The organism is Vibrio sp. AIC-3, from assembly GCF_013114515.1.
GTDB classification, from domain to species: Bacteria; Pseudomonadota; Gammaproteobacteria; order Enterobacterales; family Vibrionaceae; genus Vibrio; species Vibrio crassostreae_C.
On sequence record NZ_VTXG01000029.1, the window covers coordinates 1 to 57,671 of the forward strand.

A 57,671-nucleotide genomic window follows, 5' to 3' on the forward strand; every position below is an offset into this window, starting at 1 on the left:
ATATATCAAGGAACGCTCAAAAGTCCGCGCAGAGGAAGTCTAAAGAAAACATTACGTTAGACGGAATTTACGCTGAGCTTAGTGCTTAAGGTTCTGTCTATGATCCGTTGCTTCTAAATGTCTAATTTGTATTTCCAAAGCGCTTCCTTATCCTATTATTTCTATCCATAAGCTAATTTTCATATTACGGATAGCAACGGGAACCTACAACCTTTAAAGGTGTAAGTGCCCGAAATAATTAAACAAATAGTAAGACTGAACTTAAACTTCTGCTTTGATGAGTATTTTTAAAATAGTGTGAATATCAGAATTTATAATCCACACCCACACTCGCTAATACTTGCTCGGAGTTATAGAAATCGATATTAGAATCTATGCTTCTTAAACCCAGTAAAGTAATGAACGCCCAATCTTTATAGCCCATCAAACCACCAAACTCATAAGCTAAGAATGCACCGAATTCATTCTCTTCACGTACTTGCCCGTAAATTGGATTCGACTCATCATATTCACGATCACTTGCATCTAGGGTGACAACAAAACCATGACGACCGATTCTCTTCGCGTAGTTTAATTCAATACCATAACTATCGAAGCTGAGTGCTCCTCCTTCTGCGTCTGAGTGGAAATACACCATTGAAGGAACAAATAGACCTGCGTGGTTTGGTAAGATAAAGCGGTATCCTGCTTTGGCGTACACATAGGTTCTTTCCCTATCCAGCAGCACAGTATCTTCCGGAGATAAGCCTTGGCTATCAGATAGCTCTTCATCAACATCTGATTGCCCAAATGCGAGATCCGTTCGAAAACCAGTTCCACCGATATTAGTGAGCTGCAGTCGTCCTACATTACCTTTCACATCCGTTTCATTTCGATTAACGCCAACAGCATACGGATCCGTCCAAGCCTTACCCGAGATAAGCGTAGGAATAACAGAAAAATCCAATATGGTGCCACCAGAAAGTTGATATCGATAACCGATCTCAAACGCAATGGTACCTGTTGCAATATCCTCTCGTGTTGTACCCGCATACACTTGGTGAGTCAGCGATTCGCCAAAAGTATATTGAACAGTACCCAAAAAGCCGAGTAGCCCTTGGTTTTCACTCTCCCCTTCCTGGGTGTTGGTGGCTTGATTCGAATCTTGTTCAGTACTCAAATTACTACTGTCAGAGTAGAAACCGGCCAATACACTGAAGTTACCGCTGAAGCCTTCACTTGGAGCAAGGCCACTGTATGCAGGCATTGAAGCCAATGCAGAAAAGACTACTGGTAAAACAAACCTCATATTTACATCCATTACTTGAATAATCACCAAATAACTATAAGCATCAAAATGGAATCATAACAAACATTTAACAATATAAGTTTATTCGCTTGACGCTGTCGATATCGCTAACCATTCACTCAAAGACACAACAAATTGATCTATCACGATTGGGCTTTCGTAATACCTCTCGAAAATAACGGACAAAACTCAAAGGAAGACAATATGTTTAATAAATTAATCAAAACCATGTCAGTGCTAGTTGCGACGCTTCTTTTTACGGCTTTTGCTCACGCTGATCACCACGGAATGAAGAAAGACATCGTTGACGTGGCGGCTGAAAACGGCTCTTTCAACACCTTGGTAGCAGCGGTAAAAGCGGCAGGCTTAGTTGAAACATTGAAAGGTGACGGTCCCTTCACTGTGTTTGCGCCAACGGATGAAGCGTTCGCTGCGCTACCAGAAGGAACGGTTGATATGCTGTTGAAGCCAGAAAACAAAGACAAGCTGATCGCAGTACTGACCTATCATGTGGTGCCAGGGAAAATAATGGCGTCTGAAGTGATGAAACTTGATAGTGCCGTAACAGTGCAAGGCGAAGCGGTAATGGTAGGAATTGATCACGGCAACGTGATGGTCAACAAAGCGCAGGTCGTGATGGCAGATGTTGAAGCAAGCAATGGTGTTATCCATGTGATTGATGCTGTATTACTGCCTAAATAATAAAGATGAACACAAATCAAAGGTTCTTAGAGGGTGTGACAGGCTCACACCCTTTTGACGTTTAAATACCAAGTTAAGATCGGTATCAAACTAGCCGAACCTGCCTTTATATAAGCAAGAACCCGGATTACATAAACAAGCGCCCGAATATCAGAAAGGCCGCCATCGATACCACCTTCGTGAAGACCACTACCCAGATGCAGTCACCAATACTAGAGTGCGTCGCTTTCCCGAGTAGGAACACAAACAGAATCAACCCTAACACCCAACCTACTGTTGGAATCAATGACACCAGAGCAACGATAACAGCAATAGTAAGAAGGGATTTAAAATCTGCGACCACGAAAGACATTTTAGAGGCGATGTACATACAACATGCGGTGATTAATGCGTCCATCACAAACGCTAAAGCTTCAATACCCACTTTACTTCCTTCACTGATATTAGTTGAAGTGAATATTATCTCTAAAGAGATGATTTTTCTTGAATAAGAGAACAAAAAGCAGGTGAAAACTGTGTCAAAAATGAGATTACCGTTCGTCTGAAGGCATAGGTTTATTTGTTCGAGTCTTCTAAGCCTTTGACCAGTGCTCGCGACCGAGTCTGATTTGCTTTTTGATAGGCATCAAAGCCATCTTCGCGTTTACCTCCGAACAAACAAAGAAACGAGTTGATGACAAATGAAAAGAATGAGATGACGACAACAAAGAGAGGAAATAACCCCGATACCCCAGCATCTAAGGCAAGAACGCCAACAGCGAAGGACAACATCGACACCAATGTATATAGTTTAGATCTACTCACATGACTCATGAACAACACTCCTTGTATTCATTCAATGTTTAGATTAGACAAATTATCTTGCACACAATTTGAACTCATCGACAATATCAATAGATCAGGAAAAGTTATCCTTAAAAAGGTTCATTAATATTTCAAACTCGGTTTCTGTATCCCTACGAACACTAGCCCGCCTATTCAACTGACTTTTCTATCTTCAACTACCTTTTCCATCACGTAATTGGTCAGCTTTACACCACGCATTTCGACTTCCTGTTCATTCACCACCTTAAAACCAAGATGCTCATAGAAAGGCCTTGCGGTAATACTTACTTCAGAGAAATATCTCGATATACCACGAACTCGACCCACAGTGAAAACATGTTCCATCAACGCTTTCCCTACCCCCTTCCCTTGATATTCGTGGTGACAGAAAAAGTGATCAATCAAGCCGTTGGGTTGCAGGTCAGTATAGCCAACTACGCAACCATCGAGTTCAGCCACAAAGGGTTGTAACCCATTCATACGCTTTTTCCATAATGCAAAGTCAAAGCTACTGGGTGCCCAAGCTTCGACTTGCTGTTGAGAATAATCTCGAACATTCACGTTACGTACCGTATGAAAGAAGATCTCCCACAGTGCTTTGTCATCATTCGCTTGATAGTTTCGAATTCTAATCACAACATACTCCTTTTTGTCTTAAGTCCTTTCTGAGGTGAAAATAAACAGCTGAATCAGCAAGCTTTATAACCTAACAGCCTCAGCTTTAGAGCAAGATATCAACGATAAAACACAGCGAGCCAGATCGTCACCGCATCTTTATCCGTCCTCAGCACCTTGTGTTTTTCACCTGCGGAAATATTGAGATAATCCCCTTTAGACAAGGTAACAATGCGACCATCTTCAAACTCAATCACCCCTTGCCCATCGATCACCATTACCCATTCATTCTCATCTTGATCATACCAACCCTCGTCTGGTGAACTGTGACCATATGAGAGTATTCTCTCGATTCGAATGTTGTCGTTGGCAATCAGGTCATTGAATATTTCATTGGATATTGATGAAGGAACATCATTGTAAATGTTTGGCATCAAGCTCTCCTAGCTAGCATTGAATTGATTAACAACTTGGGCCTTAGCTGTACTGTAAACCTAAGCAGCGGCACTCTTTTTGAAGTAAAAACGGTAATAGCCCACCAAGTTACTGCAGATAAACAGCGCCTCCATAACAACCGCTGTTGGCGAACCAACTAAATAATTGTGAACCAACCAAAAGCTGGTTCCGATGATCATCAATTCTCTTAATCGACGGTCATCTTTATTGAAGGCTGCAAAGGTCTGAAATACGGAGGCAAAGCAACTCAATATGCTGGTCAGCCCTGAGTAAGTCACTGCGGTTGCGACCACCGACATCGAAGAAAACAAATATTTAAACTTAGACGAGGTAGAAAATACGCTCGTCAAATAGCGAATCGTGGCAATCGTCATTAAGCTCGCCGCTGTCCATTGTTCAAGAAGGATAAAGTGACTCGAAATAAGAACGCCAGCAAAGAACAGACAAGTGACGATTTTCTTCCTTTCCTTGAATTGGAATGACAGAAGATCAAAACAAATGGCTATCGCGACTAATACTTGGGAAAGATAAAAGGCAGACACGGTGATTCCTTCAATAATAACATTCCGCCCTAGCCGCTTCTTTCACGGTGAATAATCGAATAAAACATACTAGGCGGTTGCAACAAAACAGAGCAAACAGCGCTCTAAAGCTTCTATAAAAATCTAAAGCTTCAACACACCACTAATCACAGTGGTCGCAGAGCCGATTAACTTTATTCGCCCATTAGCCAATAATTCAGTCGACATATAGCCACCACGACGAGACGCCTGATAAGCACTGAAACTGCTTTTGTTGAGCTTTTCTGCCCAGTGTTGCGTCAATGCGCAATGTGCCGAGCCAGTCACAGGATCTTCATTAACCCCAACCCAAGGTGCAAAGTAGCGAGAAACAAAATCAAGTTCCGTATTTGCTGCCAATGCTGTCACCACTACACCTCGCCCTTGAATACCTTTTAACGCATCAAAGTTTGGTGAAAGCTCCAATAACACTTGTTCGTTGGAAACTTCGATTAACTGCTTAGAGTCAAATTCTCTGAATGAAACTACTTGATGCGGATCTAAACCTAGGTGTTCAAGCAGCGTGAGGTTGGGTTCAGAACGCAATGATAGCTGTGTACTAGGAAAATCAAGCTCGATAGACGATTCACAAACGGCGGCAGATAATTCCCCAGATAAGGTGTTAAACACGACCTTATCACCTGTCTCAAGCAGTCCTTGTTCTTTCATCACATGAACCGTTGCCAGTGTGCCATGTCCACACAGCTTCACTTCGACTTCGGGAGTGAACCATTTAAGCGTCATAGTGTTAAGCGCGAGAAAAGCCGTTTCAGATACCGCCATCTCTTCAGCGATTGAAAACATTAACGACTCATCCAACGGCTCTTTGGAGATACAGACCCCGGCAGGGTTCCCTTTAAACGCTTGAGTTGTAAACGAATCTACTTGATATATCTCTAAATCCACAATGGCTCCTAAATGCACAACATTTCCCAAACCGGCAATCATGGCTCGTTGGGACATAACCTAGATATTGCTGCCCACAATAAGCACAATCACCTTGTGCTACAAGTCTTTAGCAACAACTTTATCGATACTTATTGAGAAACGAAACAAATGATAAACAAAACGTTATAGAAGTGTTTTTAGGGATAAAAGAACATTGAACATAAGAGTAAATCGCGATGGCAAAACAAAGGAATAACGACGATTAATACGAGCGAAAACCCGAAAAAGGTAATCACCGCATCATTATTTAATGCTTAATAACTTGTAAGAATGGATATTATGATGAATATTAATTTAAATAATCCATTCACGGACAATAAACTGGAATACGTACTTGTGTTGAATACGATACGACGGAGTCATCCTTGCCTCACACGATAAAGGTTCGGTATCAAGTAGGAGTAGCAAGTTGCTATTTGCATGAAATGCATGAAGTTGAAGTTAAATTAAGTGCCTAAATTTGAATCATGTCGCAAATTTTGGGCTACGATTTAGTTATCACGTACGAAAGGGAATCCGTCAGTGAAAGCGTTTTGCGTATCAATACTTGCGTCAACATCCTTTTTGGCTAGCCCTGTATTTGGCCAGCAGCATGATATTTATCTCTACAATTGGGATGAATTTTTATCTGACAGCGTCGTTACCCAGTTGAGTGATACCTACGGCATCTCACTAAAGCAGCAATATTTTTCTGACGAGTCCATTCGTGATGAAGTGCTATTGAGTGAACGACGAGGTGCGTTTGAATTGGTTGTCATTGAAAGTATGAAACTGAAAGCGCTGGCTAAACAGAACTTATTCCACAACCTGAGCGACTTGCAGCAATCCCTTTCAAGCAACTTTGACTCAAGATGGGTGGATGGGTGTGGCGAATATGGAATCCCCTACGCTTGGGGGACATCCGGCATCTTATACCGAAGCGGAAAAGTTGAGACTCCCAAGTCTTGGGGCGCTCTTCTAGACCCTGAAACCAAAACCAGCGGCCGAATCAGCATGTATTATGAGCCTACGGATTTGGTGAGTGCTGCGCTTCTGATGAATCAATTTGAGCCGTTTACCAACAACGAACAAGAACTTCGAGTCGCTTACAAAACGCTACAAGCACAGAAGCCTCACCTTGAAAGTAATGAATACGTTGTCGATTATATTCGTCATCCCGAACACTTAGCCAACATCGACCTCGCCTACGGATACTCAGGTGACAGCTATGTGCTTAATGATGCCGAACCTGAGGCATCTTGGGCCTACACAGTGCCTCTAGAAGGAACAACCTTATGGTTAGAGTGTATGGCTGCAATTAACAACGGAGAGCGATCTCCACAGGCAACCACGATTCTCTCCTTCTTATCGCAACCCGAAATCGCCGCTCAAAACGCAATGGATTCATGGTTTGCAACGCCAAGTTCAAAAGCAAAAGCACTCACTTCTCAGGAGTATCAAAACGATCCCGAGCTTTTCCCGAATAAAGAAGTATTAGATCGCAGCTACCTTTATCAGCCGTTAGAACCGAGTAGCATTCAAATTCGCAATCGTATTGTCGACAGTTTGAGATAACTCATGCCAGTATTGAAGAAGCTCTATTTTGTACTTTTACCAACGCTGACATTTGTGCTCCTGATAGCAGGAATCGTGATGTACAACTTCGCATCAAATCATGCTAAGCACATGTATTTGGACAAGGTGCAATCTGATGTGAACACCGCTTTAGTCGCGGCGGAATACGAGCAGCTCGGCTTGTCCTTACTAGTTAAAGATATCGGTTCTTCGTTGCAGTTCCTCCGCTACATTCAAAATCCTGGCGACTACACGACTCTATCGCTATTGGAAAAACGAGTACTCCGAGTATTAAGCCAGAATCACGTCAATCAATTTGGGCAACGCAATGTTTATATCGTGGACCCTAAGTTCAAATTAACGCTTTCGACTCTCAGAGCCGATCCTTTCGAGGGGCTAAAAATCCCTGACAAGATTTATGAAAGAGTCTTCGACATATACACCTCGTTAATCAGCAAGAAGGAACTCTCCTACGAAGGCTTCTCTTATGTCTCGATTAGTGGCGAGCTCAGATATTCGTATGTTGCGGCAATTGACCCTTACCTCCTTCCTCAAGATAAACGTGCAAGTAGCAGTTTAAATCGCTACATTTTGATTGCTGACGGACCTCTGATACAACTCTCTAGCTTATTAATCAAATACAATGACGATGACAATATTCAGTTCTTAATCGAGCCATCCTCAGACGCTGCCAACATTGAAAATACCCAATTCGTTATCAAATCAATTGAGCAAACCCAAGATAATATCAATGTGCAGATGACCAGCCGACATCTCATCGCGCAAGTAAATATTCGAGAACAAAAGTTCAACCATGAGAAAGCCATCATCGCTAAACAAACCTTGTTAGGTGGCTTTGGTACTCTCTTTACGATCATGTTGATCGTACATTTAGTGGTACGTTACCAACTCGTGCGACCGCTTAAAGACTTACTTCAAGAGATATCGATCGGCGGGCTCAAACTTAGATACTTCAAACGCTCATCAGGGCAAAGTGAAATTGATGGTTTAAAGAACGCGTACATAGACTCGCTAACAGAATTGAAGTTCGAAGCCGAATTCGACCAACTCACCAAGCTAGCTAACCGACGCTCATTCATCCGACACCTTGATGTACGCCTCAAGAGTTCAATGAACCCACACTGCTATGTGGTTTGTTGGGACATCATCGACTTCCGTAAAATCAACGATCTCTACGGTGCAAAAGTTGGTGATAATGTACTAATAAGCTTAACTAGAGTGCTTAGAGAAACTCTACAAAACCAACAGTCATCTTCCGGTTTCAGTTGCAATGACTACTCCATAGCAAGGCTTGGGGGGAATCAGTTTATTGCCATTTTAGAAATGGATAAAAGCCAAGTGATAAACGAAGAAATAGAGAACATCAATAATACGCTGACTAGCACTACATTCCTTGATTACTATGGGTTTAGGTTATCACTCGCAACAGGTGTTTTACCGCTCGACACACCAAAGTTTGTAGAAATTTGGCACCGATGTATTGATGAGATGCTGCTCCGTGCAAAATCTCACAATAATGGAGAAAGCCGTATTGTTTATGGCGAGGAGTTATTACACACGTTAGAGAGACACGACATTATAGAAAAAAGGCTTTTAGAGTGCTGTGAAAGTGATAACTTTGAACTTCGCTTTATGCCTATTTTTAACGCCAAGACACTTCAGATAGATGGCGCGGAGTGCCTGATTCGTTGCCCAGCCTTATTCGATATCGATGCGGGACCAGAAGAATTTATCCCAGTTGCAGAAAAGAGTAACCTTATTGCCAGGCTCGACATGTGGGTCATTGGCACCGCGATCAAAAGCTATAAAGAGCTTTCAGAACTTCATAAATACAAGGGCACTCTGTCAATTAATATCTCGGCGATGGAGCTCTACAACCGTAATTTTGCCGACAACATCCGTAAAGTACTCGAACGTTATCAAGTGCCACCTGGCAACATTATTATAGAGATTACCGAGACCAGTTACGTGAAAAGTACCAAGCTTACGGTGCAGACTATCGAGAGCCTCAGAAGCTTAGGTTTAAAGGTCTCCCTTGACGATTTTGGTACGGGCTACACAGCGTTTAACCAACTTCTCCACTACCCTGTGGATGAGCTCAAAATTGATAAGAGCTTTATCGATAACATGGTAGACGACAAGGCCGACCGCAAGATGGTCGAATCTATGGTTAACTTAGGCCACTCTTGTGACACGCTAGTCGTCGGAGAAGGTGTTGAGTCGATAGAACAGTATCATTACCTCAGAAAAGCCAACTGTGACCTAATACAAGGCTACTTCTTCAGTCAGCCACTCACTTATCTGGAATTCATCGAGTTTGTTCGAAACCATAACCCGCAAGCAATTTTAAACCCGCAGTCTGTTAGCAGTTCGAGATCTAACGAGCGAATCGTTGCACTCACTCAAAAGCAGTAACCTTAAACCTAAACCTCAAAGCCTCTCTTCCTATTCAAGCGCGGAAAGCCACTATAGCTATAACTAGTAGTAGAACTATCTTCATCAGAGCAGGAGCTCTCTATTGGCTGCACATTGAATGAGGAGGCAAATAAAGAATGGCAAAAGCCATGATAGTGAAGCGGGAAAATGGTGAGCGTACAGTCAACAAAACCTAATGATCTAACTTATCGCTGATGCGGGGATTAACTCTGCATTGTCGTTAGTAGCTCCATCATATCTTTAGAGCTGATGTTCTTCTTATGCCTGACTACAGCGTCAATCATCAATTCTAAATTCCCCGCAGAGATATAATCCTTAAGCACGTCATTGAATTTTTCCTGTATCTCATCACTTGTGTACAATTGCTCAGGAATGAAGAATAGAAACTGACTGCCACTACTACGAAACGAGATAGTACTTTCCGGTACCTTTGCCGTCAGGGACTTAGCAGCTGAACTCACCACCAAGTCTCCATATTCAAGTCCATACTTTTGGTTTATCTCACTAAGGTTTCTGATTCTTACAAAGTAAAGGTCGAAATTACCGTTTGTTGGATAGCTGTTCTTAACAAACTGCATGAGCGAGACTCGATTGCGAAAGCCAGTAATGAAGTCGGTAGAATGAAGTTTTCGTTTGATGGCAAAGTCGACGTAAAAAATCGCTCCTGTCACAAGCAGTAGCAACACCAGAAATACGCTGCTTATCTGATGCACCATCACCAACTTGTCGACCATTGTGGTGTTTTCTTCAATAACCGGGCTTTGAAGTCGAAACTTTTCGTTAATAAATTCGACCAGCGTGTTGTAACAAATATCAATTTTCTTCTGCAGTGATTCCTTAGGCAAAGCGCCTTGATTCACCAACTTAATTGAGGATTCTAGCGACTTAAATTTCTCAAACTCTCCGGTGAAATAAGGTTTGAAGTTGGCAGATTTAATGAAGTTAGAAGATTCGGTACTGTTGATCAGAATATCAAAGCGGCTCCACGTAATATCATAGGCTAACCACAAATCGTCGTAATTGAGATTATCCGAACGGCTCACCATCAAGAAATTCGCGTATTCCTTTACCAATTGGAAAACAAACCATGTTGCCTCATTTTGGCGATTAGAAAAGCTCTTGTTGATGTCATTAATTCGAGTAACGCTGTAGATATTGACGGATAGAACAACCACGGCCAAAGACAAAACAACGACTTTGATTGCAGCCATAGACAACAGCTTCTTCATAATTAGCCTCTACAGGTGAATATCACGAATCTGCCAAATCATCTTGGCATGGAAATCAGGGGTATTAGTCTCAGGATTCGCAGAGAGTGGGTAAATCAACCAAAACGGGCCTTTTTCTCTCACAGACATAAACTCACCATTCTTTTTAATCGCAATGATGGGTTCATAGGTATCAAAATCTTCTTTGGGCACGGCAATTTTATAGTCATTCAATGCCACAAAAGTAACTTGTGATGATATCGGTAAATCCATATTTCCAAGCACCGTTTGTAACGTCACGCCACTATAAACGGTCAGACCCTCGACCCAAGGCAAGGTGGTAGTAATTTCTTTTTGAGGAAGTGACAGGAGTTGCTCTCTACTAAAACCATGCTTTTGCCCAAAGTGGTCGAAAACCGTTAACTCTGAGGCTGCAAAAATCGAAAACGAGCAAAGCCAAAGCATCAACAAGAATACAGTTCTCATTCTAAACTCCATTTAAAAAGGTCACTAAATTGAGTCTAGTATAAATTGACCATTTAACTTGTACCGATACCACTTAGATTGAACGCTATCGCTTTATCCCTAATGCTCCTACACCTCGCTGTTTTTCAATAACTTCGCCGTTTCTCTGCCTCTTCCATCACCGCTCTCGTTCAGCACTCCCTACCCGCTTGACGTATTCCTTCTCAACCGTCTAGTAACAAAAATTCGTATTTTACTCTGCGTAAGTAAACCAATAAGCCCTATGAATACGTATGAAACAACAAAATTAACAATAAATATGAGCAAGTCAGTAGCGAGAATGCTGGATGCTGCATAACCTTTAATCGAACGTAAGCAGCTTTAAGAGACTTAATAACGAGTTCCAGTCGTTTCTACTTCACCAGTTGATCTCGTGTATTGATCTTAGAAAGCTTACTCATTTCATAATCAAGGGAATCGAGAATGAGTTTGAATATAAAAAAATTTAACCCCATGGCGACACTTTCTACCCTAGTAATGACGCTGGTCATGTTTCCTGTTTCTGCTGAAGTTAATCAAGAACAATTCGAATTAGGTAAACAAAAAGCTAAAGTGTGTATGACATGTCATGGCGCTGATGGCATCTCAACACAAGATCCCTACCCGAACCTTCGCGGTCAAAAAGTGGGTTATCTCATCTCTTCATTGAAAGATTACCAGACTCGAGAAAGAACCAGTGGCTTAGCGATTCTCATGCAACAACAAGCCGACACGCTCTCAGACCAAGACATCCGTGACATTTCCTATTTCTATTCTGTGCTCGGCAACGAAGCAGGCTCGCTCAGCGATTCAAATTAAGTCAGCGATTCAAAACCTCTAGGCAAGGAGCCTTGTTATGGAACAAGTGACAACGCAATACAGCATTAAGGTCGTGAAGTACTTCATTATCGCATCCTTAGTGTGGGCGATTGTAGGGATGATCATCGGCGTGATTCTCGCCGCGCAATTATATTGGCCAGTCTTAAACTTTGATTCTCAATATTTCCAATTTGGTCGACTGCGTCCGCTACATACCTCTGGAGTAATTTACGGCTTCGTCGTGAATATCTTGATGGGGACGTCTTTATACATTGCCCAGCGAACAGGCCATTGTGACTTGTTCAATAAAAGCCTTTCATGGATGGTATTTTGGGGCTGGCAATTCATCCTGTTACTTGCGGTCATTTCCTTACCCGCAGGCCACACCAGCTCAAAAGAGTATGCGGAGCTTGAATGGCCAATCGACTTAATGATTGTGCTGGTTTGGGTGCTGTATGCGGTGTTGTTCTTTGGCACCCTTGCTAAACGAAAGGTCAGCCATATCTTTGTGGCTAACTGGTTCTTTGCTGCATTCATTATCGTCGTTGCAATGATTTTCATCGTGAACAACCTCGCGATGCCTGTGTTGGCGATGAAGTCCTACTCTGTGTTTGCAGGCGCTCAAGATGCGATTGTTCAATGGTGGTGGGGACATAATGCCGTCGGTTTCTTGCTGACCGCTGGTGTGATTGGTATGAACTACTATTTCATACCCAAAGCGGCGGATCGACCTATCTACTCGTACCGTTTGTCTGTGATCCATTTCTGGGGCTTGGTCGGCTTTTACACGTGGGCCGGAACGCACCATTTGGTTTATTCTTCTGTTCCCATCTGGATTCAGAACATCGGCATCGTTATGTCTTTGATCCTGTGGCTCCCTTCTTGGGCAGGCGCGTTCAATAGCGCAATGACCCTCCTACAAAATAAAGAAAAGCTGAAGTCCGACTACATTCTTTTATTCTTTTTCTCAGCGATTCTTTACTACTGCTTGGCAACATTCGAAGGTCCGCTACTCGCTATTCGCTGGTTCAACATGGTGGCACACAACACCGAATGGATCATCGGGCACGTACATTCCGCGGCTCTCGGATGGGTTGGGATGTCAGGGATAGCGGTTTTTTACTACTTCATTCCACGCTTATGGGGCCAAACCGATCTATGGTCACGACGACTGATTAAATGGCACTTTTGGCTTGCTCATGCTGGCGTCGCCGTCTATGCAATAGCACTTTGGATCGCAGGCATCGGCGAGGGGTATATGTGGCTCGCTCAAAATGAAAATGGCGAACTGATTTACAGTTTTGTAGAAGCTATGGACTTTAAAGCACCTTGGCTATTCATGCGTTTCTTTGGTGGCGCGCTGTTTGTACTTGGATTGTTCTTAATGGCTTTCAACTTGTACAAAACGGTTCGTATGCCCGTAACAAATGATGCTAAACACACTGTTAATGAAGGAGCTTAAATGATGAGTAAAGACTTTACACATTCAATCGTCATTTTAATTTTGACCACTGTTGTCGTGGCCTCCTTCTCTTTATTGGTCTGGGTAGTGCCAAGCATTGTCCGTGGCGATGATATTGCCAAAGGCAGCTTAGCGATGCCTCTCACACCGATTGAGTTAGCAGGCCGAGACATATACATCAGTGAAGGCTGCCATGTTTGTCACACACAAATGGTTCGCCCTCTAGAGCCAGAAGTGAAGCGTAATGGTCGCCCGAACCAAGAAGCAGACGATATCTATGAGTTTCCTAACTTGTGGGGCTCTAAACGTACTGGTCCTGACCTCACTAACTTAGGTAGAAAGTATTCTGACCAATGGCATGCTATTCACTTAATTGACCCTCGAAAAGTCGTACCGACCTCGATCATGCCCTCTTACCCGTGGCTATTTGAGCAGACTCTGACTGGCGATGATATTAGCGCCAAAATGGAAGTGTTACGTACCTTAGGTGTGCCTTATACCGATCAAGAAATTGGTGATGCCCGTTTGCAAGTAAGAGGCAAAACCAAAGGTGAAGCTCTGATTCGCTATTTACAAAGCCTGGGTAAAGATACGTCACAGGAGGTATCACAATGAACACATTCTGGAATCTATGGGCGGTACTCTTAACCTTAATATTCTTTGTTCTGATGGTGTCTGTTGTCGTTAAATACTGGCGTAGCAATCACAAGGCCGATCACGACCACACCATTGGCACCTTTGATGGTATTGAAGAGAAAGATGCGCCTCCACCTAAGCTGTTATTTATCAGTTATGCAGTGGCATTTCTTTTGTCTGCGGGTTATTTGGTGCTCTACCCCGGGCTTGGAGAATGGGAAGGCTTAGTCGATTGGGAACAAAGCGACGATAAGCTCAGTTCACCATCCACCACTCTCAATGAGCAATTTGCACAAACCAGCGAAACCACGTTAGAGGGATTAGCTGCTGTCCCAGAGATCGTGAACAGCGGTAGGATTCTATTCCAAACTCACTGTGCCGCTTGTCACCGCGATAATGCACAAGGTCAGAAACACTTCCCTAATCTTATCGACCAAGAATGGTTATACGGCGGCAGTGATGAAGCTGTGATCCATTCGATTGCCAAAGGGCGAAATGGAGCGATGCCGGGTTGGAGTGAAATCATGCGCCCAGACGAGGTGGCAAAAGTCTCCTACTATCTAGCCTCCCTCAACCAACGTCATACCGATGTGCCGGAGATTAAAGTCGAGCTCGGTAAAACCTTGTTCGTCCAATACTGTTCGTCTTGTCATGCCGATGGTGCTGTCGCTAACCCAGCGATTGGCGTACCTGATCTTTCCGATGATATCTGGCTTCACGGAGGGAGTATTGAAGAGATTCAGCACACCATCAATTACGGTTTGAACAACCTAATGCCTGCGTTTGATGAGCAGCTCAGTGAGAACGAGATACTCGCGCTTGGGGCTTATATCCGACACGCTGGTGACGTAGAGCAACAACGGCTCGCGAGTTTGAAAGCATCATCTGTTGAGCGCGGAGAATATCTCGCTTATGCCGGTGACTGTGTGGCTTGTCATAGTGCAGAAGGTGGCGAACCCTTTGCTGGCGGCCTACCCTTTGTCACCCCCTTCGGCACCGTGTATTCAACCAACATAACGCCACACACTACCGAAGGTATTGGGACTTATGACTTCGATGATTTCCGAGCGGCGTTAGTCGCAGGTAAAGGCAAGAATGGTTACCTGTACCCTGCAATGCCTTACACCTCCTATCAATACCTCACCGACCAAGACATGGTGGATTTATGGGAATACATGCAGTCAATCACCGCCGTGCCGCGACGCAATGATGACAACAGCATGATGTTTCCATCCAATATTCGCTTAGGTTTGCTTGGCTGGAACATCGTATTCATGGATACCGACCCTATTGATTATGAAGTGCCAGAGGAACTCAAAGGAGAAATTGAGAATGTCGATAAGTGGCAACAAGGCAAATATTGGGTCGCAGGACTTGGTCACTGTTCGGAGTGCCATACACCTCGAAATATTGCCCAAGCACTGATACCAGAACGTATTTTCCAAGGTAACTTGATCGACGGTTGGAACGCGCCTGATATTACAGCCAATGAGCTCTATATCGATGGTTGGGATGAAGCAACACTCACAGACTTTTTACACACAGGACATTCAGACAAAGGCACCGCTTTTGCGGGTATGGCTGATGTAGTGAAAAACAGCCTAAGCTTGATGACGCGTGAAGATATTGAGTCGATGTCCTATTACCTACTCAGTGGGGACATCAACAACACCATTGCCAGTGATGCCGTTCAGTTACAGCCTAAAGGGTTTGATGAAGCTGCGTATGCCAGTGAAATCTACACCACGTATCGTCAAACCTGTGGGGCCTGTCATGGTGACGATGGTAAAGGTCGCGATCCAATCGCCCCTACTCTGTTGAACAACGGTATTATCATGCACAGCGACCCATTCAATACCATTGCGGTAACGGTGCGCGGCTTGCAACCCACCTATCTCGACAAAGACAGAAATTTCATGCCAATGGCAAGTTTTGAGGATGTACTGTCGGATCAACGCTTAGCTGAGTTAATCACGTTTGTGCGTTTAAACCTTGGCGACAGAAATGAACCGGTCACGGCTGAGCATGTTCGAGAGGTAAGAGAAACACTTGAAGCAGCAGGCTATGCAGGTGGATTACACACCACACCTGAAATGTACGAAAATCGAGATAAGAACATTAACATACGATAGGCGCTGTAGCTGTGCGTAGCCGATTGGCTCAATAAACAGCGAACAGCACGTAACTTTTATCTTTGCTAACAAGCCAAAAGGAGACCACTGTGTCTCCTTTTCTTTTGCCCAAACCCGAGTTCCGACACTTTGCCGTACAACACAATTGTAACTAACTGATTACACAATTAAGCAGAGCTGCACATAATGCGATCAATCTCGCAGAACAAAGATGATACCAAGTGCATAATATGCAAAATTTTCTAAAGATGTACTAAGGACAGTTATGGATACAACTACACTCATCTACGATACGTTGGAAGGCCTATCGAGCGCAAAGCCACAGCAACACGCTCAAATCCGCCAAAATCTATATAACCAATTAGATTTATCATTTGAGAAGCAGTTGGCTTTGTATTCATCAGTTCTTGGTCCAGCAAGTGCTGGTAGATTGACCGATTTGGATAGTGCAGTGATGTCTGCACGCAAGATTGTTGGCTTAGAAAACAGCTAAGCAACCTTTAACCTATCTCAACTTTAACGCTGCCATTGTGCAGCGTTTTTTATGGACGCTATTTACGATAAGTAAGGTTGGTTACAATAAATGCTGTTAGTTGCGATAAGTACGGTTAAGTAAGATAAGTGCAGTTAGGTCTGTTTTTCAAGTTACACGTATTCTCATTTGGTTAATCTTATGTTCCATTTTTAACAGGTGTGTAACCACAATAATGGCGCTAATGTTAGTAGCACGTTAACCACACATCGGATGGAAGAATCATGAGAGTACTTATTGAATATACACAAACAGGCAAATACCGTGATCATGCGTGGGAAGCATTAACGATTCGTTCAAAAGGCGAAATTCAAGCTGTAACTCCCTCTTATGCGGCTCAGCTTATCGAACAGAACCGCGCCAGCTTATCGACCACTGAAAATCAAGATATCGTCATCCAACCTTAATGGCTTCAAGGGCTACCCCTCCTAGTTCCTTAAATCGAATAGTTCGATGACATAAAAAAACGCTGCATGGGTGCAGCGTTTTCTTGTTTCTGGCGTATCGTATTTCTAACGTAGATAGTTTCTAAAGTAGAAAGCTTCTAACGCATCTTGTTTCTAGTGCAAATAGCTTGATTACTTTGGCAGATTTTCTAACGCTTCAACCATCGTCATCAATTTATCGACAATCCTTTCGCCGTCTACTCGCAAGCCATTGTGTTCATATTCATTGGTGATCCACGCTTTCGAGTTAGGAATGTTCGCCAATGTTTCACGGCTGTAATCCAACTCAACGTACATGTCATCGGCGTAAACGGCACACGCCATTGGCACTGTATTCTTGCTCAACTGCTCTGCGTTGTACAAAGTGCCCCAGTCCGACTTTTCAGCCAACATGTTCGCGGCTTCACGCAGTGGCTTCAGCGTTTCAAGTTGGTCGAACATCCATGGGTACACCATTTCACCAGTAAACCAGAACTCACTGCCCGATTGGTAGTTGAAGTGTGGGTACTGCTCACGAACACGATGTGCAGACCAGTTAGACGCTGTACCTTGACAGTAAATCGATTCATGCAAGATTGCGTAAATTGGGTTAGTTAAGTAACCCTGCTCTTGCTGCATTTGATTTAGGAAGCTGTAGCTCAGCTGTCTGTTACCGTTCACTTCAACAAACGCACTCTCCAGTGTGAAATACATTGGAAGGTTTGCTTCGCCGCCACCAAGATTAATACCTATTAGCTGGAACTGTTCAACTGTGAACACCTGACCGTTTGGCAGTCTCACATCGTTGTTGAGCAGGTAATCAGAGATCTCGCGACACATAGCTTGTGCTTGTGGGAACTGAGCAAAGAAAGCTCTGTTTTTGTCTTCTACACGCTTGTAAGTCGCACGATAAACATCGTCAGCTTCTCGTTCAATAGAAGGAATGCCGCCCGTCACATAACAACGCTGCAAGCTCTGTGGGAACAGTGACAAATAGCTCAGTGTACAGAAGCCACCAAAGCTTTGACCAATCGTCGACCATTGCTTAATACCAAACTGTTCACGAATCGCTTCAGCGTCACGAACGATGTTATCCGCTCTGAAATGCGTTAAGTATTCGACTTGTTGTTCTGGAGACAAATGCGCCAAAGTTTCATGGCTGATAACCGTGCTGTTGCCAGTACCACGTTGGTCTAGAAGCAGAACACGGTAGTTTTGTAATGCACGCTTTAGCCAACCCGATTGACCACTCACCCGTGGAGAAGGAAAACCTGGGCCGCCTTGAAAGTAGATCAACCACGGCAGCTCTTGCTCATCTTTAACGAGATCAACCAGCTCACGTGCGAAGACTTGGATCTGTTGTCCATCTTTGGCTTGATAATCAAGTGGCAACTCGAAAGAGTGCTGACGGTACAGGGTGGTTCCATCAATAAAGTTAGCTTGCACGCTTCATTCCTTTTTATCTGATTCTAAAGTCATTGGTACGAATAAAAATGGCACCCTTTGGCACCGTAGTTAGCAAGATACGCATACTAGCTTGTAAATGAAACCGTTTGTTGAACCTGAATGTGAAGGTACTTCATTAAATCGCCAAATTAGCTTTATACGCGTAACAACTTGTGTCAAAACAGAGAGTTTAAGATGTGATCTATTGAGAAGAAGAACAAAAGTGGGACACAAATAAAAAGAGCTTAACGAGGTGAGGATACGTTAAGCTCTTTGGTTTTATCTGTTGTAAATGAGGTTTTTAGGTTGAACAAGCTCAGGATTTATAGGTTTAGTTTCTATAAGCCAAAGATCTATAAACTGAGCTTCTGTAACTTATAGCTCTATAAAACAAAGCTAAGAAGCCTCGAGCTCACCTGCACCTTGAATTGAACGTTGGCTGTTTTCAACAAGGATAGCCGTCGCCGTTTCTTTCAACGCGCCCCACTCTCCATCGTCAACTTCAATGCCCTCGTTCCACGCCTTCTCTTGAGTTTTAAAAAGCGCTTCCGATTCAATGTGTGTTTGGTAGCCATCTGACAAACGTTCGATATCGAAATCCTGGACGGAAAGCTCGATGGTCATATTGTGGATATGATCGTCCGATGCCAGAGGCAAATCTGATAAAAACAGTTCTGGTGCAACGCAACCACGGTTAAGCACATACAAGGTGCTCTTAGGATTTGAGCCATTATCCCAACGTGCGGTACATGCGATGCCTTTCGCTGCCAGTTTTACAAGCTCACTGTACGCTAACCAACGGTTATGGCAGTTGTTTAGCTCGATTTTCAGCGTCTTTTTACCGACCATTTTTTCAATGGCGTAATCCATCACCACAGGAAGATGACACGCTAAGCTCGCCTTGTGCAGGTCCACTTCAACTGTGTTGTCGCTTGTCACTTGGATGTCTACAGGGCAATCGTCTTCTAGCCCCATAAAGTTGCTCGCATTGTTAAAATGACGAACACCATCCAAGCCAACCATTTGTAAATCTGCCACCATGTTCGCTATCACATCGGCTTCACCACATGTACGGCGCATCCCTAAAAAGGCTTTGTTGACGGCCGCGACCAATTCATTGTGAGAAACGATCATAGCGATTTACCTCCATGTTGAGCATTGATATGTGTAGGAACGTTATGAGAGCCAGCAAGCTCCGCTTCACTTGGTAAGACTGGGAACACCCACTCGTCTTGATGAATTTCGTCAAGCAGCGGTGCGCCTTGGAAGAAGGTCACGCGAACCCAACGATCTGAGCGAGGATCAAACTTAGTAGCACCAAACATAGCTAGCTTGCAACGTAACAGATGCATCGGCAGCGACTCTTTATGAAGCACGTTCATTTGAATGTCGCCCATCGCTTTGTTGCCAAGCGTCCATACACGACGTGCTATCGCACGATGTTGCGGTTGTTTTACCAAGAACTCTGCTAGAGAAAGCTCTGGTGTGAACTGTAATAAGGAGTGGTACAGACGGTAAGCTTGACGACCAATATCTAATGGCAGCTCACGCTCTTCACCAATTTCTTCTCCTCGAACACCGAGCCTTGGCTCTTCTTTGTCCTGAGAGCGATACCAGAACCAGTAGTTGTTATCTGCTTTCGTAAAGTCGGTGGTGATTGCCCAACGGTACTTTTCTTCTAACACAACCAATAGGTCTTGGATCTTTTTGCCACTAGGAAGCGAGAGTGTTTCGCTACAATTCATATGCTCTTGATGGGCGTCCACTAATTCTGGGTACAATTCCATCAAGCATGAGATAAGGATTTCTTGGGCTTCCATACTCATGTGCTTAGATTGTTCAACTAACTGCGCCCATGTATCGCAATGGTTTACAGAAGCTTCTAGTGACTGTTCTGCGTGTTTTAACTCATCAACAGCGGTTTTGTTCAACTCTTGCTGGTTTTCATTGATGGTAACAACTTGTTCTAAATGACAAATCGCTTTTTTAACGTATCTACGTAGTGGCTCGATCAACGCCGTATCGGTCTGACTAGCCAACACGTCCGCCAATGCATGTTCACGGGTTGTCATCCATTGATCGACAATACTTGGGTGGTTAATAAGGTATGGCGCCATGCCTAAACCAGTCGCATTACCAACACCAAGGTAACGCTGTAATCCTCTATGCAAGGTAATCGCTTGTTCACCGCCCTGTTGCTCAGCTAGGTGATGAACCCAATCTAGGCTGAACTCACGCAGCATATAAACCGCACACATTTGCGCACTAAACGACTGATTAAAATCTTCATTTTTCTCTAAGATTTTAAAGTCAGCAATACCAAATTTTCCATTACCGTATACCGCTGTCGTTCGCAGGATGTAACCCACTTCAGCCAGCTCTTTTGGCGTTGGTTGAACACCTTTAGCCAAGTGACTCACGATGTGTTCAAACACACGTACACTTTTGTTTGCACGCGCCAACACAAGCACATTATTTGGATTACGGCCTGCTTCTTGAAGCGGTACATTCGCACGAAGTCTTTCAAGTAGGGCGACATCAACATCACCAAGAACAAGCGCAAACGTTACGTCCCACTTTTCAGCAATTACACGGTCATTTCGTTCGTCATCTGCAATTTCATCGCAGAAAACAACCAAATGATAAACATGGTTTGGCGTCGCAAGCTTATAGATAACATGACCAAAGCCCTGAGCGTCTAATTGCCATTCATGTTTGGTCACTTTCCATTCTTGCTGCGCCATTTTACGAATCAGAGTTCTAACGAAGCTGATACGTGTTTGGTGCATTGCACCTAGCCTTTCCGGTGCCATGACGACAGTCGCGTCACGTAGTGCTGATTCAGTGTAGGTAGAACGATGTGCATCCATTTTGCTCACCACCTTATAGTTATAGGATTTTGCTAGCCATTCAGAACCGAACGTTGCCATCATTTGAAGCATTCGTTGTTACAGTGTGTTGGGTAGCTTTCACGTTATTTGGGGTAAGCGAGCTCACCCCTTATTATTTGTCCTGACTAGATCGATTGACCTAGATACGTGCCGCCCGATGTATCTTCACCAGTACGGTTTTTATCTTCCTTCCGGAATCTTGTATCAGCCTTCTTTCAAAGGCTCACACCTTGTTTATCTTCAGTTTTTAGAGAGCTTTATCTCTACATTTTCTTCTTTATACCGGCATTGATGTTTTATAAGCCTTGATCTTTCGCCATCTTGATTGCGATTTGAGGCGCATTCCAAAGTGATGGCAGCAAGATTAAGGACACCGGTACCGCTGTGATAACTATGAATGATTGCAGCGCTGAAATACCGCCAGAGCCTAGGGAAATCAGAATTAACGCTGTTACCCCCATCATCACACCCCAGAAGGTACGAATAATTGCATTCGGTTCTGTCTCACCACTGATCACCACACTGATGGTGTAAGTCATTGAGTCACCGGTCGTTACGATGAAGATCGTGGTTAAGATCAAGAACAGAATTGAGATAAGCATTGGCATTGGTAGCTGCTGAGTTACCGCCAGTAGCGCACCTGGTAAGTTAAAACCTTCAAACGCCTTACTTACGCTGCCTGGATCTGCGATTTCGAACGCAAGGCCAGAGCCGCCAACAATTGTGAACCAGAAGCAAGTAACAAACGGTGCAATCAAGCTAATGGTTGATACCAATTGGCGAATACTACGACCGCGTGAAATACGTGCGATGAAGATTGCCATCATTGGGCCGTAACCTAAGAACCAACCCCAGAAGAATACTGTCCACCAGCTCAACCACCCCTCGTCACCACGGTATGTCGCCATTGGGATGAAGTTATCGATCATGCTGCCTACACCTTGAATGTAGCCGTTAAATATAAAGTTTGTAGGGCCAAAGATCAGGATGTAGACCATCAATGCCATTGCCAGAATCACGTTGTAACGGCTTAGCATTTGCATTCCTCGGTTAAGGCCGCTCAATGCCGATAATGTGTATAGAACGATAGCGAATAAGATGATGATCAGCTGCGTCGTGAAGCCGTCAGGGATATCAAACAGTGCATTCAGTGCATAGCTCACTTGCAAGCCCAAGAAGCCGATAGGACCGATGGTGCCCGCCGCTACAGCGACAATACAACATGCATCAATTAAAGCGCCGGTGTGACCTTTCAGTGCACGTTCGCCTAATACTGGGTAAAGCAAAATACGCGGTTTAAGTGGCAAGCCTTTGTCGTAGTGAAGATGCATAACCACGATAGACGTTAAGCTGCCCACAATTGCCCATGCTAGGAAGCCCCAGTGCATAAATGACTGCGATAGCGCGTTCACTGCACCTTGCTGTGCGTTCTCTTGAGCACCATATAACGGTGGTGGATTAACGTAGTGTGCGATAGGCTCTGCCGCCGCCCAAAATACACCGCCACCCGCAAGTAGCGTACAGAAGATGATAGCCATCCAACGGAAGCCGTCCATTTCAGGTTTAGCGATGCCGCCTAGGATAACCTTGCCTGTTCGCCCTGCCGCCAGGCCAAGACCAATAAGAAAAGTCAGAAGAAGAAGCATTTGCCAGTAAGGACCGAATACTTTTACAGACCATGCAAAGCCCGTATTTACTAGGCTTGATAACAGCTCGCCATCAAATAGAGCAAGTGACACGAACAGAGCGATAAAACCGCCGCTGTACCAAAGTGCTGGGTTGGATAGGCCTAATTTGTCTGACGTAGACTCAGACTCGTTTGTGTTGCTTTTTGCATTAATTGTTGTGTGTGCTTGACCCGCATTTAAGCTTGAAGATTTCACGCTATTGGTTAAATCAGACATACTCTGACTCCAGAGGTTTCTTTGCAGCTGTCATTTGAATGATGACTACAAGGGTGTATTTAACACCTGCCCTATTGTTTTTTGTGTTGGGCAGGCTAATCCATGTTTGGGTTACCGCGTTGCGAAATAGACCGTTGTTCCTTTTGAATAGTGAAATTGGTTTAAGCAGCACTTGCTTATTGAACGTTTGTTAGAAGGCTGCTAATTCGATGATGGCTCGCGAGAAACCGTTAACCCTTGGTTTGAGGCTCTAGGCCATCTTTCAAGAAGTTAAACCAGTTTTCTCCCAAGACTTGCCCAGCTTCAGACTCACTGAAACCATGACGCATCAATCCGTTATATATGTTTTCCATACCCGCACTACCACAGAACCAAGGCAACGCATCTGGCCAACCTGAGTTGTTCGCAGAGCCTTCGCCGTAGTCCATTGCTTTAGACCAACGACCATTTCTCATCCATTCAAGAACGGCTTGAGGTTGGTTTAAGCATAGGTCACTGCCAATACCGAGGTGCTCTACGCCAACCATGTCAGCCGTAGTCGCAACCATCTGGCAGAAATCTTCCAAGGTACATTGGCTGCCGTTTGGTAGGTGGAATGGGTACAAGCTGAATCCGATTAAGCCGCCGCGTGCGGTTAGAGCTTTAATCACATCGTTTGATTTATTTCGTAGTGCATCATGAGCAAACGTTGGGTTCGCATGGCTGATACAAATAGGACGAGAAGACAAGTCGATTGCTTCAAGTGTTGAGCGCTCGGCACTGTGAGACATATCGATGATCATGCCCACTCGGTTCATCTCTTCGATGGCTTGTTTACCAAAGCGAGTAATACCTGTGTCGTTCTTCTCGTAGCAACCCGTCGCCAATAAGCTCTGGTTGTTGTACGTCAGTTGCATGATCAAAAGGCCTTGCTTACGCATCACTTCGATAAGACCGATCTCAGCGTCGATTGGAGAACAGTTCTGAGCGCCTAAGAAAATACCGACTTTGCCAGTTGCTTTTGCAGCCTCAACATCAGCCATTGAGTGAATCGGCATGATAAGGTCTGCATTCTGCTCGAATCTTAAGTTCCACTCTGCAAAGCGAGATAAGGTTTCACGAGCTGTCTCGTGGTAAACCGCTGTAGCGTGAACTGCTGTAATGCCGCTCGCCTTTAGTGTTTGAAAATATTCTCTGTTCCAATTGCAGTATTGCAATCCATCTATAACAATCCGTTGCTGGTACATAACCACTCCTATTGAAAGCTCAGTGTTCTAGCTCGGTTTTGAAAACACGCTCAAGTAACATGTTTTCAAAAATGGGTTAAATCACTTATCTAAGTTCGTTGGTTGTTTTGGTTTGAATGTTGGCCTGACTCTGTGAATCAGGCCAATTCTTATATAGGAAGCAGATTAGTAAGGACGCTGGTAAGCCGTCTTCACTACTGTGTAGAACTCTTTTGCGTATTGACCTTGCTCACGAGGACCGAAGCTAGACTCTTTACGACCGCCAAACGGCACGTGGTAGTCGGTACCAGCGGTTGGTAGGTTAACCATCACACAACCAGTTTGAGCTTGTTGTTTGAACAGTGCGCTCGTACGTAGGCTTTGAGTGATGATGCCGCCAGTTAGGCCAAAGCGAGTATCGTTAGTTGTTGCAATCGCTTCGTCCAAGTCAGCCACTCGAATCACGCTTGCCATTGGTGCGAACACTTCTTCTTGGTTCACTTCCCAATCGTTCTTAGTGTTCAAGAACAGCGTTGGAGACATGTAGAAACCTTCGTGCTTCATACTCAAGCGTTCGCCACCAAATGCCAGCTCACCGCCGCTTTGACGTGCTTTCTCAACCCAACCTAGGTTTGCTTCAAGTTGGTTGCCATCAACGACAGGGCCCATGAACACACCCTCTTCCAGTGCGTGACCCACTTTCAGCTCGCTCATACGTTTAATCAGTGCTTCAACGTATTGGTCGTGAATGCTATCCATAACCACAAGGCGAGAAGACGCGGTACATTTTTGGCCTGCGCCAGAGAAAGAACCTGCAATCGTTGCATCAACCGCAGTTTGGATATCAGCATCGTCAGCAATAACAAGTGCGTTCTTACTGCCCATTTCTAGTTGGCATCGAACGAAGTTTGGCGCTGTAGCCGCTGCCACTTTACGACCCGTATCAACAGAACCGGTAAAGCTCACACCGTTCACTTCTTTAGAGTTGATCAGTGCATCACCTACTGTTGAACCGCTACCCAGTACAAGGTTAAACGTACCTGCAGGGATACCTTGGCGGTGGATGATCTCAGTAAGCGCAACCGCACTTGCTGGTGTTAGGTTTGCTGGTTTCCAGATAACACTGTTACCGAAAGCCAATGCTGGAGCAATTTTCCAAGCTGCTGTTGCTGTCGGGAAGTTCCAAGGAGAGATAATGCCGATAACGCCCACCGCTTCGCGAGTCACTTCTACAGAAACGCCTGGGCGTACTGATTCTGCGTTGTCGCCAATTTGACGAAGCACTTCAGCTGCAAAGTACTGGAAGAACTGACCTGCACGGTAAATTTCGCCACGACCTTCAGCAAAAGGCTTACCTTCTTCACGAGAAAGCAACGTACCTAGCTCATCACAACGTGCAATCAGCTCATCACCAATCGCTTGGAGTACAGCTTGCTTACGTTCAATCGGCGTTTTTTCCCACTCTGGTTGAGCGTGCTTTGCCGCTGAAATCGCTTGTTGAACTTGGTCAGCACTTGCTTGTGCGAAGTTACCGATGTTTTCAGAAATATCTGATGGGTTAATGTTCGCTACGGTGCTTACACCCGCTTGCCATTCGCCGCCAATGTAAAGTGCGTTTTCTGCTTGAACATTCTGTAAGTGAGTCATCATTCTGTCCTTGTAACGTTAGGTTGCGGTTGAGTCTGACAACCATCGGATTAATTAATAAATTGCTAATTTATATAGAGAATAAGTATTAATTTTGTATCTAAACGTAAAACTATTCGCTTGTATCAGTAAAGATCTGCGTAGACAAACAGCTTTGATTGGCAAATTGCCTCAGTTCACAGTCCATTTATTCAGGTTGAGACGCCGATGCATAAACCACGAACTCAACCAACATCTCTTCTCTAGCTAGCCCTGCAACAACGACTGCTGCACGATTTGGATAAGGTGCGTTGAAGTATTCTCCGTATACGCTGTTTACCGTTTTCAGGTATTCACGGTCAGTCACGTAAATCAGAACCTGCAGCACAGAATCCATCGATTCGCCTGCACACTCCAAGGTATGAACAAGGTTGTTAAAAGTCTGACGCGTTTGCGCTTCAATACCGCCTTCTACTACTGCGCCCGTTTCATCGATTGGAATCTGCGCAGTGTATAGAGTGCCGTTATTAACGATTGCCCACTCTAGTGGTGCTTTTGAAGCAAAAAGAGAGGTTTTTACTGGGTGTTTTTTAGTTTGTGCGTTCACGATTTCATCCAACTTTGTAACAACTATGTTTCAAGATGGTTAAATACTGCACCTTGACGCCTGATAAATCTAACGGTAAATTTTGTGCATTTGATAAATAAAATCTATCACCTTGCAAAAAGTAAGGTATAGCAAGGGCTAGAGAAGGATTCGCGCCATGAGTATCAAGCTACAACAGTTAAAACATTTCGTTTTGGTGGTCGAAGAAGGTGGATTTAGAGCGGCATCTCACCGTGCAAATCGATCGCAAGCGGCACTTTCGACTTCGATAAAAGAGTTGGAAAAAATACTCGGCCAACCTCTGTTTGAAACAGGCAACAAATCGACACTGACGCCTTTTGGAGAAATATGTTTGCCCAAGATCATTCAATTTCTGAACGTTTACAAAGCATTAGACAATGACTTACGCGCAGCGGCAGCAGGACAACAAGGAAGAGTTCGAATAGCGAGCGTGCCTTCGGTGGCCGCAAAACTCATCCCTAGTGTTTTAGGGGCATTTTGTGAGCAGTACCCGAATGTGGAAGTGAGTTTGATTGATGATAATGCGGCAGGGGTAGAAGCAAGATTACTCTCTGGAGAAGTAGATGTCGCCCTAGGCAACACCTCCCATTTAGAAGAAGAGAGTATCGACTTCACCCCACTTCTTTCCGATCCTATCGGTGTGGTCTGCTTAAAGGACAACCCTATCGCCGCTCAACCTGAAGGGATCGAATGGCAAACTCTGTTAAAACAGCCCTTCATTCGTAACGGGACTTGCACCCTACTCGATCCAACACCTGCACGTATGCTCAGCGAACAAGCCCTGTATTCCGTAGAGAACATTACTTCTCTGTTTTCTGTGTTGGAATTAGGCATTGGGGTAACCACGCTGCCTAAACTGGCCTTCCCTACCAATGAAACGCGTTTAGTGTGGATTCCTTTGATCGACCCGCCATTACAGAGACAAATTGGCATATTCCGACTGTCTGACCGTACTATCTCACCCCAAGCGCAAGCTTTTCATGACTTGTGTATTCAATATCTGAGCTATGAAGCTTCATAAACAAGGTTTAGCAAATGGCAGTGCTACACTGCCATTTGTTGCTTCAAAATACGCTTTATCTGGCCGCATCAACCACTATCAACAAGCTCTTAAGTGTAGTTTGAACTTCATAAAAACGGTTTTAACACTCTCAATTCTTCCCCTTACCATCCAATCTAACCGCCCATAAATACCTCGATGAGTAACAAAAATGCGGATAACCATTGATGTGACACAGTTTTTCCACGCTTCATGAGTAATAGATAAAAAATATATATTCCCGCGTTAATAAGCGCACGCTGCTCGCTATAAATAACCAAATAGTGATGAATTAACACATCTAGAGTCCGACTCTACCTCTGATGAAAAGTTAATTTAAGTGTCTGAAAAATATAAATTGATTACCTTAAACACACTTGGCTTGACCCTGATTTATTCGAGCAGTTATCAATACTTAAAGTTATCAGTAAATCATCTGAAATATTCATGATTATAGTGGCAGAATTATTACTTTCATAAATGGAAAACACCCATTTCAAAAATGGAATTATTGATGTCGATATTTGTCGTTTTGATCACATAATTTTAGGCGTAGTTTATATTTTGTCGAAACGAGAGCGAATTAGTTTATATCGTTCTATTTCGTCAGGAGATATAAAACCAGCAAGATTATCTCTTTGTTAACAAGCAAAGTTTTATTAACAAGTAAATGCGAGTAGCAAGACATATTCAAACTGTGTTTTATATGAGCTTACACTGTTAAATATAAGGTTTTATTATGAGGCTTAACGGAATAAGTGGTGACATTCTTGTCGCTGCTAAAAGAGTTGTTCTCTGCCAAGTAGTATTAGCCGTCGGTGTAGTTTTATATGAAGTGTTTTTTGGTAATAAAGTAGATATGGAATCGTCGGCTTTGGGTATCGTTATTGCGATGCTACCTCCGCTGTTTGGTTTTATATATGCAAGCCTAAAGGTGCGCAAGAACCCTAATTATAGTTTACGTGACTTAATGCAAATGAGTCGTGTCGTGAAAATAACTTATACGTTCTTAATGTTTATCTTGGCGTTCCAGTTTTTCAAATTGGATAACCCAGTAATATTGTACGCATATATTCTCACTATGGTTGGGTACTTCTTAACACCATTTATTACTGCCTCTACAAGATCGGAGTACGTGTAGTATGGATCAAGTAACTACCGCTCACGAATACATAGAGCATCACTTAACCTTCTTAACTACAGGTGATGGTTTCTGGGCGTTCAACATCGACTCGATGTTGGTATCTTGGATTACGGGTTTACTGTTTATTGGAGCTTTTCGATACGTAGTGACTAAGGGCACCAGCGGTGTTCCAGGTCGATTTCAATGTTTTATCGAACTGATATTTGATTTTGTAAACAACCTAGTAAAAGAGATTTTTCAAGCGGAGGATAAATTAATAGGGCCACTGGCATTAACCACTTTTGTTTGGGTGTTGTTAATGAACGCGGTCGATTTATTACCAATAGATTTCATACCAGCATTAAGTCGCGCAATGGGTCTAGAACACTTTAGAGATCTACCAACGGCGGACGTAAATATTCCAATGTCGATGGCACTCGGTGTATTTATCTTACTGTTGACTTATACATTTAAAAATAAAGGATTGAAAGGCTTTATCAAAGAGCTTACTACGCAGCCATTTGATAACCCTCTTTTATACCCTGTTAACTTAGTTCTTGAATTAATAACATTAATTTCAAAACCTATATCACTAGGCTTACGATTATTTGGAAACATGTATGCAGGTGAGATGATATTTATTCTGATCGCATTAATGCCATGGTGGATGCAATGGGCACTGAGTGTTCCTTGGGCACTATTCCACATATTAATCGTATTCTTGCAAGCATTTATATTTATGGTACTGACCGTTGTTTATTTAGGTATGGCAACAGAAGAACACCACTAATTAATAACTAAAAAATTTAACTAACAAATTATTTATCGGAGATACAAATGGATATCGTAAGCGCAGTTTTATATGTAGCAGGTGCATTACTGATCGGTTTAGGTGCAGCAGGTGCAGCATCTGGTATTGGTAACTTAGCAGGTAAATACCTTGAAGGTGTTGCGCGTCAACCAGACCTTACTCCAATGCTTCGTACTCAATTCTTCATCATGATGGGTCTTGTGGATGCAGTACCGATGATCGGTGTTGGTATCGGTCTATACATCATCTTCGCCGTGGCTTAATCAAACCGCTTTGAAAGATCGATTTGTAAATAATCAAGATTTAGTGAGGAAGGTATGAACTTAAATGCAAGCATGTTTGGACAAGCAATCTCATTCGTGATTTTTGTTTGGCTCTGCATGAAATATGTATGGCCCCCTCTCACCGCGATGTTAGACGAGCGCCAAAAAGAAATCGCTGATGGTTTACGCCACTCAGAGAACGCTGCGAAAGAGCTAGAACTAGCAAAATCAAATGGCGCGCAACTCATCGAAGATGCAAGAAAAGATGTGACTGAACTGGTTGAACAGGGCCGAAAACGCCGCAATGAAATCATCAGCTTAGCGCAACAAGAAGCCGAGCAAGAAAAGGCACGCATCTTAGAACAAGGTAGAGCTGAGCTAGAAGGCGAACGCCAAAAGATACGCCGTGAACTTCAGGCAGATATGGCAGACGCAGTAATTCAAAGTGCACAGAAACTGATTAGCAAAAACCTAGATTCCGCAACGAACCGAGCGCTAGTTGACCAAATGATTAGCGAACTCTAAGGAGAGGCAATATGTCAGATTACACCAATATTGCTCATCCCTACGCCAAAGCATCGTTTGAATTTGCTTTAGGTGAAAACCAGTTACAAGAGTGGCACTCAATGCTGTCCATTCTTGTGGCTGTCGCGGAAGAAGAAACGATCGCTAGTCAGATTTCTTCAGCAGAAGGTGCTTCTACACACCAAACAGAAGAGCTGGCAAACCTCATCATTCATATTTGCCAAGGACTCGTTGATGACCACGTCATTAATCTCATTCGAGTCTTGGCCGAGAACGGCCGCCTTTCTGTTGTAAGAGACCTGTTTGAATTGTACTGCGAGCTAAAGGACGAACATGAACGTGTAGTGCCTGTCACTGTCACCAGTTCAGAAATGCTGACACAAGATCAAGTTACGTCACTAACAGCTGCACTTGAGAAGAAATTAGAGCGTCAGGTTGAAATGAAGCAGGTTATTGATGACACGTTAGTGGGTGGAATGGTCATCAAAGCGGGTGAAACCGTTATCGATGGTTCTTTAAACACATCAATTGACCGATTGGCTCATCAACTTCACGCGAGATAGGTAACAATTATGCAATTAAATTCAAATGAAATCAGCGATCTAATCAAAGAACGCATCTCGAAATTTAATGTGAGCACCGAGGCTCGCAATGAAGGCACTATCGTATCGGTTCGTGATGGCATCATCACAATCAATGGCCTTGCTGATGTTATGCAAGGCGAGATGATTGAGCTACCAGGTGGCAAATACGCACTCGCACTTAACCTCGATACCCACTCAGTAGGTGCGGTGGTTATGGGCCCCTACACTGACCTCTCTGAAGGTATGAAAGTGAAAGGTACAGGTCGTATCTTAGAAGTACCTGTAGGTAACGGACTTCTTGGTCGTGTAGTCAACACATTAGGCGAGCCAATCGATGGCAAAGGCCCAGTGAGTTGTGACCGACTCGACCCTGTAGAAGTGATTGCACCGGGTGTAATCGAACGTAAGTCTGTTGATCAACCTATTCAAACTGGTTATAAAGCGGTTGATACCATGGTGCCAATCGGTCGTGGTCAACGTGAGCTTATCATTGGTGACCGTCAGACGGGTAAAACAGCGTTAGCTATCGATGCGATCATCAATCAGAAAGATTCTGGCATCAAATGTGTGTATGTAGCGATTGGCCAAAAAGCCTCCACTATCGCTAATGTGGTTCGTAAACTCGAAGACCACGATGCGCTAAAAAACACCATCGTAGTCGTGGCATCAGCATCAGAGTCTGCAGCGCTTCAATACCTAGCCCCTTATGCGGGTTGCACCATGGGTGAATACTTCCGTGACCGCGGTGAAGATGCGCTGATCATCTATGATGACCTATCAAAACAAGCCGTTGCTTACCGTCAAATCTCATTGCTATTGAAACGCCCACCGGGTCGTGAAGCCTTCCCTGGCGACGTATTCTACCTTCACTCACGCCTACTAGAACGTGCAGCACGAGTGAATGCAGAGTATGTAGAGAAGTTCACTAACGGTGAAGTGAAAGGCCAAACAGGCTCATTAACGGCGCTTCCTATTATTGAAACTCAGGCGGGTGATGTATCAGCGTTTGTACCAACCAACGTAATCTCAATCACTGATGGTCAGGTTTTCCTTCAAACCCAACTGTTTAACTCAGGCTTACGTCCTGCAGTAGACCCAGGTATCTCGGTATCTCGTGTGGGTGGTGCGGCGCAATGCAAGATCATCAAGAAACTGTCTGGTGGTATCCGTACTTCATTAGCTCAATATCGCGAGCTGGCGGCCTTTGCTCAGTTCTCTTCTGACTTAGATGAGATGACGCGCAAACAGCTAGACCATGGTGAGCGTGTTACCGAATTAATGAAGCAAAAGCAATACTCTCCGATGTCTGTCGCTGAGCAAGCAACGGTTATCTACGCAGCAGAAAAAGGCTATTTGGCTGACGTAGAGTTGAACAAGATTGCGCGTTTTGAAGAAGAATTGATTGCTTACGCGAAAGGTCAAAACCCAGAGTTGTTCGACACCATCAACGCTAATGGTGACTACAACGATGAAATTGATGGCGCTCTTGCAAAGCTTCTCGGTGACTTTGTAGCGTTGAAAGCTTGGTAAACGCTCCGGTTTGTTGGCTGGAAATCAAAACAAATTAGGAGCAGATAATGGCAAATACTAAAGAAATTCGCACCAAGATAGGCAGTGTTAGTAACACTCAGAAAATCACCAGTGCAATGGAGATGGTTGCGGCAAGTAAGATGCGTAAAGTTCAAGACAATATGACGCTAACACGTCCATATGCCGAGAACATGCGTAAAGTTATCTCTCATGTCGCATCAGGGTCGCTGGAATACCAGCACCCCTACCTTCAACAGCGTGAACCTAAACGCGTTGCTTACATCATTATTTCGTCCGATCGAGGTTTATGTGGTGGCTTGAACTCGAATTTGTTCAAGAAAGTGTTAGAAGAAATGGAGATGTGGCGTACCAAAGGCGTTGAAGTAGAAACGACCTTAATTGGTTCAAAAGCTATCTCATTTTTCCAACGCAGCGGCAATGTTATCGCGCAAACGTCAGGCCTTGGTGACGCGCCTAAATTGGAAGACATTTTAGGTACGGTTAACGCGATGCTAGGGCATTACGACGACGAAAAAATCGACAGTTTGTATCTCGTGTATAACCAGTTCATCAACACCATGGTTCAAGAACCAACGACCTTGCAGTTGCTGCCCCACCCTTCAGATTCTGAGGCCGATGGAGGCGCGAAAAAAGCACGTCGTTGGGACTACATCTACGAACAAGCACCAAGAGACATCCTCTCTGAGCTGTTACATCGATACATTGAATCGCAAGTGTATCAAGGCATCGTAGAGAGCATTGCCTGTGAACAAGCAGCCCGAATGGTGGCCATGAAAGCGGCGACCGATAACGCAGGCCAACTCATCGATGATTTGCAGTTGGTATACAACAAAGCGCGACAGGCTGCCATTACCCAAGAACTGAGTGAAATAGTCTCAGGTGCTCAAGCTGTCTAAGGGCAGAAAAGAGTGGGTTAAGAATAGAATTTGAGGATTTAGAGATGAGTGTTGGAAAAATAGTTAAAGTTATCGGCGCGGTGGTAGACGTCGAGTTCAGCGGCGGCAACAGCCCACGCGTTTATGATGCATTGAAAGTGACTAGCGACGAAGCAAGCTCGTTAGTATTGGAAGTACAACAACAACTGGGTAGCAATATCGTTCGTTGTATTGCAATGGGTACGTCAGATGGCTTACGTCGTGGCCTAACGGTTGAAAACACAGGCTCTCCAATCACGGTTCCTGTCGGCGAAGAAACGCTAGGCCGTATCATGAACGTGCTTGGTCAACCTATCGATGAGTGTGGTGAAATCGGTCAGAAAGAAAACTACGAGATTCACCGTGAAGCCCCTTCTTATGAAGAACAAGCAAACAGCACTGAGCTTCTAGAAACAGGCGTTAAGGTTATCGATCTTATTTGTCCGTTCGCAAAGGGCGGTAAAATCGGTCTGTTCGGTGGTGCTGGCGTAGGTAAAACCGTCAACATGATGGAGCTTATCAACAACATCGCAAAAGCCCACTCAGGTCTCTCTGTATTTACCGGTGTTGGTGAGCGTACTCGTGAAGGTAACGACTTCTACTACGAGATGAAAGAAGCGGGTGTACTAGACAAAGTAGCCATGGTTTACGGCCAAATGAACGAGCCACCGGGAAACCGTCTACGTGTTGCACTTACAGGCCTGACTATGGCTGAGCGCTTCCGTGATGAAGGTCGTGACGTACTTCTGTTCATTGATAACATCTACCGTTACACACTTGCGGGAACAGAAGTATCAGCACTGCTGGGCCGTATGCCTTCAGCAGTAGGTTACCAACCAACACTCGCTGAAGAGATGGGTGTGCTTCAAGAGCGTATTACTTCGACTAGACAAGGCTCTATCACGTCTATTCAAGCGGTATACGTACCTGCGGATGACTTGACTGACCCATCGCCAGCAACAACCTTTGCTCACTTAGATGCGACCGTTGTACTGTCTCGTAACATCGCGGCACTGGGTCTATACCCTGCGATTGACCCGTTAGATTCAACGTCACGTCAGTTAGATCCGCTGATCGTAGGCCAAGAGCACTACGACATTGCACAAAAAGTACAAACAACGCTGCAACGCTACAAAGAGCTAAAAGACATCATCGCGATTCTTGGTATGGATGAGCTGTCTACTGAAGACAAACAGACCGTATCTCGCGCTCGTAAGATTGAACGTTTCTTAACGCAGCCTTACCACGTAGCCGAAGTGTTTACCGGTCAGAAAGGTGTCTTTGTACCGCTAAGCGAAACACTAAGAGGCTTTAAAGGTCTATTGAGCGGAGAATATGACGATATCCCAGAGCAAGCGTTCTTGTACTGTGGCTCTATCGACGAAGTGCTTAACAAAGCAAAATCACTCTAAGAGGCAGGTGCACCATGGCTATCGGAATTACAGATAATACATTTCAACTTAATATTGTAAGTGCGGAAGGTACGCTGTTTTCAGGTCCAGCGTATGCCCTAGCCGTTTCTGGCGCTGACGGTGAACTGGGGATCCGCCCCGGTCACTCCCCGCTTCTCAGTAAGATCAAACCGGGCGTAACCGTGTTTGTTACAGACCCTAAATCAGAAGGCCAAGTGCTGTATGTCTCTGGTGGGATGCTGGAAGTTCAGCCGGATGTGGTTACGTTATTAGCCGACACGGCCTTGCATGGTAAAGACATTGACCGCGCTCGCGCAGAAGAAGCGAAATATGCCGCTCTAGAGAACATCAACAAGGGCAACATAGACATTAACTTTGCACAAGCTCAGCTAGAACTAGCGAAAGCCGTTGCTCAGTTACGTGCATCAGAGCTAACTTCTTCTCACACAAGACACTGAGAATAAGCGTTATTGGCCGTTAGCTGTGCTAGCAAACAAATACAAAAAAGGCTCACTAAATAGTGAGCCTTTTGATATTTTCTTAACGTAAACCTAAGTCTAAGGTTGCTTGCGTTTTGAAAGAATAGCTTTAGATCAGTAGGTTAGAGCTATAACTTAGAAGAACTCAATCGAATTACGGCCGCTTTTGTCATCACGTGTTGGCTTTGGCGTATCCGCTTTCTTTTTCGGTTTCTTCTCTTTTTTCTCTTTCTTTGGTTCAGCCTTTGCGCTTAGCATTTCTGCTTTGCTTTTCTTAGATTCCTTCTTCTTAGAATCCTTTTTAGACTGACCTTTCTTCGCCTTGTTCTCTTTTTTAGGCGTTTCTTTCTTTTTCGGCTTTTCTGATTCTTCTTGTACTGGCTGATCACACACCACTACATAGTATTCTTGGTTGAATTCAAAGAAGTCGCCATCGTACATTTTACGACGCTTACGGGTTTCTAGCTCACCATTTACCGCTACGTAGCCTTCAGAGATGATGTGCTTAGCTTCACCGCCACCACTCACTAGGTTAGCAATTTTAAACACTTTGTAGAGCTCGATTGGCTGTGATGAAACATCAATACCAATTGCTTCAATTTCAATCTCTTCGCCTTCTTCGCCCAGCTCTTGGCCTTCGTAATCAGCGTCTTCGTAATGTTCTTGGTCCATGGTGACCTCTACCTAAATATGTACTTCTGAAATATTGGGCGCAGTGTAATCTTAAAACAACGAAATGACCATGTTGAATTCAACCAGAGCCCATTTGTTTTAAACAAACCCTCTGCGTTATAAAACACCACCAACATTCGAAAGACTCACCAACTGCTTAGTATATTCATGCTGCGGATTACCAAACAAAGTCTCAGTGTCGCCCTTCTCTATTACCTCGCCAGCTTTCATGACGATGGTGTAATGACACAAGGATTTCACGACATTCAGATCATGACTGATAAACAAATAGGTCAGGCCATACTTTTCTTGAAGTGACTTCAGCAAATCCAATACTTGAGCTTGAACGGTTCTGTCCAATGACGATGTTGGTTCATCGAGCAGGATAAACTCTGGCTTTAAAATCAAAGCACGTGCAATCGCGATACGTTGCCTCTGCCCGCCAGAAAACTCATTTGGGTAACGATGACGAGTTTCAGGGTCGAGGTCGACCTCTTTCATTACGTCACAGATGCGTAGATCAAGTTCAGTATCGTCCAATTGCTGATGTACCAATAAACCCTCACCAATCACTTGAGCGACCGACATTCGAGGGTTCAATGCCGAGAATGGGTCTTGAAATACCACTTGCATACGGCTTCGAAACGGTAGCATCTGCTGGCGGTTTAAGCCTTGAATTTGTTCGTCAGCGTAGGTAATCGAGCCTTCACTTTCAACCAATTTGAGGATTGCCATACCGATTGTCGATTTACCAGAACCACTCTCACCCACTAAACCGATGGAGTGCCCTTTTTTCAAGGTGAACTCCATATCAGTCACTGCCTTTATATGCGAAATTGTGCGCTTAAATAAGCCACCCGTAATGGGGAACCAAACACGAAGTTGGTCCACATCAAGCAAAGGCTTACTGTCAGGAGAAACAGGTACTGGTAACCCTTTTGGGTCAGAGTTGATAAGCTTTTGCGTATAAGGGTGAGCTGGCGCATTAAAGAGTGTTTGGCAGTCGTTACTTTCGACTAAACGACCGTCTTTCATTACCGCTACTCTGTCGGCAATCTTACGAACGATACTCAAATCATGGGTTATGAAAAGCATCGCCATGCCCAGCTCTTGCTGTAGGTCTTTCAACAAATCCAAAATCTGCGCTTGTACCGATACATCCAAAGCCGTAGTGGGCTCATCGGCAATCAGTAATTCTGGCTCATTGATCAGTGCCATCGCAATCATTACGCGCTGACGCTCTCCACCTGATAGCTCGTGTGGGTACGCTGATATCTTCTGCTCTGGGTAACGAATACCCACCTTGGATAGCCACTCTATCGCCAAGGCTTGAGCTTTATTGGTTCGCATTCCTCGGTGAATAGAAAGAGTTTCAACCAGCTGCTTACCGACTCGGTGAAGTGGGTTAAGCGAAACCATGGGCTCTTGGAAGATCATGCCGATGCGGCCACCACGAATCCCGCGCAACTGTCTTTCTGAACAGCTCAGGATATCGGTACCAGAGAAATTGATCTTACCGTTTAAGTAATGAGACGAGCCTTTTGGTAACAGCTTTAAAATCGAGTTAGCCGTGACCGATTTTCCGGAACCACTCTCACCCACCAGCGCTAATGTCTCACCTTTGTATATTTCTAAAGAGACATCTTGTGTCACTTGCTCTATCGAGTTTTTTCGCCCGAAACCGACAGACAGTTTATCTATGGTCAAAACCGGAGAAGCAGGCGTTGTATTTGAAGTCATAACCTATCCTTACTTCTGTTGATGCGGGTCGAAAGCATCACGCACCGCTTCACCAACGAAGACCAGTAACGTAAGCATCAGTGAAAGCACGACGAAGGCAGAAATGCCAAGCCAAGGCGCTTGTAAGTTAGCTTTACCTTGCGCCAACAACTCGCCTAACGAAGGCGAACCCGCAGGAAGACCAAAGCCCAAGAAGTCTAACGAAGTCAGTGTGGTCACCGAGCCTGAAAGAATAAACGGCATCATGGTTAACGATGCAACCATCGCGTTAGGTAACATGTGACGAAGCATAATACGTTTGTCATCAACACCCATGGCTTGCGCGGCTCGCACATAATCGAAGTTTCGGCAGCGTAAAAATTCCGCTCGCACGATGCCGACTAAACTCATCCAACTAAACAGCACCATAATCCCGAGCAACCACCAGAAATTCGGCTCAATAAAACTCGACAAAATAATCAGCAAGAACAGGGTCGGCATACCAGACCAGACTTCAATGAAACGTTGCCCAAACAGGTCAACCCAACCGCCGTAATAACCTTGTGTCGCCCCAACGACCACACCAATGACACTTGAAACAATCGTCAGAACAAAACCAAAGAGTACCGAGATACGAAAGCCGTAAATAATTCTAGCCAACACATCTCGCCCTTTGTCATCTGTCCCTAACCAGTTAACCGAGTCAGGCTCCGATGGTACCGCGCCTGCAATATCAAAGTTGATAGTGTCGTAGCTGAAAGGAATGATAGGCCAAACGATATAGCCATTCTCTTCGATGAGGTCGATTACATACGGGTCTTTATAGTCGGCTTCGGTTTCAAACTCCCCACCGAATTCTATCTCTGCGTATTCATTAATGACAGGCACAAACCATTGATTGTCATAAGAAACCAATAATGGCTTATCGTTCGCGATGATCTCAGCGAACAGGCTCAAGCCAAACAAGATGGTAAATATCCAAAGGGAGATAAAACCACGCTTATTTGCTTTAAAACGTAACCAACGAGCTTCAGCTAAAGGGTTGTTAAACATTTATTATCAATACCTTGTTATTCGTTCGCCATTAACGCGCTTCAAAATCAATTCGAGGATCAACCCAGGTATAAGTCAGGTCGGAGATAATGCTCAGCACCAAGCCAAGCAAGGTCATGATATAGAGAGAGCTGAACACCACGGGATAGTCACGTTGAATGGTTGATTCAAAGCCAAGCAAGCCAATGCCTTCGAGTGAAAACATCACTTCAATCAACATAGAACCCGTGAAGAAAATACTAATAAATGCGCTTGGGAAACCCGCAATAATGATCAGCATGGCGTTACGGAAAACGTGCTTATAAAGAATACTGCTCTCGTCCAAGCCTTTCGCTCTCGCAGTCACTACATATTGCTTATTGATTTCATCAAGGAAGGAGTTTTTGGTCAGCATGCTGAGCGTGGCGAATCCACCGATAACCATGGCGAAAATGGGCAACGCCAAGTGCCAGAAGTAGTCGCCAATTTGCTGATACCAGTTGAGCTGGTCGAAGTTACTCGACACAAGCCCTCGCAATGGGAACCAACTGAAGTAGTTACCGCTTGCAAACAAGATAATCAGAATAATCGCAAACAAGAAGCCCGGCACCGCGTAGCCGACAATCACCACCGCGCTCGACCAAATATCAAAGCGAGAGCCGTGATGTATCGCCTTCATAATGCCTAAGGGTATCGAAATCACATAGATGATTAACGTACTCCACAACCCTAAGGAAATGGAGACAGGTAAACGCTCGATGATTAAATCAATCACGTTACCACCCTTAAACAGGCTTTCACCAAAGTTAAAGGTCGCGTAGTTTTTCAACATATCGAAGTAGCGAACGTGAATCGGTTTATCAAAACCAAACTGCTTTTTGATCTCTTCAACCACTTCAGGATCAAGCCCGCGTGAGCCTTTATAGCCACTCGCAGATGCTTGGTCACTTTCGCTCAAATCAACTTCTTGTCCACCACCAGAAAAGCGCTCCATAATGCCAGAGTTATGCCCTTCTAATTGAGCAACAGCTTGCTCTACCGGGCCTCCAGGCGCTATCTGGATGATGAAAAAGTTGATGGTGATGATCGCCCACAGCGTGGGGATCACCAACAATAAACGTCGAAATATATACGCGGCCATGCTAACTAACTCCTAGCGACGTTTTTCAGGAAGCAAAGCCGCCTTCTCTTCTGAAATCCACCATGTATCGATACCTAAATCGTATTTAGGCAATACATCTGGACGCTCAAACTTGTCCCACATTGCTACGCGATACTCGCCAACGTGCCATTGCGGGATGTTGTAGAAATTCCACTGCAATACTCGGTCTAGTGAACGACCTAGTGTAAGAAGCTTTTCAGGGTGCTGTTGGTTACGCGCAATTTCTTCTGTTAACGCGTCAACCACTGGATCGATAACACCTGCAGTATTGTAAGTAGAATCAATGTAGTTAGAGTTCCAAACGATCATTAAGTTCGGGCTAGGATAAGGGTTTGCGGAAAATGACGACGAAACCATGTCGAAATCACGATCACGCAAGCGCTTGATGTATTGAGTGGTATCGATGGTACGGATCTTCATCTCAATACCCATGCGCTTAAGGTTCTTTTGAACCGGCGTTGCGATACGTTCCGTGGTTGGGCTGTAAATCAACAACTCAAATGACATCGGCTTGCCAGTCTTTTCGTTGGTCATGACTTTGTCTTTCAGCACCCAACCCGCTTCTTTCAACAATTTGAAAGCGGTACGCATTTGGCTACGAATACGACCGCTACCATCGGTGACGGGTGGTTGGAATTCTTCGGTGAAAACTCGCGGTGGAATCTGATCTTTGTATTGAGACAACAACTCGACTTCCGCTTCGCTTGGTAAGCCTTTCGCTTCGTAGTCGGTATTTTGGAAGTAGCTACGAGTACGCTTGTACTGACCATAGAACATGTTCTTGTTCATCCACTCAAAGTCCATCGCGTAGGTTAACGCTTCACGCACTTTAGGATCAGAGAACACAGGAGATTGGATATTAAAGACGAAACCTTGAGTCGTTTCAGGCTTCTCGTGGTTAATCTCTTCTTTAATGATGTAGCCTTTATCGAAGTTCGCGCCCGTATAAGAGTTGGCCCAGAACTTAGCCGAGTTCTCGGTTCGAAGATCGAACTCCCCAGCTTTAAAGGCTTCCAACATTACCGTGTCGTCACGGTAGTAATCGTATTGCACTTGCTTGAAGTTATTACGACCAACGTTAACCGGTAGGTCAGCTGCCCAGTAGTTTTCATCTAGACCATAGGTAACACTTTGGCCTGATTTATAACTGATGATCTTATAAGGACCACTACCGACTGGTGGCTCGCTTAGAGGTTCAGACAGCTTTCTGTCTTTCCAGAAATGTTTCGGTAATACACGAGTGCTTTGCGCAAAGCTGAACAGTTTTTCGCGGTTTGGAATGTTCATTTCAATACGAACAACCAAATCAGAGACCGCTTTTACTGACTTAATATCTTTGTAATACACACGATACTGAGGCACGCCCTCGGTTGAGAACTTGTCAAAAGTAAAGGCAACATCATGCGCAGTGATAGGCTCGCCATCTTGGAATTTAGCATTTGGGTTGATGTCGATTTCCATCCAAGTGAAATCACTGGAGTAGCGAACCTTTGAAGCGATCAATGGATAGTACGCATCAATCTCGTCACTCGGAGAAAACATCAAGGTATCGTAAATCTCTCCGGTATAACTTGCAGCAACGCCGCGGGAACCGAATCGATTAAAGCTATCGTACGTACCTATGCTGCCATAGGTCACTTTGCCCTGCTTTGGCGCATCAGGATTAACGTAATCGAAGTGAGTGAAATCGGCTGGATATTTTGCTTCACCAAAACCAACCAGTTGTGTGGTTTCAATAACGGTGACAGCAGGAGTTGATTGGGTTTCAGAAGCGTAAGTAACGGAGGGTTGTAAAGCAATAAGCGGCAACATGATTGCACATGACTTCAAATTAAACCTGAAAAACTGAGTGCGTTGCGAAGCTTTGCGTCGAAAAACTGTTCCCATTTGACTCTCCCTTCAAATGTCATGACTTCTATATTCAAGTTGATTTATCGGCTTTGAATGCATGCCGTTAAATCAAGTATAGGTTCAAATCTAACATCATGTAATAACTAATAAAACCATCAGCACTCTATCTCTGACGGTTTATTTACAAATTACTCGTCACCACTCGAAGTTATTGGATGCAGTGAGCTTTGATTGCTTTGGTTCCTTTGATTGAGTTGATTAGCTTGGTGGCGTTGGAAAGCACGGGGGAAGGCAGAAGCACTAAGATTGCTCTAGCCTGAATGACACAAGCCTCAACGGCTAAGATTCCTTTGGTTGGCTTCTAAAGTGAAATTTAGGCTCTAAATAATCAACAAACTATACTTTTACTGGAGTATCCTTGCAGCCTAGGTCTAAATGGAATGACACTTTGAACAAACCAAACCAAATAACATTCGCAACGTTCAACCTTCTGAACTATCTCGAGCCACCGAATGCTTATTATGATTTTGAGAACATCTACAGCTTCGAAGAATGGCAGAAGAAGCAACATTGGATGGCTGAAGCGATTCGCTCATTAGATTGCGATGTGATTGGCTTCCAAGAGATATTTAGCCCGCAATCTTTAGAGCTATTGATGAACGAGCTAGGTTATCCATACTTTGCAGTGGTCGATAGCGCCAACGTTGAAGATGATTACCTATACACCTCACCAGTCGTTGGGATCGCTTCCCGTTACCCGATTGAAAACGTGCAGCCTGTTACGCCAGATTCGAAGTTACTGAAAGCATTCAACCTTGGCGACAAATTCTCATTCAACAGAACACCTGTTCACGCGACGATTACGTTACCCCATTTAGGTTCAACCGACTGTTATGTGGTGCACTTCAAATCACAACGTCCGACAGAACCAAAAGCAGAATCTGTCGATACGAACAACGCTCAGCAAGGTGCAAAACCACAAAGTGACACGCTCACTAGTTTTCACCAAGAACGGCTTGGCTCTTGGCTATCCAGTGCCCAACGCGGCCTAGAAGCTCAGATGCTGCATCAATACATCACCAACCAACGCTACCAAACCGATCAACCTGTTGTGTTGATGGGTGATTTTAATAAGCCTCTATTTAATGATGAGTTTAAAGGGCTGTTGAGTTACTCAATCAACCGAGACGAAAACAGCAAGCATTGGCTATCCCACTTTCGATTAAAAGACAGCTGGGATCTTTACCATCAGCTACATGAAGAAGATTTGCTTGAACAGCGTAAGCCAACCCATTACTACGGCGCATCTGGGTCTGTACTGGACTACATTTTGATGTCGAACGAGTTTGATTGTCAGAACTCGTCTAGTTTGATGGAGATCTCTAGCTACACAGTGTTAGACCATCACCTCACCAATCCAAGCTTTGAACACGACCAATTCAGTACGGACCATGCCATCGTGTCTGTTACCGCTCATATTCGTGAAGCCTAGAGTTAAACATAAAAAAGCCGCAGTCAAAAACTGCGGCCTTCCACTTTAGCTAAACGGGTTGAGCTAACCGACGCCCCATTTAGAAACCGATTTACCGTTTAGCAAAGTATGAAACTTAGAATGTGTACATTGCGCCTAAGTAGAAAGAATCCAGAACAACAGTATCTTCTGTCTTGTGTCCGTTTTCGTAATCTTCGATATCAAAAGCATCGGCTTCGTACGCTAAGCGAAAGCTCAACGAAGACATTGTAGGTGGCGTATATCCAACACCAACACCCATACGGATGCCATCTCCCGAATCATCAAAACCATCTCCTGAAGGGCGAGAGCCATCAGCAAGCTTCATGTCTAGATCAATAGTCGACAGACCGATAGTGCCAAATGGACGAATGCCATTATCAAACGTGTAACCGAGGTTCGCCGTTACCGAAAAGATTTGAGGTGTCCAAGTGAAAACCTTATTACCAGATTTCGTTTTCAGGGCTATATCACCAAAATCTGTGTATTGAGCTTCAACCGAAACAATGCGGTTAAATTTGTAACCAGCAATTAATCGGTAAGTATTGTCTTCGGCTTTAAAAGTAATAGGTTCTTTGATCGTGTCAGTTAACCCGCCCACTTCGACCATTAGCACACTTAAATAATTACCCGCTCCAACAGCAGGCCAATTTGCTCAATCTCCACAATTTAGAATAAGACGAACAGAAAACACGATGAACCACACAATAGACTTCAACGGCTTAATCATTGATATCGACGCTCGAACGATTACCAACCAGCAAGGAAACAAAATCACTTTGCGCCCTCGCCTATTAGCAGTGCTCTGCTTGTTATTGGAAAATGTGGGAAGACCGATTTCAAGAGAGCATATTGTTGATGTGTGTTGGGACGGACAACTCTCGTCACCACATGTTCTTGCAAACGTAGTCTATAACCTACGCAATGTGTTCGCGCGATTAAGAGCATCCAACGTCCAGATCATTACCATTAGTAAGTTCGGATATGCGCTATCGATTGAACCCACGTAAAAGGATTTATGCAATCAATGGCGGTGACTAAGATCACCAAAAAACGCCCCATCGAAACGTTTCGATGATCATTATCACACTCTAAAACAATCAAACGTGCAAATGATAAATCAGACACTATTATCACTATCGAAACGTTTCGATGGCTTTTCTTGAGTTGTTCTCAACCCATCAAGCGTTATTTTTCGATAGGTCGTGATATGAAAAAAAGTACTCTAATAAACTCTGAACTCTCTTACCTAGTGGCGACTCTTGGCCACACAGATGAAATCACGATTTGTGACGCGGGCTTACCAATTCCAGACCACGTAACTCGTATTGATCTTGCTTTAACTCACGGTGTCCCAAGCTTTCAGCAAACGGTAAAAACCATGCTGGATGAATCTCAAATCGAAGGTGTTGTGATTGCAGAAGAGTTTGCGAAAGTAAGCCCAGAGCACCACGCTGCGCTGATTGATTTAATCAAGACAGAAGAAGCGCGTTGTGGCAAATCGCTTTCTATTACTTACATCACTCATGAAGAATTCAAACAGCGTACGCATGAAAGCCGCGCGGTAATTCGCACCGGTGAGTGCACACCATACGCAAATGTTATTTTCCAAGCTGGCGTAACCTTTTAGCTCAAGCAAAACGCAACGACAGCTCAGTGACATCACTGAACCAAAACAATACATAGACAGAACAATCAAATACAACTGGCCCCGAGTAAAGGAACCGACATGACTCAAGCCATTTTAGAACTTAACTCAATTGAGAAAGCCTTCCCTGGTGTTAAAGCACTGGATAAGGCAAGCCTCAACGTTTATCCAGGACGCGTAATGGCGTTAATGGGTGAAAACGGTGCAGGTAAATCAACGCTCATGAAAGTGCTGACAGGTATTTATCACTTGGACGGCGGCACTATCGCCTACCAAGGAAAACCTGCTGCATTTAAAGGGCCACGTGATTCTCAACAAGCAGGCATTAGCATAATTCACCAAGAACTGAATCTAATTCCTGAGTTGACCATCGCCGAGAACATCTTCTTAGGTCGTGAAATCACTGGCACCATGGGTCGTATCTTGTGGAACGAGATGTACCAAGAAGCAGACAAGCTGCTTAAACGCCTTAACGTGAAACACAGCTCGAAAACGCCTCTAGGTCAGTTGAGCCTTGGTGAGCAGCAAATGGTAGAGATTGCGAAAGCCCTATCGTTTGAATCTAAAGTCATCATCATGGATGAACCAACCGATGCGCTAACCGATACCGAAACTGAATCTCTGTTTAAGGTGATTAACGAATTGCGCGATGAAGGCTGTGGCATTGTTTACATCTCTCACCGTTTGAAAGAGATCTTCGAGATTTGTGATGACATCACCGTGCTGCGTGACGGTAAGTTCATTGGTCAGTGTGAAGTAAAAGACACCGACGAAGATGGCCTAATCGAAATGATGGTTGGTCGTAAGTTAGACGAACAATATCCACGTATCGGCCAGAGCCATGGTGAAACTTGTCTTGAAGTGATTGGCCTGACGGGTTCTGGTGTTCACGATGTTAGCTTTACGCTAAAACGCGGTGAAATCCTGGGTGTATCTGGCCTAATGGGCGCAGGTCGTACCGAACTGATGAAAGTGATTTACGGTGCCCTTCCAAGTGAACGCGGCGTCATCAACCTAGAAAACAAAACCATCAACCCTGTAAGCCCGAAAGACGGCTTGGCCAATGGCATTGCTTACATCTCTGAAGACCGTAAGGGCGATGGCTTAGTTCTAGGGCTTTCTGTTAAAGAAAACATGTCGTTATGTTCGCTTGACCTACTGACAAAGAGCGGTCAAATCCAACATAAAGACGAAGTGATTGCAGTAGATGACTTCATCAAGCTATTCAACATCAAAACCCCGACTCGCGAACAGATTATTGGCAACCTTTCTGGTGGTAACCAACAGAAAGTGGCTATCGCTAAGGGCTTGATGACCAAACCAAAAGTACTGATTCTCGACGAGCCAACGCGCGGTGTCGATGTCGGTGCTAAGAAAGAGATTTACCAACTCATTAATAAATTTAAAGCCGACGGCATGAGCATCATTTTAGTCTCATCTGAAATGCCAGAAGTGTTAGGAATGAGTGACCGCATCATGGTGATGCATGAAGGCCGTGTAAGCGGTGAATTTGATGCTAAAGAAGCAAACCAAGAATTATTACTGGCGTGTGCGGTCGGTAAAAAGATCAACGAGGACGCAGCATGAGTACTAAAACCATGAGCAAAACAACTGAAGCTCCAAAGAAAAAACCGTTAATCAGCAAAGAGTGGCTGATTGATCAAAAGTCATTGATTGCTTTGATCTTCCTGATTGTTGTCGTTTCTTTCTTAAACCCAAACTTCTTTACTGTCGACAACATCCTAAACATTCTGCGCCAAACCTCGGTTAACGCAATTATCGCTGTAGGTATGACGCTGGTTATCTTAACCGCGGGTATCGACTTGAGTGTGGGCTCTGTACTGGCACTTTGTGGTGCATTCGCAGCCAGCATGATTGGCATGGAAATCCCAGTGATGATCGCAGTGCCAACCGCTCTTGTAGCAGGTGCAGCATTAGGTGCAATCAGTGGCGTGATTATCGCCAAGGGTAAGGTTCAAGCCTTCATCGCAACACTTGTGACTATGACTCTATTGCGCGGCGTGACCATGGTTTACACCGACGGTCGTCCTATTTCAACAGGCTTCACAGACACAGCAGACGCATTCGCTTGGTTCGGTACAGGCTACGCAATGGGCATCCCAGTTCCAGTATGGATCATGGTCGTGGTATTCGCAGCGGTATGGTACCTACTTAACCACACTCGCTTTGGTCGCTACGTTTACGCATTGGGTGGCAACGAATCTGCAACTCGCCTATCAGGCATCGACGTAGACAAAGTAAAAATCGGCGTTTACGCAATCTGTGGTCTGTTAGCAGCGGTGGCAGGCATCATCGTGGCATCGCGTTTATCATCAGCTCAACCAACCGCAGGTATGGGTTATGAATTAGACGCCATTGCAGCCGTAGTTCTTGGCGGAACAAGCTTAGCCGGCGGTCGTGGTCGCATCATGGGCACATTGATTGGTGCTCTGATTATCGGCTTCCTAAACAACGCCCTAAACCTATTAGACGTATCCTCTTACTACCAGATGATTGCAAAAGCAGTGGTTATTCTTCTGGCAGTATTGGTCGACAACAAAAACAAATAAAACCTATTCACACTCTAGGTTAATACAAGTAACACCCTGTTTTACCTTAAAATATTAGAATCTATAAATAATGTAACAACGAGCTAGGACTCACCTCTTAGCTCCCCCTACACAAAGGACTTACACCATGAAAAAATTAGCGACTCTTATTTCTGCTGCTCTTCTTTCTACAACAGTATCTGTGTCTGCACAGGCGCAAGATACAATGGCAATCGTTCTGTCTACATTGAACAACCCATTCTTTGTAACCATGAAAGATGGCGCAGAAGCGAAAGCTGAAGAGCTAGGCTACAAGCTTATCGTTCTGGATTCTCAAAACGACCCAAGCAAAGAGCTGTCGAACATTGAAGATCTAACCATTCGTGGTGTTAAGGCAATCCTGATCAACCCAACAGATTCAGACGCCGTGTCTAACGCAATTCGCATGGCTAACCGTTCAAACATCCCAGTACTAACACTAGACCGTGGTGCAAGCCGTGGTGACGTAGTAAGCCACATCGCTTCTGATAACGTAATCGGTGGTGAAATGGCAGGTCACTTCATCATGGAAAAAGTGGGCGAAAAAGCGAAAGTAATCCAACTTGAAGGTATTGCTGGTACTTCTGCAGCTCGTGAACGTGGTGAAGGCTTCATGAATGCAGTAAACGGCAGCGACCTTGAGCTTCTTGCAAGCCAACCTGCTGATTTCGACCGTACTAAAGGTCTGAACGTAATGGAAAACTTGCTTGCTGCTAACCCAGATGTACAAGCAGTATTTGCTCAAAACGATGAAATGGCACTAGGTGCACTTCGCGCAGTTCAAGCGTCAGGTAAAGAAGTGATGATCGTTGGCTTTGATGGCACAGACGACGGCATCGCTGCTGTTAGCCGCGGCCTACTAGGCGCTACAGTTGCACAACAACCTGACCTAATCGGTTCTCTAGGTATCGAAATGGCAGACAAAGTACTGAAAGGCGAAACAGTAGACGAGTACGTACCAGTACCTCTAAAAATCATCGCTAAGTAATCGTTACTAGGTAACGCGATATAAAGCAGGGAGTTCCCTATCTCCCTGCTTTGATTGGCTCGCTGACTCAAACAAAAGCAAACCCCGACAGTGCATCGCTGTTTCTCATTCCGCTCACAAAAGAGAGCGCACTTAACACCATGAGAAAGACCCATGCATTTTCAAATACGATATATCATAAGGCTCGTATCATGACTCAACTGATTGTTTTAGGTAGCGTTAACGCTGACCACGTACTGCAAGTTCCTTCGTTCCCTCGTCCGGGTGAAACCTTGATTGGCGGTAACTATCAGGTCATCCCTGGCGGTAAAGGCGCAAACCAAGCAGTCGCTGCTGCGCGATTAAACGCAGATATCGGCTTCATCGCCTGTGTCGGTGACGACCCATTCGGCATCAACATTCGTCAAGACTTCGCTAAAGACGGCATCAACATCGACGGTGTTATCGTGGCAGACAACACGCCAACTGGCATCGCGATGATACAAGTATCCGCAACGGGTGAAAACAGCATCTGTCTTTCTGCAGAAGCTAATGACAAGCTGACTTGCGACCAAATCGAACCACATCTAGAGAAGATTCGCGGCGCTAAATACTTGCTGACTCAGCTTGAAACGCCAATTGAAGGCATTGAATACGCAGCAAAAGTAGCAAAAGAGAGTGGAACTCAAGTTATTCTTAATCCGGCTCCTGCTCGTCCATTATCGGATTCACTGCTTGCTTGTGTTGATGTGATTACACCCAACGAAACCGAAGCAGAAGTGCTGACAGGCATTACTGTGACGGACAACGCATCTGCTCATCAGGCTGCGCTGGCTCTGCATGCTAAAGGCATCGAAACAGTAATGATCACGCTAGGCGCGAAAGGCGTTTGGGTGAGTCATCGCGGTCAAGGCAATGAAGCCAGCGAAGGTGAATTAATCGCAGGTTTCCGTGTTGAAGCAACAGATACAACTGCCGCAGGTGACACCTTTAACGGCGCGTTGGTGACAGGCTTGCTTGAAGATATGCCACTTGAGCGTGCGATTAAATTTGCTCATGCTGCCGCTGCCATTTCAGTGACTCGCTTTGGCGCTCAAACGTCGATTCCAAGCCGTGCTGAAACCGATGCGTTTTTGGCAGAGCAACTGTCTGCTTAGCTTGATACCTATTTGAAGGGTTAACTCCTGAGCTAAACCGTAGTTAACGGATGTAAGCCTTCAAATTCGGTAACAACAAATAACAAGAATAAGCCCCTGTTTTCAGGCAGAATATCGCCCAACGTGGAAGGTTATTCCCACAAGGATTTTTTATGGCAACAATGAAAGACATCGCACGGCTCGCAAAGGTTTCGACTTCTACCGTGAGCCACGTGATCAACAAATCACGCTTTGTCAGTGAAGAGATTGCTGAGCGTGTTAACAGTGCGGCTAAAGAACTCAACTATGCGCCTTCTGCATTGGCTCGCAGCTTGAAAATGAAGCAAACCAAAACCTTGGGAATGTTAGTGACCACATCCACCAACCCATTCTTTGGTGAAGTGGTAAAAGGCGTTGAACGTCGTTGCTACGAAAAAGGCTACAACCTTATCTTGTGTAACACCGAAGGCGATAGCGAACGCATGAAATCCTCTATCGATACCTTGCTGCAAAAGCGTGTCGATGGCCTGATGCTGATGTGTTCTACCCTTGAAGGCGAACATATCGATGTATTCGAGCGCTACCCAGAACTGCCTGTTGTGGTCATGGACTGGGGCCCTATGTTGTTTGCGAGCGATAAGATCCAAGACAACTCGCACCAAGGTGGCTACATGGCAACTAAGCACCTGATTGATAACGGTCATTCTCAAATTGGTTGTATCACTGGCCCACTGCACCGCAATCAAGCTTCGTCTCGTTATCAAGGTTTCAAGCAAGCAATGGAAGAAGCCAATTTAGAGATCAACCCTAAGTGGATTGTTGAATCCAACTTTGAATGTGACGGTGGTTTTGACTCTTATCAGACATTAAAAACTCGTGGCGAAATGCCGTCTGCTTTGTTCGTCAGTAACGATATGATGGCGATGGGCGTGATTCACGCTGCGGCGCAAGATGGCACATCGATTCCGAATGATCTGTCTATCATTGGCTACGATGACATCCACCTGTCGAAGTACATGACACCCGCGTTAAGCACTGTCCACCAGCCAAAACATCGTTTAGGTAAAGCCGCAGTGGATACGCTTTTGAGCAGATTACAAACTCCAGATGCTTATCCGCAAGTCGTTGAACTTGAACCTACTCTTGTTGAACGAAGCAGCGTAAAAGCCATTTAAAGCGCCTTCTTAGAGATCTAAACAACAAAGGGCAAGGTTAAAAAACCTTGCCCTTTTCGCTCCTAATGCACTTCACTTATCTTCTTAGCGATTCAACACAGATGCGATTTGCTGTATTTCGTCTAACACATCGACGCCATTGTATTGCGGCGCAATCGAGGGATCTTGAATACTCACGGTTTCTACCGATTGCTTGTCGTTAAGTTTAGTCACTAACTCCCCTTTGGGTGAGTAGGCTCGGCTTCCACCACAATAAGTCGCGGTAAACGCATTAACCACATCTTGCCCGACGCGATTACAAGTAACCATGTGACACCCTTCCTCCAAGGCTCTCGCTTGAGCAATGGCAAAACTATGATGCCGCAGGGTGAAGAATAACGTCGACCGACTGATACCCTCTCATGATCTCCGGGAACCAAATATCAAAGCAAATCGCGACACCAAACTTTAAGCCTTTGTGCTCAAACGAGAGGCGTTCCTCCCCTCTCGAGAAATACTGCTTATCGAATTTGGTTTGACTGATTTTTCTATATTTGTGTCGTAAACCGGAAGCATCCACAACCACGACGCTGTTGTAATATTGGCCGCTATCTTTCTCGGCAATACCAGCAACAATCAAGGTGTGATGCTTCGCTGCAAGCTGCGTTAATGAATCAATAGTACTGCTGTCGGCGAAGTCTTCAGCCAATTCATGAATTTCTTCAGCCTCGTTAAAAATATACCCAGTCGTGAACAGTTCAGGCAGTAAAGTAATATCACCGACTGACGGCTCCGCTTGCAAAAGATCAGAGACCGAATCTATATTCTTTTGTTTGTTTTTGTATTCAACTTCAAGCTGAATAAGCGTGATACTGACATTATTCAAAATCGATTCCTTACTAGGTAATACTTAAAGCTGTAATGCTTCAAGCTAGAGACTAAGAACTAAGAACGAAAGAGTAAGGCAATCCCCTATCGCTTTCTTATTCGCCCGCCAAAGGTTGAAGCAGGTGCACAGTCCTGTACGTATTTTAAACCTGCCTACGGCGCTAATTAAGGCTCTGGTAAAACCGGAGGCGTGCTGTCCATGTAGGTTAAGAAATTCGCCCACACCTCATGCGTGCGCTGCTTGGTTAACGTCGTCTTACAGGAAAGCGCCATAACCCCTCGAATAGAACCATCACGCCATTGGGTGTAAGCAGAGTCACAATGTGCTGTCATGTACGCCTGCCAGCTCTCCTGAGCCTTCTTAATTGACGCCACCAGCTGAGCATCATAAGCATTGTGCTCAAAGCTGGCTGCAAGGTATTTATCGAGCTCCGCTTGTGCAGATTCCAACTCAATTGCCGCACAGTGATTGATCTCGATGGTATTCATCGCATTCTCGCAATCAACAACACCTTCGTAGGCCAACGCAGAGAATGAGAAGCACACCGCTATGAGTGCTGATATCAGTTTTGTCATAATCATCCTTTATGCTGCCACCACCAAAACGAATCGTGTCGTGACTTTATTTAAACGTGGCTCAATATTTAGCTCATTCAGCTCATTCAGCTCATTCAGCCAGAGCAAATAACAATAAAATTTATCAGGATATAAGCATTTGTTATCCGCATAAATCATCAAAAATGACGCCTCGCCAACTCAAATAAATGAGATAACGCTCAGATTTTGCTGGTAAAACTAGAAAACATATTATTTATATCAATAATTCGTGCCTGCATTCACAATATTAATTATTTATATTGCTACGTAATCGTTAACTTTATAAATTAAATCGAATGCTCACATAAATCGGTAACGCTTCTCCAACTATGGATATCAAGTACCAAAACATTGCCAAGACTTCATTTTACTTTGCCATTTCTTTCTTTTTTTCCATGGCAATGCTCATTCCTTTTACACCGCATCACTACCAAACATTAACCGAAGACACATCAAGGTTAGTCGAAACCAGGTTAGAAGGGATCCAATCAAGGTTCGACCGTTTTTTATCTAAAGTTAGACCTGAACAGTCATGCGACGCGATCGTTAGACAGCTTCGACAAAACGTTTTTGAAGCCGATTGGGTAAAAGAAGCAGCGGTATTCAATAAACAGAACCGATTTTACTGTTCAACCACCGATGGTGACGTTTCATTTCGCCTATACAGCACCATCAGGCAGCGACTCAATGACGACCCGAATTTAACAACCCTGTCGTATTCCAACTCGGCCATCACGCAAGTTCAGTCCATCATGCTCATTTTCTCGAACAAAGAAGATGCCGGAGTGAGCCTGATGATTCCGCCACACTTCATCTATGACCTTGTTGAAACAAACCTGAGCAGCCATGGAATACAGGCCAAAGTTGAAGTGATCAAAAGAGATATCCACCCTACCGATATTGACTCATCAATCGCCAAGGTGCGGATACAATCAAACACCTACCCATTGACCATCACCTCATACATTGGGTATCAGTTTTATCTTCACTTCATGTTGAGTTATTTATGGTTTGGCTTTTTGATGGCCGGAATCACCACCATTATTCTCCTTTCCATCAAGCATAAAAAGCAGAGCCAACGCAGCTTAGAATATTCGCTTTCAAGTGCGCTAAAAAACCAACACCTTCATGTTCACATGCAGCCTATCGTTAACCAAAACACCAATGAGATCGTCGGCTGTGAGTCACTATTACGATGGAACGACCCAATTGAAGGTAACGTCTCCCCGGCTATTTTCATTCCGCTTGCTGAAAGTTTAGGCTTAATTGAGGAGCTCACCTACTTCGTGCTGCGCAAAGTATTAATGACGTTGAAAAGCAATCAAGATGTGTTCGACTCAAAGTACATCAGCGTCAACATCAGCCGCAACGTAGTGTCTAACAGTAACTTCTCTAACAAAGTGATCAGCATCTTTAAAAGACACCCTGAGATCCTCAAGCAGGTGGTTTTTGAAGTAACCGAATATGGTGAATGTTCTGATGCCGACATGGTCAAAATTAGAGACAACCTAACCAAGCTATCGAACAGGGGCGTCAGAGTCGCGATTGATGATTTTGGTACAGGCTACGCAGGGTTAGATTTCGTAAGACAGTTCCCGTTCAGCATTCTCAAAATCGATCGCGTGTTTGTGAAAAACATATCCGACGAATCCAGCTTTGGTCTCCCTTTGCTAGAGTCCATGCTTCAACTATCACGCTCCTTAGGCATGCAAGTCATCGTCGAAGGTGTCGAGTATGAATCCCAAGTGAAAATCTTATCTAAGCTCGGTGTCGACTATATCCAAGGCTTCTATTTTTATAAGCCGATGCCGATAAACCTGACTGTCAGCTTACTCAGGCAGCAGCATTTTGAGTCCGATAACGTTGAGGAATCATCCTTTTCAACACCAAAATGTGAGCAGCTTTAAACAGGTTCGATGGGATAAGCGCTGAAGATACAGTTCAGAATAATGCTTAGTACAACGCGTCACTTTAGCTTACGGTACGTTTCCCCACTCTTACACCCAGGCAGGCTTTTACCATATTTGTGACTTAAATTATCGACGCGTGTTTTGGTTGGTTTTATGACTACTCGTAATCGCTAGCATGCTATCAGCGTGATTTTTGTTCCAATCAATCTTTTCGTTAATGTCTTTTTTATCAACAAAGACCCAGTGAGACATACACTCTACACACAATACCAAACACATCACAACGCAGCATGTAACATATGCAACAAGCAACTAATTCGTGACCATCAACAAGATAATACCGTATCATGTGCGTGATTAAATTAACCTAGGAATCAATCACATGGAAAATACTGAAGTAATTAATACGGGGCTCTCAGAGAAGGACAAAAATGCAAAAACTCATGCCATCATCGCGTATGCGTTAATGCTATTAGGCTTCTTTACTGGTATTAGTTTTCTTGCAGGTGGTATTTGGGGCATCGTTAAAAAGTCCGATGCTCAAGGGACTGTCTTTGCGGATCACTACGACAACATCACCAAAACATTCTTTGTTTCGATTGTGCTTACTATCATTGGCGCTCTAACAGCCGTTTTTGTTATTGGCTATGTTGTTCTTCTTGTTGCCGCGATCTACACGCTTTGGAAGTTGATTGCTGGTTTAGCAAAAATTACTTCAGACAAGAGTTTTAATTAATATGAAAAGATGCGAAGCCGCAGCTTTAAAGCGACGGCTTCACATCTTCGTCTATTCGTCTATTCGTCTATTCGTCTATTCGTCTATTCGTCTATTCGTCTATTCGTCTATTCGAGCAGAGCTTAAAGAAAAATAGAAAGCGAACAAAGGTATAAGTTAGTAAACTAATTAGACTAGTTCGTCGCTTTTGAATCTGATGAATTAGCTGCTTTCGTTGCTTCTTCAGCAGTTTTCTTACCAAATACCGTATCCATCATAAAACCAATACGCTTAGCTGCATTACCAAATTTGTTTGGGTTAGCCGTGTATGGGACTTTAAATTCTACTTCACCTACTCTTTGTCCGTTCTGATAAGCATTGATCTCCGCTTGCTTTAAGAACAACGCTAAGTCCCAGCTCCAATGGCCTTCATACTCCAATGTCAGCTTATCAAGATCGTGCTTCGACTTATCAGGTACGACGGTGTAGGTATAATCGTTATCTTGCAGCCACGTTTCCATAGTATTTAAAAACCCTTCACGTGTTTCAGCGTCTTTAACGATAACAACATCAACTTCAGTCGTAGGTTCTGGAATCGCGCTCCCAGTGTAACGAGGGGCTCCACAACCAGCCAAAATTAAAACCGAAAGCGATAATAGTAGGTATTTTTTCACGTTATATATCCATTAACAGTTAACTGCGTGAATGATACCACATCAAAAAAATGACTTATTATATAAGCAAAGGTTAATCAGACATTCCTTGTTACATAAGGCACTAAAAAACAACGAAAGAAAATGCGAAGGCTATGGGTCTCCTTTGATGAACATTTAAATCATCGCATCATTGAATGCATCATAAGGGATATCATGGAAAAGACACTTCAAACCAAACTGGCGACTAGCCTACTACTGCTGAGAATCGGCATTTTTATCGTCTTCTTGTTCTGGGGCTTGGATAAGATCCTTGTCCCTGAGCACGCGACAAAAGTACTGTCTGGCTTTTACGGTATCGACATCTCGAACAATGCGATGATGGCTCTGGGTGTCGCGCAGCTCGGATTTTTAGGCGCATTCGTTGTAGGCATGTGGAAAAAGTACACCTACGGAGCCATTTTAGTCCTTCATGCAGGCTCAACCTTTTCCTCTTTTGGAAAATACATGGACCCGTTCAACAACCTACTATTCTTCGCCTCTTGGCCAATGCTCGCAGCCTGTATTGCGATCTTTTTACTTCGCGACTACGACACTTATAGCGTTTCCAACTAACACAAAGGGCGCCGTTATTGGCGCCCTGTTTGGTTGGGTTGATTCTTATCAACCTAAAATACTCTGTTAGCTGTATGACCCTATTTTACATTTCTATAAGTTACTAGAAACCCTGTCAAACCTATTGAGAGAGCAGCAATACATACTCCCCTCAGTATTGCATCATTGAGATAAGCTGAGTAGAAAAGCATTGCAATAAATGCACTACATGACACCAAAAAAGGTGCAATTGAACGATGGGTAAAACGTGAAGTATCAACCACACTATAACGATCTAGAACCAAATCCAAGAGCAAGAGCATGTGCATAACAAACAAAACATTTAGTACTGGAAGTACCCAGTAAAACCAACTATCTACAGGAAAGCTAAATAGTTGAACAAAGGTAAGGTGAGCCAATATAAAAAACAAAATACTTTTCCAACCATTCGAACTACTTTGTACTCTAATGCGGTATGTTCGTCGGGCGACAGAAGCAAGTGGCTTGACTGAAGAAACCCAAATAGCCAACCAAACTATAAGTAATACCATGGTTCAAGAGCCTCTAAATTAAGGTTTACGCAGCTATTTTGAATTAGATATCTAGAACTATTATCCCAAGATATCGACACTTTACGCCTTGCTAAGGTGTGAGCAAACCAATACCTTAGCCTCCGCATAATACCTTAAACACATAAACCAACGCATAGTAAAAATGCCACGTGTTGCGAATCAATCTTAAGCAACTTGTTATACCGCTTGATTGAGGCTAAAATGACCAAAATAAAGACCACTTAAGAGACCTATTAAATGACCACTAGAATTTTAGCCGATGTTGCTGCAAGCATTACTGAGTTGAAAGCTAACCCTATGAAAGTTGCAACTAGTGCTTACGGTGAACCTGTTGCTGTACTGAACCGAAATGAGCCAGCATTTTATTGCGTACCAGCCGAAGCGTACGAAATGATGATGGACAGACTCGAAGATCTTGAACTACTAACTATTGCGAAAGAGCGTGAATCTGAAGAGAGTATTTCGGTAAATATTGATGACCTATAAACTCGACTTTAAAAAGAGCGCACTCAAAGAATGGAAAAAGCTTGGCTCAACGCTTCAACAACAATTTAAGAAAAAGCTAATCGAGCGTTTAGATAACCCGCATGTTCCGGCTTCAAAACTCTCTGGAGCTGACAACATGTATAAGATTAAGCTGCGCCAATCGGGCTACCGTCTCGTCTACAAAGTTGAAGACGATGTCATCATTGTAACCGTCTTAGCAGTCGGAAAACGCGAACGTAGCGATGTTTACCGTAAAGCTATGAAAAGTTTAGATGATTGATTGCGGTATCGCC

At 44.2% G+C, this 57,671-nt stretch carries 56 protein-coding genes and 1 pseudogene; 32 read left to right on the forward strand and 25 right to left on the reverse strand.

All coding sequences use genetic code 11. The annotated features are described in order from the left end of the window. Positions 1 to 304: 304 nt before the first annotated feature. Positions 305 to 1,288: a DUF2860 family protein gene (locus tag F0229_RS17355; RefSeq protein WP_171733349.1), complete on the reverse strand. Its 984-nt coding sequence runs from the start codon at positions 1,286 to 1,288 to the stop codon at positions 305 to 307. A 204-nt stretch (positions 1,289 to 1,492) separates the two neighbouring features. Here F0229_RS17355 and F0229_RS17360 point away from each other — a divergent pair, with 204 nt between their 5' ends. After that, the gene (locus F0229_RS17360; RefSeq protein WP_017064709.1) at positions 1,493 to 1,990 is read left to right on the forward strand and encodes a fasciclin domain-containing protein; all 498 of its coding nucleotides are present in this window, start codon (positions 1,493 to 1,495) and stop codon (positions 1,988 to 1,990) included. A 127-nt stretch (positions 1,991 to 2,117) separates the two neighbouring features. Here F0229_RS17360 and F0229_RS17365 read toward each other — a convergent pair whose 3' ends face one another. The 6 genes from F0229_RS17365 to F0229_RS17390 form a co-directional block, all read right to left on the reverse strand. Then, on the reverse strand, positions 2,118 to 2,414 hold the full coding sequence (locus F0229_RS17365) for a hypothetical protein (protein WP_017064710.1): 297 nt from the start codon (positions 2,412 to 2,414) through the stop codon (positions 2,118 to 2,120). A 131-nt stretch (positions 2,415 to 2,545) separates the two neighbouring features. After that, positions 2,546 to 2,803 (reverse strand): hypothetical protein, encoded by a 258-nt coding sequence (locus F0229_RS17370; protein WP_017060020.1) that lies wholly within the window; start codon positions 2,801 to 2,803, stop codon positions 2,546 to 2,548. A gap of 165 nt (positions 2,804 to 2,968) precedes the next feature. After that, positions 2,969 to 3,451, reverse strand: a complete 483-nt coding sequence (locus tag F0229_RS17375; protein WP_171733350.1) for a GNAT family N-acetyltransferase — start codon at positions 3,449 to 3,451, stop codon at positions 2,969 to 2,971. 98 nt (positions 3,452 to 3,549) lie between these two features. Next, on the reverse strand, positions 3,550 to 3,864 hold the full coding sequence (locus F0229_RS17380; RefSeq protein ID WP_171733351.1) for a cupin domain-containing protein: 315 nt from the start codon (positions 3,862 to 3,864) through the stop codon (positions 3,550 to 3,552). A 60-nt stretch (positions 3,865 to 3,924) separates the two neighbouring features. After that, positions 3,925 to 4,428, reverse strand: a complete 504-nt coding sequence (locus tag F0229_RS17385) for a YgjV family protein (protein WP_017060023.1) — start codon at positions 4,426 to 4,428, stop codon at positions 3,925 to 3,927. Between the two features lie 123 nt (positions 4,429 to 4,551). Further along, the gene (locus F0229_RS17390) at positions 4,552 to 5,352 is read right to left on the reverse strand and encodes a PhzF family phenazine biosynthesis protein (RefSeq protein WP_065584627.1); all 801 of its coding nucleotides are present in this window, start codon (positions 5,350 to 5,352) and stop codon (positions 4,552 to 4,554) included. A 564-nt stretch (positions 5,353 to 5,916) separates the two neighbouring features. Here F0229_RS17390 and F0229_RS17395 point away from each other — a divergent pair. Then, positions 5,917 to 6,948 (forward strand): PotD/PotF family extracellular solute-binding protein, encoded by a 1,032-nt coding sequence (locus F0229_RS17395; protein ID WP_017060025.1) that lies wholly within the window; start codon positions 5,917 to 5,919, stop codon positions 6,946 to 6,948. Between the two features lie 3 nt (positions 6,949 to 6,951). Next, entirely contained in the window at positions 6,952 to 9,384 is a 2,433-nt protein-coding gene (locus F0229_RS17400) for a bifunctional diguanylate cyclase/phosphodiesterase (RefSeq protein WP_171733352.1), read from the forward strand. 224 nt (positions 9,385 to 9,608) lie between these two features. Here the strand turns inward: F0229_RS17400 and F0229_RS17405 are convergent, their stop codons facing one another. After that, positions 9,609 to 10,634: a GGDEF domain-containing protein gene (locus tag F0229_RS17405; protein WP_171733353.1), complete on the reverse strand. Its 1,026-nt coding sequence runs from the start codon at positions 10,632 to 10,634 to the stop codon at positions 9,609 to 9,611. A 9-nt stretch (positions 10,635 to 10,643) separates the two neighbouring features. After that, on the reverse strand, positions 10,644 to 11,099 hold the full coding sequence (locus F0229_RS17410; RefSeq protein WP_171733354.1) for a hypothetical protein: 456 nt from the start codon (positions 11,097 to 11,099) through the stop codon (positions 10,644 to 10,646). A gap of 462 nt (positions 11,100 to 11,561) precedes the next feature. Between F0229_RS17410 and F0229_RS17415 the strand changes: the two genes are divergently transcribed. From F0229_RS17415 to F0229_RS17440, 6 genes are all read left to right on the forward strand, one after another. Continuing rightward, on the forward strand, positions 11,562 to 11,936 hold the full coding sequence (locus F0229_RS17415; RefSeq protein WP_029235248.1) for a cytochrome c: 375 nt from the start codon (positions 11,562 to 11,564) through the stop codon (positions 11,934 to 11,936). Positions 11,937 to 11,973: 37 nt separating this feature from the next. Further along, complete coding sequence (ccoN, locus tag F0229_RS17420; RefSeq protein WP_171733355.1) at positions 11,974 to 13,398, forward strand: cytochrome-c oxidase, cbb3-type subunit I; 1,425 nt, start codon at positions 11,974 to 11,976, stop codon at positions 13,396 to 13,398. After that, entirely contained in the window at positions 13,399 to 14,013 is a 615-nt protein-coding gene (locus F0229_RS17425; protein ID WP_017064719.1) for a cbb3-type cytochrome c oxidase subunit II, read from the forward strand. Next, positions 14,010 to 16,166: a cytochrome c gene (locus F0229_RS17430; protein ID WP_171733356.1), complete on the forward strand. Its 2,157-nt coding sequence runs from the start codon at positions 14,010 to 14,012 to the stop codon at positions 16,164 to 16,166. Before F0229_RS17425 ends, F0229_RS17430 begins: the two co-directional genes overlap by 4 nt. 265 nt (positions 16,167 to 16,431) lie before the next feature. Continuing rightward, positions 16,432 to 16,659 carry a PAS factor family protein gene (locus F0229_RS17435; RefSeq protein WP_004730426.1) on the forward strand — a complete coding sequence of 76 codons (228 nt, stop codon included), beginning with the start codon at positions 16,432 to 16,434 and terminating at the stop codon, positions 16,657 to 16,659. 263 nt (positions 16,660 to 16,922) lie between these two features. Next, complete coding sequence (locus tag F0229_RS17440; RefSeq protein WP_004730424.1) at positions 16,923 to 17,105, forward strand: hypothetical protein; 183 nt, start codon at positions 16,923 to 16,925, stop codon at positions 17,103 to 17,105. A gap of 171 nt (positions 17,106 to 17,276) precedes the next feature. Here F0229_RS17440 and F0229_RS17445 read toward each other — a convergent pair whose 3' ends face one another. The 7 genes from F0229_RS17445 to F0229_RS17475 form a co-directional block, all read right to left on the reverse strand. Next, a complete protein-coding gene (locus tag F0229_RS17445; RefSeq protein WP_171733357.1) occupies positions 17,277 to 18,569 on the reverse strand; it encodes an alpha/beta fold hydrolase in 1,293 nt (430 codons plus the stop codon). A 396-nt stretch (positions 18,570 to 18,965) separates the two neighbouring features. Then, on the reverse strand, positions 18,966 to 19,703 hold the full coding sequence (locus F0229_RS17450) for a DUF3726 domain-containing protein (RefSeq protein ID WP_017064722.1): 738 nt from the start codon (positions 19,701 to 19,703) through the stop codon (positions 18,966 to 18,968). Then, entirely contained in the window at positions 19,700 to 21,502 is a 1,803-nt protein-coding gene (locus F0229_RS17455; protein ID WP_171733358.1) for a hypothetical protein, read from the reverse strand. Before F0229_RS17455 ends, F0229_RS17450 begins: the two co-directional genes overlap by 4 nt. Before the next feature lie 254 nt (positions 21,503 to 21,756). After that, positions 21,757 to 23,364: a BCCT family transporter gene (locus F0229_RS17460; RefSeq protein ID WP_171733359.1), complete on the reverse strand. Its 1,608-nt coding sequence runs from the start codon at positions 23,362 to 23,364 to the stop codon at positions 21,757 to 21,759. Positions 23,365 to 23,594: 230 nt separating this feature from the next. Next, on the reverse strand, positions 23,595 to 24,590 hold the full coding sequence (locus F0229_RS17465) for a membrane dipeptidase (RefSeq protein ID WP_171733360.1): 996 nt from the start codon (positions 24,588 to 24,590) through the stop codon (positions 23,595 to 23,597). A 165-nt stretch (positions 24,591 to 24,755) separates the two neighbouring features. Continuing rightward, complete coding sequence (locus F0229_RS17470) at positions 24,756 to 26,216, reverse strand: aldehyde dehydrogenase family protein (protein ID WP_171733361.1); 1,461 nt, start codon at positions 26,214 to 26,216, stop codon at positions 24,756 to 24,758. A 187-nt stretch (positions 26,217 to 26,403) separates the two neighbouring features. Further along, a complete protein-coding gene (locus tag F0229_RS17475; protein ID WP_017060835.1) occupies positions 26,404 to 26,802 on the reverse strand; it encodes a RidA family protein in 399 nt (132 codons plus the stop codon). 157 nt (positions 26,803 to 26,959) lie between these two features. On the opposite strand from F0229_RS17475, the gene F0229_RS17480 reads away from it, so the two are divergent. The 10 genes from F0229_RS17480 (at position 26,960) to F0229_RS17525 (ending at position 35,503) form a co-directional block, all read left to right on the forward strand. After that, positions 26,960 to 27,844 carry a LysR family transcriptional regulator gene (locus F0229_RS17480; RefSeq protein WP_105058091.1) on the forward strand — a complete coding sequence of 295 codons (885 nt, stop codon included), beginning with the start codon at positions 26,960 to 26,962 and terminating at the stop codon, positions 27,842 to 27,844. A 757-nt stretch (positions 27,845 to 28,601) separates the two neighbouring features. After that, entirely contained in the window at positions 28,602 to 29,003 is a 402-nt protein-coding gene (locus tag F0229_RS17485; RefSeq protein WP_061031080.1) for a hypothetical protein, read from the forward strand. Between the two features lies 1 nt (position 29,004). Then, entirely contained in the window at positions 29,005 to 29,775 is a 771-nt protein-coding gene (gene atpB / locus F0229_RS17490) for a F0F1 ATP synthase subunit A (protein ID WP_017060838.1), read from the forward strand. Positions 29,776 to 29,822: 47 nt separating this feature from the next. Next, positions 29,823 to 30,059, forward strand: a complete 237-nt coding sequence (atpE, locus tag F0229_RS17495; RefSeq protein ID WP_004730405.1) for a F0F1 ATP synthase subunit C — start codon at positions 29,823 to 29,825, stop codon at positions 30,057 to 30,059. Positions 30,060 to 30,113: 54 nt separating this feature from the next. Continuing rightward, positions 30,114 to 30,584, forward strand: a complete 471-nt coding sequence (locus F0229_RS17500; protein ID WP_017060839.1) for a F0F1 ATP synthase subunit B — start codon at positions 30,114 to 30,116, stop codon at positions 30,582 to 30,584. Between the two features lie 11 nt (positions 30,585 to 30,595). Next, positions 30,596 to 31,147, forward strand: a complete 552-nt coding sequence (locus F0229_RS17505; RefSeq protein WP_017060840.1) for a F0F1 ATP synthase subunit delta — start codon at positions 30,596 to 30,598, stop codon at positions 31,145 to 31,147. A 9-nt stretch (positions 31,148 to 31,156) separates the two neighbouring features. Beyond that, a complete protein-coding gene (atpA, locus tag F0229_RS17510; protein WP_171733362.1) occupies positions 31,157 to 32,698 on the forward strand; it encodes a F0F1 ATP synthase subunit alpha in 1,542 nt (513 codons plus the stop codon). A 47-nt stretch (positions 32,699 to 32,745) separates the two neighbouring features. After that, a complete protein-coding gene (gene atpG / locus F0229_RS17515) occupies positions 32,746 to 33,615 on the forward strand; it encodes a F0F1 ATP synthase subunit gamma (RefSeq protein ID WP_012600781.1) in 870 nt (289 codons plus the stop codon). 44 nt (positions 33,616 to 33,659) lie between these two features. Next, a complete protein-coding gene (atpD, locus tag F0229_RS17520) occupies positions 33,660 to 35,045 on the forward strand; it encodes a F0F1 ATP synthase subunit beta (protein WP_017068485.1) in 1,386 nt (461 codons plus the stop codon). Positions 35,046 to 35,059: 14 nt separating this feature from the next. Then, entirely contained in the window at positions 35,060 to 35,503 is a 444-nt protein-coding gene (locus F0229_RS17525) for a F0F1 ATP synthase subunit epsilon (protein ID WP_017060844.1), read from the forward strand. Between the two features lie 156 nt (positions 35,504 to 35,659). On the opposite strand, the gene F0229_RS17530 is transcribed toward F0229_RS17525, so the two are convergent. The 5 genes from F0229_RS17530 to F0229_RS17550 form a co-directional block, all read right to left on the reverse strand. Further along, positions 35,660 to 36,196: an RNA-binding S4 domain-containing protein gene (locus F0229_RS17530; protein WP_017064730.1), complete on the reverse strand. Its 537-nt coding sequence runs from the start codon at positions 36,194 to 36,196 to the stop codon at positions 35,660 to 35,662. Between the two features lie 117 nt (positions 36,197 to 36,313). Further along, complete coding sequence (yejF, locus tag F0229_RS17535; RefSeq protein ID WP_171733363.1) at positions 36,314 to 37,936, reverse strand: microcin C ABC transporter ATP-binding protein YejF; 1,623 nt, start codon at positions 37,934 to 37,936, stop codon at positions 36,314 to 36,316. A gap of 9 nt (positions 37,937 to 37,945) precedes the next feature. Then, complete coding sequence (locus tag F0229_RS17540; protein ID WP_171733364.1) at positions 37,946 to 38,968, reverse strand: ABC transporter permease; 1,023 nt, start codon at positions 38,966 to 38,968, stop codon at positions 37,946 to 37,948. 31 nt (positions 38,969 to 38,999) lie between these two features. Continuing rightward, entirely contained in the window at positions 39,000 to 40,088 is a 1,089-nt protein-coding gene (locus tag F0229_RS17545) for a microcin C ABC transporter permease YejB (protein ID WP_004730359.1), read from the reverse strand. Positions 40,089 to 40,100: 12 nt separating this feature from the next. Then, positions 40,101 to 41,996, reverse strand: a complete 1,896-nt coding sequence (locus tag F0229_RS17550; protein WP_102332890.1) for an extracellular solute-binding protein — start codon at positions 41,994 to 41,996, stop codon at positions 40,101 to 40,103. 412 nt (positions 41,997 to 42,408) lie between these two features. Between F0229_RS17550 and F0229_RS17555 the strand changes: the two genes are divergently transcribed. After that, a complete protein-coding gene (locus tag F0229_RS17555; protein ID WP_171733365.1) occupies positions 42,409 to 43,452 on the forward strand; it encodes an endonuclease/exonuclease/phosphatase family protein in 1,044 nt (347 codons plus the stop codon). A gap of 115 nt (positions 43,453 to 43,567) precedes the next feature. Here the strand turns inward: F0229_RS17555 and F0229_RS17560 are convergent, their stop codons facing one another. Next, positions 43,568 to 44,080 (reverse strand): outer membrane beta-barrel protein, encoded by a 513-nt coding sequence (locus F0229_RS17560; protein ID WP_253821005.1) that lies wholly within the window; start codon positions 44,078 to 44,080, stop codon positions 43,568 to 43,570. 85 nt (positions 44,081 to 44,165) lie between these two features. On the opposite strand from F0229_RS17560, the gene F0229_RS17565 reads away from it, so the two are divergent. From F0229_RS17565 to F0229_RS17595, 7 genes are all read left to right on the forward strand, one after another. Continuing rightward, complete coding sequence (locus F0229_RS17565; RefSeq protein ID WP_017060852.1) at positions 44,166 to 44,480, forward strand: winged helix-turn-helix domain-containing protein; 315 nt, start codon at positions 44,166 to 44,168, stop codon at positions 44,478 to 44,480. A 200-nt stretch (positions 44,481 to 44,680) separates the two neighbouring features. Further along, positions 44,681 to 45,100 (forward strand): D-ribose pyranase, encoded by a 420-nt coding sequence (gene rbsD, locus F0229_RS17570; protein WP_017060853.1) that lies wholly within the window; start codon positions 44,681 to 44,683, stop codon positions 45,098 to 45,100. A 99-nt stretch (positions 45,101 to 45,199) separates the two neighbouring features. Next, positions 45,200 to 46,705, forward strand: coding sequence for a ribose ABC transporter ATP-binding protein RbsA (gene rbsA, locus F0229_RS17575; protein WP_017060854.1), 1,506 nt, complete (start codon positions 45,200 to 45,202; stop codon positions 46,703 to 46,705). Next, on the forward strand, positions 46,702 to 47,688 hold the full coding sequence (gene rbsC, locus F0229_RS17580; protein ID WP_017082395.1) for a ribose ABC transporter permease: 987 nt from the start codon (positions 46,702 to 46,704) through the stop codon (positions 47,686 to 47,688). The genes rbsA and rbsC overlap by 4 nt, the downstream gene beginning before the upstream one ends. A 127-nt stretch (positions 47,689 to 47,815) precedes the next feature. Next, the gene (rbsB, locus tag F0229_RS17585) at positions 47,816 to 48,694 is read left to right on the forward strand and encodes a ribose ABC transporter substrate-binding protein RbsB (RefSeq protein ID WP_171733366.1); all 879 of its coding nucleotides are present in this window, start codon (positions 47,816 to 47,818) and stop codon (positions 48,692 to 48,694) included. A 191-nt stretch (positions 48,695 to 48,885) separates the two neighbouring features. Further along, positions 48,886 to 49,830, forward strand: a complete 945-nt coding sequence (gene rbsK, locus F0229_RS17590; protein ID WP_017064747.1) for a ribokinase — start codon at positions 48,886 to 48,888, stop codon at positions 49,828 to 49,830. 152 nt (positions 49,831 to 49,982) lie between these two features. After that, positions 49,983 to 50,984, forward strand: a complete 1,002-nt coding sequence (locus F0229_RS17595) for a substrate-binding domain-containing protein (protein WP_017064748.1) — start codon at positions 49,983 to 49,985, stop codon at positions 50,982 to 50,984. Between the two features lie 84 nt (positions 50,985 to 51,068). Here F0229_RS17595 and F0229_RS17600 read toward each other — a convergent pair. After that, positions 51,069 to 51,849, reverse strand: a pseudogene (locus F0229_RS17600) (carbon-nitrogen hydrolase family protein). Positions 51,850 to 52,016: 167 nt separating this feature from the next. Next, entirely contained in the window at positions 52,017 to 52,427 is a 411-nt protein-coding gene (locus tag F0229_RS17605; RefSeq protein WP_171733367.1) for a lysozyme inhibitor LprI family protein, read from the reverse strand. A 350-nt stretch (positions 52,428 to 52,777) separates the two neighbouring features. Here F0229_RS17605 and F0229_RS17610 point away from each other — a divergent pair, with 350 nt between their 5' ends. Both F0229_RS17610 and F0229_RS17615 read left to right on the forward strand, forming a co-directional pair. After that, positions 52,778 to 54,355 (forward strand): EAL domain-containing protein, encoded by a 1,578-nt coding sequence (locus F0229_RS17610; protein ID WP_171733368.1) that lies wholly within the window; start codon positions 52,778 to 52,780, stop codon positions 54,353 to 54,355. A gap of 385 nt (positions 54,356 to 54,740) precedes the next feature. After that, positions 54,741 to 55,094: a membrane protein gene (locus F0229_RS17615; RefSeq protein ID WP_017068500.1), complete on the forward strand. Its 354-nt coding sequence runs from the start codon at positions 54,741 to 54,743 to the stop codon at positions 55,092 to 55,094. 173 nt (positions 55,095 to 55,267) lie between these two features. Here F0229_RS17615 and F0229_RS17620 read toward each other — a convergent pair whose 3' ends face one another. Beyond that, positions 55,268 to 55,747, reverse strand: a complete 480-nt coding sequence (locus F0229_RS17620; RefSeq protein ID WP_017068825.1) for an Sbal_3080 family lipoprotein — start codon at positions 55,745 to 55,747, stop codon at positions 55,268 to 55,270. A 195-nt stretch (positions 55,748 to 55,942) separates the two neighbouring features. Here F0229_RS17620 and F0229_RS17625 point away from each other — a divergent pair, with 195 nt between their 5' ends. The 3 genes from F0229_RS17625 (at position 55,943) to F0229_RS17640 (ending at position 57,658) form a co-directional block, all read left to right on the forward strand. Then, positions 55,943 to 56,341, forward strand: a complete 399-nt coding sequence (locus tag F0229_RS17625) for a hypothetical protein (RefSeq protein WP_017067715.1) — start codon at positions 55,943 to 55,945, stop codon at positions 56,339 to 56,341. A 788-nt stretch (positions 56,342 to 57,129) separates the two neighbouring features. Beyond that, positions 57,130 to 57,378 carry a type II toxin-antitoxin system Phd/YefM family antitoxin gene (locus F0229_RS17635; RefSeq protein WP_004730320.1) on the forward strand — a complete coding sequence of 83 codons (249 nt, stop codon included), beginning with the start codon at positions 57,130 to 57,132 and terminating at the stop codon, positions 57,376 to 57,378. Continuing rightward, entirely contained in the window at positions 57,368 to 57,658 is a 291-nt protein-coding gene (locus F0229_RS17640; protein ID WP_171733369.1) for a type II toxin-antitoxin system RelE/ParE family toxin, read from the forward strand. The genes F0229_RS17635 and F0229_RS17640 overlap by 11 nt, the downstream gene beginning before the upstream one ends. Positions 57,659 to 57,671 lie beyond the last annotated feature (13 nt).

Excerpts from the sequence above, each read along its gene's own strand:
- rbsK (WP_017064747.1), top strand. The coding sequence starts at position 48,886 with ATGACTCAACTGATTGTTTTAGGTAGCGTTAACGCTGACCACGTACTG.
- F0229_RS17560 (WP_253821005.1), bottom strand. The coding sequence starts at position 44,080 with ATGGTCGAAGTGGGCGGGTTAACTGACACGATCAAAGAACCTATTACT.
- F0229_RS17530 (WP_017064730.1), bottom strand. The coding sequence starts at position 36,196 with ATGGACCAAGAACATTACGAAGACGCTGATTACGAAGGCCAAGAGCTG.
- F0229_RS17480 (WP_105058091.1), top strand. The coding sequence starts at position 26,960 with ATGAGTATCAAGCTACAACAGTTAAAACATTTCGTTTTGGTGGTCGAA.
- F0229_RS17540 (WP_171733364.1), bottom strand. The coding sequence starts at position 38,968 with ATGTTTAACAACCCTTTAGCTGAAGCTCGTTGGTTACGTTTTAAAGCA.
- F0229_RS17635 (WP_004730320.1), top strand. The coding sequence starts at position 57,130 with ATGACCACTAGAATTTTAGCCGATGTTGCTGCAAGCATTACTGAGTTG.
- F0229_RS17470 (WP_171733361.1), bottom strand. The coding sequence starts at position 26,216 with ATGACTCACTTACAGAATGTTCAAGCAGAAAACGCACTTTACATTGGC.
- F0229_RS17355 (WP_171733349.1), bottom strand. The coding sequence starts at position 1,288 with ATGAGGTTTGTTTTACCAGTAGTCTTTTCTGCATTGGCTTCAATGCCT.
- F0229_RS17565 (WP_017060852.1), top strand. The coding sequence starts at position 44,166 with ATGAACCACACAATAGACTTCAACGGCTTAATCATTGATATCGACGCT.
- atpD (WP_017068485.1), top strand. The coding sequence starts at position 33,660 with ATGAGTGTTGGAAAAATAGTTAAAGTTATCGGCGCGGTGGTAGACGTC.
- F0229_RS17440 (WP_004730424.1), top strand. The coding sequence starts at position 16,923 with ATGAGAGTACTTATTGAATATACACAAACAGGCAAATACCGTGATCAT.
- rbsD (WP_017060853.1), top strand. The coding sequence starts at position 44,681 with ATGAAAAAAAGTACTCTAATAAACTCTGAACTCTCTTACCTAGTGGCG.
- F0229_RS17500 (WP_017060839.1), top strand. The coding sequence starts at position 30,114 with ATGAACTTAAATGCAAGCATGTTTGGACAAGCAATCTCATTCGTGATT.
- F0229_RS17625 (WP_017067715.1), top strand. The coding sequence starts at position 55,943 with ATGGAAAAGACACTTCAAACCAAACTGGCGACTAGCCTACTACTGCTG.
- F0229_RS17545 (WP_004730359.1), bottom strand. The coding sequence starts at position 40,088 with ATGGCCGCGTATATATTTCGACGTTTATTGTTGGTGATCCCCACGCTG.
- F0229_RS17460 (WP_171733359.1), bottom strand. The coding sequence starts at position 23,364 with ATGTCTGATTTAACCAATAGCGTGAAATCTTCAAGCTTAAATGCGGGT.
- F0229_RS17400 (WP_171733352.1), top strand. The coding sequence starts at position 6,952 with ATGCCAGTATTGAAGAAGCTCTATTTTGTACTTTTACCAACGCTGACA.
- F0229_RS17405 (WP_171733353.1), bottom strand. The coding sequence starts at position 10,634 with ATGAAGAAGCTGTTGTCTATGGCTGCAATCAAAGTCGTTGTTTTGTCT.
- F0229_RS17360 (WP_017064709.1), top strand. The coding sequence starts at position 1,493 with ATGTTTAATAAATTAATCAAAACCATGTCAGTGCTAGTTGCGACGCTT.
- atpE (WP_004730405.1), top strand. The coding sequence starts at position 29,823 with ATGGATATCGTAAGCGCAGTTTTATATGTAGCAGGTGCATTACTGATC.
- F0229_RS17505 (WP_017060840.1), top strand. The coding sequence starts at position 30,596 with ATGTCAGATTACACCAATATTGCTCATCCCTACGCCAAAGCATCGTTT.
- F0229_RS17455 (WP_171733358.1), bottom strand. The coding sequence starts at position 21,502 with ATGATGGCAACGTTCGGTTCTGAATGGCTAGCAAAATCCTATAACTAT.
- F0229_RS17610 (WP_171733368.1), top strand. The coding sequence starts at position 52,778 with ATGGATATCAAGTACCAAAACATTGCCAAGACTTCATTTTACTTTGCC.
- rbsB (WP_171733366.1), top strand. The coding sequence starts at position 47,816 with ATGAAAAAATTAGCGACTCTTATTTCTGCTGCTCTTCTTTCTACAACA.
- atpB (WP_017060838.1), top strand. The coding sequence starts at position 29,005 with ATGGATCAAGTAACTACCGCTCACGAATACATAGAGCATCACTTAACC.
- rbsC (WP_017082395.1), top strand. The coding sequence starts at position 46,702 with ATGAGTACTAAAACCATGAGCAAAACAACTGAAGCTCCAAAGAAAAAA.
- rbsA (WP_017060854.1), top strand. The coding sequence starts at position 45,200 with ATGACTCAAGCCATTTTAGAACTTAACTCAATTGAGAAAGCCTTCCCT.
- F0229_RS17450 (WP_017064722.1), bottom strand. The coding sequence starts at position 19,703 with ATGATCGTTTCTCACAATGAATTGGTCGCGGCCGTCAACAAAGCCTTT.
- F0229_RS17410 (WP_171733354.1), bottom strand. The coding sequence starts at position 11,099 with ATGAGAACTGTATTCTTGTTGATGCTTTGGCTTTGCTCGTTTTCGATT.
- F0229_RS17525 (WP_017060844.1), top strand. The coding sequence starts at position 35,060 with ATGGCTATCGGAATTACAGATAATACATTTCAACTTAATATTGTAAGT.
- atpG (WP_012600781.1), top strand. The coding sequence starts at position 32,746 with ATGGCAAATACTAAAGAAATTCGCACCAAGATAGGCAGTGTTAGTAAC.
- atpA (WP_171733362.1), top strand. The coding sequence starts at position 31,157 with ATGCAATTAAATTCAAATGAAATCAGCGATCTAATCAAAGAACGCATC.
- F0229_RS17380 (WP_171733351.1), bottom strand. The coding sequence starts at position 3,864 with ATGCCAAACATTTACAATGATGTTCCTTCATCAATATCCAATGAAATA.
- F0229_RS17370 (WP_017060020.1), bottom strand. The coding sequence starts at position 2,803 with ATGAGTCATGTGAGTAGATCTAAACTATATACATTGGTGTCGATGTTG.
- F0229_RS17605 (WP_171733367.1), bottom strand. The coding sequence starts at position 52,427 with ATGACAAAACTGATATCAGCACTCATAGCGGTGTGCTTCTCATTCTCT.
- F0229_RS17430 (WP_171733356.1), top strand. The coding sequence starts at position 14,010 with ATGAACACATTCTGGAATCTATGGGCGGTACTCTTAACCTTAATATTC.
- F0229_RS17485 (WP_061031080.1), top strand. The coding sequence starts at position 28,602 with ATGAGGCTTAACGGAATAAGTGGTGACATTCTTGTCGCTGCTAAAAGA.
- F0229_RS17465 (WP_171733360.1), bottom strand. The coding sequence starts at position 24,590 with ATGTACCAGCAACGGATTGTTATAGATGGATTGCAATACTGCAATTGG.
- F0229_RS17595 (WP_017064748.1), top strand. The coding sequence starts at position 49,983 with ATGGCAACAATGAAAGACATCGCACGGCTCGCAAAGGTTTCGACTTCT.
- F0229_RS17550 (WP_102332890.1), bottom strand. The coding sequence starts at position 41,996 with ATGGGAACAGTTTTTCGACGCAAAGCTTCGCAACGCACTCAGTTTTTC.
- F0229_RS17640 (WP_171733369.1), top strand. The coding sequence starts at position 57,368 with ATGACCTATAAACTCGACTTTAAAAAGAGCGCACTCAAAGAATGGAAA.
- F0229_RS17615 (WP_017068500.1), top strand. The coding sequence starts at position 54,741 with ATGGAAAATACTGAAGTAATTAATACGGGGCTCTCAGAGAAGGACAAA.
- F0229_RS17425 (WP_017064719.1), top strand. The coding sequence starts at position 13,399 with ATGATGAGTAAAGACTTTACACATTCAATCGTCATTTTAATTTTGACC.
- F0229_RS17415 (WP_029235248.1), top strand. The coding sequence starts at position 11,562 with ATGAGTTTGAATATAAAAAAATTTAACCCCATGGCGACACTTTCTACC.
- F0229_RS17435 (WP_004730426.1), top strand. The coding sequence starts at position 16,432 with ATGGATACAACTACACTCATCTACGATACGTTGGAAGGCCTATCGAGC.
- ccoN (WP_171733355.1), top strand. The coding sequence starts at position 11,974 with ATGGAACAAGTGACAACGCAATACAGCATTAAGGTCGTGAAGTACTTC.
- yejF (WP_171733363.1), bottom strand. The coding sequence starts at position 37,936 with ATGACTTCAAATACAACGCCTGCTTCTCCGGTTTTGACCATAGATAAA.